This window comes from Brevibacillus sp. MER 51 (assembly GCF_023714195.1).
GTDB lineage: Bacteria > Bacillota > Bacilli > Brevibacillales > Brevibacillaceae > Brevibacillus.
This window is the reverse complement of record NZ_JAMAUS010000023.1, coordinates 1-55,729: the sequence shown is the minus strand read 5'-3', so window position 1 is coordinate 55,729 and position 55,729 is coordinate 1. Positions and strand designations below refer to the sequence as shown.

General features: G+C 47.7%; 70 protein-coding genes, 1 rRNA gene and 2 other annotated features (1 of these 73 cut by a window edge). Of the genes, 2 read left to right on the top strand and 69 right to left on the bottom strand.

What is annotated here, in order from left to right:
• From M3630_RS28380 to rpsJ, 33 genes are all read right to left on the bottom strand, one after another.
• A protein-coding gene (locus M3630_RS28380; RefSeq protein ID WP_173612334.1) for an energy-coupling factor transporter transmembrane component T family protein crosses the window boundary here: on the bottom strand, positions 1-383 show its beginning. The gene continues 415 nt to the left of window position 1, outside the view; 383 of the gene's 798 nt are visible here — the first part of the coding sequence; it begins with the start codon at positions 381-383; the stop codon falls past the left edge of the window.
• 2 nt (positions 384-385) lie between these two features.
• Entirely contained in the window at positions 386-1,258 is an 873-nt protein-coding gene (locus M3630_RS28375; RefSeq protein ID WP_251254408.1) for an energy-coupling factor transporter ATPase, read from the bottom strand.
• Positions 1,234-2,085, bottom strand: a complete 852-nt coding sequence (locus tag M3630_RS28370; RefSeq protein ID WP_251254406.1) for an energy-coupling factor transporter ATPase — start codon at positions 2,083-2,085, stop codon at positions 1,234-1,236. The genes M3630_RS28375 and M3630_RS28370 overlap by 25 nt, the downstream gene beginning before the upstream one ends.
• Before the next feature lie 168 nt (positions 2,086-2,253).
• Positions 2,254-2,613 carry a 50S ribosomal protein L17 gene (gene rplQ, locus M3630_RS28365; protein WP_012684000.1) on the bottom strand — a complete coding sequence of 120 codons (360 nt, stop codon included), beginning with the start codon at positions 2,611-2,613 and terminating at the stop codon, positions 2,254-2,256.
• A 56-nt stretch (positions 2,614-2,669) separates the two neighbouring features.
• A complete protein-coding gene (locus M3630_RS28360) occupies positions 2,670-3,614 on the bottom strand; it encodes a DNA-directed RNA polymerase subunit alpha (protein WP_005828801.1) in 945 nt (314 codons plus the stop codon).
• 156 nt (positions 3,615-3,770) lie between these two features.
• Complete coding sequence (gene rpsK / locus M3630_RS28355) at positions 3,771-4,172, bottom strand: 30S ribosomal protein S11 (RefSeq protein ID WP_005828803.1); 402 nt, start codon at positions 4,170-4,172, stop codon at positions 3,771-3,773.
• Between the two features lie 16 nt (positions 4,173-4,188).
• A complete protein-coding gene (rpsM, locus tag M3630_RS28350; protein ID WP_012683999.1) occupies positions 4,189-4,557 on the bottom strand; it encodes a 30S ribosomal protein S13 in 369 nt (122 codons plus the stop codon).
• Positions 4,558-4,578: 21 nt separating this feature from the next.
• Positions 4,579-4,692 carry a 50S ribosomal protein L36 gene (rpmJ, locus tag M3630_RS28345; RefSeq protein WP_003333770.1) on the bottom strand — a complete coding sequence of 38 codons (114 nt, stop codon included), beginning with the start codon at positions 4,690-4,692 and terminating at the stop codon, positions 4,579-4,581.
• 34 nt (positions 4,693-4,726) lie between these two features.
• Positions 4,727-4,945, bottom strand: coding sequence for a translation initiation factor IF-1 (gene infA, locus M3630_RS28340; protein WP_003333772.1), 219 nt, complete (start codon positions 4,943-4,945; stop codon positions 4,727-4,729).
• A 118-nt stretch (positions 4,946-5,063) separates the two neighbouring features.
• Complete coding sequence (gene map, locus M3630_RS28335) at positions 5,064-5,810, bottom strand: type I methionyl aminopeptidase (RefSeq protein WP_173612331.1); 747 nt, start codon at positions 5,808-5,810, stop codon at positions 5,064-5,066.
• Between the two features lie 6 nt (positions 5,811-5,816).
• Positions 5,817-6,461 (bottom strand): adenylate kinase, encoded by a 645-nt coding sequence (locus tag M3630_RS28330; RefSeq protein WP_012683997.1) that lies wholly within the window; start codon positions 6,459-6,461, stop codon positions 5,817-5,819.
• Positions 6,462-6,521: 60 nt separating this feature from the next.
• On the bottom strand, positions 6,522-7,817 hold the full coding sequence (secY, locus tag M3630_RS28325; RefSeq protein ID WP_251254404.1) for a preprotein translocase subunit SecY: 1,296 nt from the start codon (positions 7,815-7,817) through the stop codon (positions 6,522-6,524).
• Positions 7,817-8,257, bottom strand: a complete 441-nt coding sequence (rplO, locus tag M3630_RS28320; RefSeq protein WP_007716272.1) for a 50S ribosomal protein L15 — start codon at positions 8,255-8,257, stop codon at positions 7,817-7,819. Before rplO ends, secY begins: the two co-directional genes overlap by 1 nt.
• 33 nt (positions 8,258-8,290) lie before the next feature.
• Positions 8,291-8,476 (bottom strand): 50S ribosomal protein L30, encoded by a 186-nt coding sequence (rpmD, locus tag M3630_RS28315; protein WP_012683995.1) that lies wholly within the window; start codon positions 8,474-8,476, stop codon positions 8,291-8,293.
• A gap of 16 nt (positions 8,477-8,492) precedes the next feature.
• Complete coding sequence (rpsE, locus tag M3630_RS28310) at positions 8,493-8,990, bottom strand: 30S ribosomal protein S5 (RefSeq protein WP_047074695.1); 498 nt, start codon at positions 8,988-8,990, stop codon at positions 8,493-8,495.
• Positions 8,991-9,008: 18 nt separating this feature from the next.
• On the bottom strand, positions 9,009-9,371 hold the full coding sequence (gene rplR, locus M3630_RS28305) for a 50S ribosomal protein L18 (RefSeq protein ID WP_047074697.1): 363 nt from the start codon (positions 9,369-9,371) through the stop codon (positions 9,009-9,011).
• Positions 9,372-9,403: 32 nt separating this feature from the next.
• Positions 9,404-9,940, bottom strand: coding sequence for a 50S ribosomal protein L6 (gene rplF, locus M3630_RS28300; RefSeq protein ID WP_251254403.1), 537 nt, complete (start codon positions 9,938-9,940; stop codon positions 9,404-9,406).
• Positions 9,941-9,975: 35 nt separating this feature from the next.
• The gene (rpsH, locus tag M3630_RS28295) at positions 9,976-10,374 is read right to left on the bottom strand and encodes a 30S ribosomal protein S8 (protein ID WP_047074701.1); all 399 of its coding nucleotides are present in this window, start codon (positions 10,372-10,374) and stop codon (positions 9,976-9,978) included.
• A gap of 27 nt (positions 10,375-10,401) precedes the next feature.
• Positions 10,402-10,587: a type Z 30S ribosomal protein S14 gene (locus tag M3630_RS28290; protein WP_005828830.1), complete on the bottom strand. Its 186-nt coding sequence runs from the start codon at positions 10,585-10,587 to the stop codon at positions 10,402-10,404.
• 24 nt (positions 10,588-10,611) lie between these two features.
• Positions 10,612-11,154, bottom strand: coding sequence for a 50S ribosomal protein L5 (rplE, locus tag M3630_RS28285; protein ID WP_007716254.1), 543 nt, complete (start codon positions 11,152-11,154; stop codon positions 10,612-10,614).
• 26 nt (positions 11,155-11,180) lie between these two features.
• Entirely contained in the window at positions 11,181-11,495 is a 315-nt protein-coding gene (rplX, locus tag M3630_RS28280) for a 50S ribosomal protein L24 (protein ID WP_007716253.1), read from the bottom strand.
• 49 nt (positions 11,496-11,544) lie between these two features.
• Positions 11,545-11,913, bottom strand: coding sequence for a 50S ribosomal protein L14 (gene rplN / locus M3630_RS28275; protein ID WP_012683990.1), 369 nt, complete (start codon positions 11,911-11,913; stop codon positions 11,545-11,547).
• Positions 11,914-11,954: 41 nt separating this feature from the next.
• The gene (gene rpsQ, locus M3630_RS28270; protein ID WP_012683989.1) at positions 11,955-12,221 is read right to left on the bottom strand and encodes a 30S ribosomal protein S17; all 267 of its coding nucleotides are present in this window, start codon (positions 12,219-12,221) and stop codon (positions 11,955-11,957) included.
• Positions 12,222-12,243: 22 nt separating this feature from the next.
• Positions 12,244-12,441, bottom strand: a complete 198-nt coding sequence (rpmC, locus tag M3630_RS28265) for a 50S ribosomal protein L29 (RefSeq protein WP_012683988.1) — start codon at positions 12,439-12,441, stop codon at positions 12,244-12,246.
• Positions 12,431-12,865 carry a 50S ribosomal protein L16 gene (gene rplP, locus M3630_RS28260; protein ID WP_007716249.1) on the bottom strand — a complete coding sequence of 145 codons (435 nt, stop codon included), beginning with the start codon at positions 12,863-12,865 and terminating at the stop codon, positions 12,431-12,433. The genes rpmC and rplP overlap by 11 nt, the downstream gene beginning before the upstream one ends.
• A gap of 2 nt (positions 12,866-12,867) precedes the next feature.
• Positions 12,868-13,530, bottom strand: a complete 663-nt coding sequence (rpsC, locus tag M3630_RS28255) for a 30S ribosomal protein S3 (protein WP_012683987.1) — start codon at positions 13,528-13,530, stop codon at positions 12,868-12,870.
• A 13-nt stretch (positions 13,531-13,543) separates the two neighbouring features.
• The gene (gene rplV, locus M3630_RS28250; protein WP_047074707.1) at positions 13,544-13,876 is read right to left on the bottom strand and encodes a 50S ribosomal protein L22; all 333 of its coding nucleotides are present in this window, start codon (positions 13,874-13,876) and stop codon (positions 13,544-13,546) included.
• 29 nt (positions 13,877-13,905) lie between these two features.
• Positions 13,906-14,187, bottom strand: a complete 282-nt coding sequence (rpsS, locus tag M3630_RS28245) for a 30S ribosomal protein S19 (protein ID WP_007716246.1) — start codon at positions 14,185-14,187, stop codon at positions 13,906-13,908.
• Between the two features lie 49 nt (positions 14,188-14,236).
• Positions 14,237-15,067, bottom strand: a complete 831-nt coding sequence (gene rplB / locus M3630_RS28240) for a 50S ribosomal protein L2 (RefSeq protein ID WP_012683985.1) — start codon at positions 15,065-15,067, stop codon at positions 14,237-14,239.
• Between the two features lie 32 nt (positions 15,068-15,099).
• A complete protein-coding gene (gene rplW / locus M3630_RS28235) occupies positions 15,100-15,390 on the bottom strand; it encodes a 50S ribosomal protein L23 (RefSeq protein ID WP_007716243.1) in 291 nt (96 codons plus the stop codon).
• Entirely contained in the window at positions 15,390-16,013 is a 624-nt protein-coding gene (rplD, locus tag M3630_RS28230) for a 50S ribosomal protein L4 (protein WP_016742844.1), read from the bottom strand. The genes rplW and rplD overlap by 1 nt, the downstream gene beginning before the upstream one ends.
• Positions 16,014-16,033: 20 nt before the next feature.
• Positions 16,034-16,663 (bottom strand): 50S ribosomal protein L3, encoded by a 630-nt coding sequence (rplC, locus tag M3630_RS28225; protein WP_012683983.1) that lies wholly within the window; start codon positions 16,661-16,663, stop codon positions 16,034-16,036.
• 150 nt (positions 16,664-16,813) lie between these two features.
• Positions 16,814-17,122: a 30S ribosomal protein S10 gene (gene rpsJ / locus M3630_RS28220; RefSeq protein ID WP_005828858.1), complete on the bottom strand. Its 309-nt coding sequence runs from the start codon at positions 17,120-17,122 to the stop codon at positions 16,814-16,816.
• A 356-nt stretch (positions 17,123-17,478) separates the two neighbouring features.
• Between rpsJ and M3630_RS28215 the strand changes: the two genes are divergently transcribed.
• Complete coding sequence (locus M3630_RS28215; protein ID WP_173612328.1) at positions 17,479-17,865, top strand: globin domain-containing protein; 387 nt, start codon at positions 17,479-17,481, stop codon at positions 17,863-17,865.
• Positions 17,866-17,891: 26 nt separating this feature from the next.
• Here the strand turns inward: M3630_RS28215 and M3630_RS28210 are convergent, their stop codons facing one another.
• The 26 genes from M3630_RS28210 to M3630_RS28085 all read right to left on the bottom strand — a co-directional run bounded on the left by M3630_RS28210 (position 17,892) and on the right by M3630_RS28085 (position 44,588).
• Positions 17,892-18,827 carry a DMT family transporter gene (locus M3630_RS28210; protein WP_251254401.1) on the bottom strand — a complete coding sequence of 312 codons (936 nt, stop codon included), beginning with the start codon at positions 18,825-18,827 and terminating at the stop codon, positions 17,892-17,894.
• A gap of 153 nt (positions 18,828-18,980) precedes the next feature.
• Positions 18,981-20,171, bottom strand: coding sequence for an elongation factor Tu (gene tuf / locus M3630_RS28205; RefSeq protein WP_251254399.1), 1,191 nt, complete (start codon positions 20,169-20,171; stop codon positions 18,981-18,983).
• A 120-nt stretch (positions 20,172-20,291) separates the two neighbouring features.
• Positions 20,292-22,370: an elongation factor G gene (fusA, locus tag M3630_RS28200; protein ID WP_106656574.1), complete on the bottom strand. Its 2,079-nt coding sequence runs from the start codon at positions 22,368-22,370 to the stop codon at positions 20,292-20,294.
• 69 nt (positions 22,371-22,439) lie between these two features.
• Positions 22,440-22,910, bottom strand: a complete 471-nt coding sequence (gene rpsG, locus M3630_RS28195) for a 30S ribosomal protein S7 (RefSeq protein WP_047074718.1) — start codon at positions 22,908-22,910, stop codon at positions 22,440-22,442.
• 56 nt (positions 22,911-22,966) lie between these two features.
• Positions 22,967-23,401 (bottom strand): 30S ribosomal protein S12, encoded by a 435-nt coding sequence (gene rpsL, locus M3630_RS28190; RefSeq protein ID WP_012683978.1) that lies wholly within the window; start codon positions 23,399-23,401, stop codon positions 22,967-22,969.
• Between the two features lie 122 nt (positions 23,402-23,523).
• Positions 23,524-23,778 (bottom strand): 50S ribosomal protein L7ae-like protein, encoded by a 255-nt coding sequence (locus tag M3630_RS28185; RefSeq protein ID WP_251254397.1) that lies wholly within the window; start codon positions 23,776-23,778, stop codon positions 23,524-23,526.
• A gap of 137 nt (positions 23,779-23,915) precedes the next feature.
• Entirely contained in the window at positions 23,916-27,542 is a 3,627-nt protein-coding gene (gene rpoC, locus M3630_RS28180; protein WP_353057269.1) for a DNA-directed RNA polymerase subunit beta', read from the bottom strand.
• Positions 27,543-27,571: 29 nt separating this feature from the next.
• Complete coding sequence (gene rpoB, locus M3630_RS28175) at positions 27,572-31,111, bottom strand: DNA-directed RNA polymerase subunit beta (RefSeq protein WP_173612324.1); 3,540 nt, start codon at positions 31,109-31,111, stop codon at positions 27,572-27,574.
• 310 nt (positions 31,112-31,421) lie between these two features.
• A complete protein-coding gene (locus M3630_RS28170; protein ID WP_048035650.1) occupies positions 31,422-32,018 on the bottom strand; it encodes a class I SAM-dependent methyltransferase in 597 nt (198 codons plus the stop codon).
• 102 nt (positions 32,019-32,120) lie between these two features.
• On the bottom strand, positions 32,121-32,483 hold the full coding sequence (rplL, locus tag M3630_RS28165; protein ID WP_088910278.1) for a 50S ribosomal protein L7/L12: 363 nt from the start codon (positions 32,481-32,483) through the stop codon (positions 32,121-32,123).
• 55 nt (positions 32,484-32,538) lie between these two features.
• On the bottom strand, positions 32,539-33,054 hold the full coding sequence (rplJ, locus tag M3630_RS28160; RefSeq protein ID WP_016742852.1) for a 50S ribosomal protein L10: 516 nt from the start codon (positions 33,052-33,054) through the stop codon (positions 32,539-32,541).
• Between the two features lie 24 nt (positions 33,055-33,078).
• Positions 33,079-33,242, bottom strand: a sequence feature (ribosomal protein L10 leader region).
• Positions 33,243-33,284: 42 nt separating this feature from the next.
• Positions 33,285-33,968 carry a 50S ribosomal protein L1 gene (rplA, locus tag M3630_RS28155; RefSeq protein WP_016742853.1) on the bottom strand — a complete coding sequence of 228 codons (684 nt, stop codon included), beginning with the start codon at positions 33,966-33,968 and terminating at the stop codon, positions 33,285-33,287.
• A gap of 89 nt (positions 33,969-34,057) precedes the next feature.
• Positions 34,058-34,483 (bottom strand): 50S ribosomal protein L11, encoded by a 426-nt coding sequence (gene rplK / locus M3630_RS28150; protein WP_005828886.1) that lies wholly within the window; start codon positions 34,481-34,483, stop codon positions 34,058-34,060.
• 186 nt (positions 34,484-34,669) lie between these two features.
• A complete protein-coding gene (gene nusG, locus M3630_RS28145) occupies positions 34,670-35,206 on the bottom strand; it encodes a transcription termination/antitermination protein NusG (protein ID WP_221869270.1) in 537 nt (178 codons plus the stop codon).
• Positions 35,207-35,251: 45 nt separating this feature from the next.
• Positions 35,252-35,500: a preprotein translocase subunit SecE gene (gene secE, locus M3630_RS28140; RefSeq protein ID WP_012683970.1), complete on the bottom strand. Its 249-nt coding sequence runs from the start codon at positions 35,498-35,500 to the stop codon at positions 35,252-35,254.
• Positions 35,500-35,649, bottom strand: a complete 150-nt coding sequence (gene rpmG, locus M3630_RS28135; protein ID WP_003392018.1) for a 50S ribosomal protein L33 — start codon at positions 35,647-35,649, stop codon at positions 35,500-35,502. Before rpmG ends, secE begins: the two co-directional genes overlap by 1 nt.
• A 237-nt stretch (positions 35,650-35,886) precedes the next feature.
• A complete protein-coding gene (gene sigH / locus M3630_RS28130; RefSeq protein ID WP_005828894.1) occupies positions 35,887-36,537 on the bottom strand; it encodes an RNA polymerase sporulation sigma factor SigH in 651 nt (216 codons plus the stop codon).
• An 83-nt stretch (positions 36,538-36,620) separates the two neighbouring features.
• A complete protein-coding gene (locus M3630_RS28125; RefSeq protein ID WP_047074734.1) occupies positions 36,621-37,145 on the bottom strand; it encodes an NYN domain-containing protein in 525 nt (174 codons plus the stop codon).
• Position 37,146: 1 nt separating this feature from the next.
• Positions 37,147-37,902, bottom strand: a complete 756-nt coding sequence (gene rlmB / locus M3630_RS28120; RefSeq protein ID WP_012683967.1) for a 23S rRNA (guanosine(2251)-2'-O)-methyltransferase RlmB — start codon at positions 37,900-37,902, stop codon at positions 37,147-37,149.
• Between the two features lies 1 nt (position 37,903).
• Positions 37,904-38,308, bottom strand: coding sequence for a Mini-ribonuclease 3 (locus M3630_RS28115; protein WP_007716204.1), 405 nt, complete (start codon positions 38,306-38,308; stop codon positions 37,904-37,906).
• Between the two features lie 17 nt (positions 38,309-38,325).
• The gene (cysS, locus tag M3630_RS28110) at positions 38,326-39,732 is read right to left on the bottom strand and encodes a cysteine--tRNA ligase (RefSeq protein ID WP_173612320.1); all 1,407 of its coding nucleotides are present in this window, start codon (positions 39,730-39,732) and stop codon (positions 38,326-38,328) included.
• On the bottom strand, positions 39,713-40,378 hold the full coding sequence (gene cysE, locus M3630_RS28105) for a serine O-acetyltransferase (RefSeq protein WP_064202937.1): 666 nt from the start codon (positions 40,376-40,378) through the stop codon (positions 39,713-39,715). The genes cysS and cysE overlap by 20 nt, the downstream gene beginning before the upstream one ends.
• A gap of 89 nt (positions 40,379-40,467) precedes the next feature.
• Positions 40,468-40,727: a binding site (T-box leader), on the bottom strand.
• A 27-nt stretch (positions 40,728-40,754) separates the two neighbouring features.
• Positions 40,755-42,221, bottom strand: a complete 1,467-nt coding sequence (gene gltX, locus M3630_RS28100; RefSeq protein ID WP_173612319.1) for a glutamate--tRNA ligase — start codon at positions 42,219-42,221, stop codon at positions 40,755-40,757.
• A gap of 87 nt (positions 42,222-42,308) precedes the next feature.
• A complete protein-coding gene (gene ispF, locus M3630_RS28095) occupies positions 42,309-42,782 on the bottom strand; it encodes a 2-C-methyl-D-erythritol 2,4-cyclodiphosphate synthase (protein WP_173612318.1) in 474 nt (157 codons plus the stop codon).
• 3 nt (positions 42,783-42,785) lie between these two features.
• Positions 42,786-43,472, bottom strand: a complete 687-nt coding sequence (gene ispD, locus M3630_RS28090; RefSeq protein ID WP_251254395.1) for a 2-C-methyl-D-erythritol 4-phosphate cytidylyltransferase — start codon at positions 43,470-43,472, stop codon at positions 42,786-42,788.
• Between the two features lie 27 nt (positions 43,473-43,499).
• Complete coding sequence (locus tag M3630_RS28085) at positions 43,500-44,588, bottom strand: PIN/TRAM domain-containing protein (RefSeq protein WP_221869266.1); 1,089 nt, start codon at positions 44,586-44,588, stop codon at positions 43,500-43,502.
• A 286-nt stretch (positions 44,589-44,874) separates the two neighbouring features.
• Between M3630_RS28085 and M3630_RS28080 the strand changes: the two genes are divergently transcribed.
• A complete protein-coding gene (locus M3630_RS28080) occupies positions 44,875-45,270 on the top strand; it encodes a DUF1573 domain-containing protein (protein ID WP_173612315.1) in 396 nt (131 codons plus the stop codon).
• Positions 45,271-45,365: 95 nt separating this feature from the next.
• On the opposite strand, the gene pssA is transcribed toward M3630_RS28080, so the two are convergent.
• The 10 genes from pssA to M3630_RS28030 form a co-directional block, all read right to left on the bottom strand.
• Complete coding sequence (gene pssA / locus M3630_RS28075; RefSeq protein WP_173612314.1) at positions 45,366-46,094, bottom strand: CDP-diacylglycerol--serine O-phosphatidyltransferase; 729 nt, start codon at positions 46,092-46,094, stop codon at positions 45,366-45,368.
• A gap of 113 nt (positions 46,095-46,207) precedes the next feature.
• Positions 46,208-47,284: a DNA integrity scanning diadenylate cyclase DisA gene (gene disA, locus M3630_RS28070; RefSeq protein WP_221869267.1), complete on the bottom strand. Its 1,077-nt coding sequence runs from the start codon at positions 47,282-47,284 to the stop codon at positions 46,208-46,210.
• Between the two features lie 8 nt (positions 47,285-47,292).
• Positions 47,293-48,660, bottom strand: coding sequence for a DNA repair protein RadA (radA, locus tag M3630_RS28065; RefSeq protein WP_251254393.1), 1,368 nt, complete (start codon positions 48,658-48,660; stop codon positions 47,293-47,295).
• A gap of 104 nt (positions 48,661-48,764) precedes the next feature.
• On the bottom strand, positions 48,765-51,215 hold the full coding sequence (locus M3630_RS28060; RefSeq protein ID WP_016742864.1) for an ATP-dependent Clp protease ATP-binding subunit: 2,451 nt from the start codon (positions 51,213-51,215) through the stop codon (positions 48,765-48,767).
• 60 nt (positions 51,216-51,275) lie between these two features.
• Positions 51,276-52,349, bottom strand: a complete 1,074-nt coding sequence (gene mcsB, locus M3630_RS28055; RefSeq protein ID WP_251254388.1) for a protein-arginine kinase McsB — start codon at positions 52,347-52,349, stop codon at positions 51,276-51,278.
• Positions 52,350-52,368: 19 nt separating this feature from the next.
• A complete protein-coding gene (gene mcsA / locus M3630_RS28050; RefSeq protein WP_012683955.1) occupies positions 52,369-52,887 on the bottom strand; it encodes a protein-arginine kinase activator protein McsA in 519 nt (172 codons plus the stop codon).
• 16 nt (positions 52,888-52,903) lie between these two features.
• A complete protein-coding gene (locus M3630_RS28045) occupies positions 52,904-53,368 on the bottom strand; it encodes a CtsR family transcriptional regulator (RefSeq protein WP_048035636.1) in 465 nt (154 codons plus the stop codon).
• Between the two features lie 187 nt (positions 53,369-53,555).
• Entirely contained in the window at positions 53,556-54,242 is a 687-nt protein-coding gene (locus tag M3630_RS28040) for an HAD hydrolase-like protein (RefSeq protein WP_251254386.1), read from the bottom strand.
• A 29-nt stretch (positions 54,243-54,271) separates the two neighbouring features.
• The gene (locus tag M3630_RS28035) at positions 54,272-55,393 is read right to left on the bottom strand and encodes an MGDG synthase family glycosyltransferase (protein ID WP_173612310.1); all 1,122 of its coding nucleotides are present in this window, start codon (positions 55,391-55,393) and stop codon (positions 54,272-54,274) included.
• 240 nt (positions 55,394-55,633) lie between these two features.
• Positions 55,634-55,729: ribosomal RNA gene (locus tag M3630_RS28030) — 23S ribosomal RNA — on the bottom strand; the annotation flags it as partial.

Sequence of the window (55,729 nt, the reverse complement as noted above, 5' to 3'; positions counted from 1 at the left end):
GTTAGCAAGGAGCTAATGAGAATCAAAAGTCCCAAGCGCAAAGAAATGAAGATCGCCTGGCGAACTCCCTGTTCTTCTACTGTAAACCATCCCCACTGAAAGTAGACCGTCCCGCCTTTTGTGATAAAAATATGCAAGACAACGGTAAACAAAATCAGGATCCAGACGGGCTTTAAGCTTTTTAATATATAGGACAATGAAAGCCTAGAAAGAAGTGCAGCATACAAGGTAAAACCAATGAGTATGGCGTAGGTAACCGCATTGTTAGCCAGAAAAATCAAGGTAGCAAAAAGGATGATGAAGAGAAGCTTGCTTCGCGGATCTGCACGATGTAAAAAAGATTGCCCTGGTACGTATTGACCAATTGCGATATTCTGCAGCATGCCTAGCCCTCCTTTGGTACGGACAGTCGTTCCAGCAGATGGGCAATCAGCTCTTCCTCCCGATAAAGGGAGCTCGGCAGACTAGCCTTGTCCGGCAGCATTTGATTCATTTGCGATACGAAAGCCACCGTTTCCGGTACATCCAAAGACAGTTCTCGGAGACGCTCCACTTGCATGAATACTTCCTCTGGCTTCCCCTGCAAAGCTACTTGACCTTGTGCCATCACAAGCAAATAGTCTGCATAGCGGGCTGCCTCTTCCATGCTGTGTGTAACCAATAGTGTCGTGAGGTTTTGTTCCTGATGAATCCGGTAGATCCCTTCCAGAATCGTGACTCGTCCCGCAGGATCAAGACCCGCAGTTGGTTCATCCAATACCAGAACCTTCGGCTGCATGGCAAGAACACCAGCCAAAGCAACACGTCGCATTTGTCCGCCACTTAAATGAAATGGCGAACGATCCTTGATCGTGGCATAATCCAGGCCAACAATTTCAAGGGACTCCTTTACGCGGGCTTTCACCATTTCCGTTGGCAAGTCAAAATTGAGCGGTCCAAAAGCAACATCCTTCGCAACCGTTTCTTCAAACAACTGATGTTCAGGATATTGAAAGACGAGCCCAATATCGCGCCTTTTAGCATGGGGTAATCGTCGCTTTGGAGTAATGACCGCATCACCCAGGGTAATCTGCCCTGAACTAGGCATCAGCAACCCGTTCAAATGCTGAATCAGCGTTGACTTACCTGAGCCCGTCTGGCCTATAATTCCGACAAACGAACCGGATGGAATCGTCAGCGAAATATTGTGTAAGGCAACTCGTTCGAACGGTGTTCCCTTTGCGTAGATATGGCTTACTTGGTCAAAAGTAATTTGCATACGTGCTCCACCAGCTCCTCTTGATGCAGGACAAACGGTAATTCAATCCCTTTGGAATGAAGTGCGTGTCGCAGTCGAACGGCAAATGGTACATCCAGTCCCACCTGTTTCAAACGATCTACTTCATTAAACACTTCACTCGGCTTACCTTCCATCAGGACTTCACCCGCATTCATGACGATGACCTTATCCGAATAGATGGCTTCTTCCGGAAAATGGGTAATATTAATGATCGTGAGTCCCTCATCACGGTTCAGTTGACGAGCCAGATTCAGCACTTCCATTCTCCCTTGTGGATCAAGCATCGCTGTCGCTTCATCCAGGATGATGACAGAAGGCCGCATCGCCATAATCCCGGCGATCGCCACGCGTTGCTTTTGACCCCCAGACAGACGATGTGGTTGTGCCTGTAAATAAGACTCCATCCCTACAGAACCGAGCGCCTCATCAATACGATTTCGCATCTCTTTGGGGTCCACACCCATGTTTTCTAGGCCAAAGGCGACATCATCTTCCACAGTAGCCCCCACAATCTGATTGTCCGGGTTCTGAAAGACCATGCCAACATGTCGTCGAATTTCCCAAAGCTGCTCCCCATCTTTCGTATCCATTCCACTGATAAGTACTGCGCCGCCTTCAGGAAGCAATAGAGCATTCATCAGCTTTGCCATCGTTGATTTGCCGGAACCGTTGTGCCCCAATACGGATACAAAGGAACCTTTTTGAATGGTAAGGTCAACACCTTGTAATACCGGAACCCGTTGGCCATCCTCACCATCGTAGGTATAAGAAACATCTCGCAATGCCAGCAGGTTATCTTCATTCATGAGGCATTCACAACCTCCCCAGCCTTCACAGGGAACTGACTAGCAGGATTTCGATGTAAAAGGAAAAAAGGGTTGAATCAGAGTCCAGCCTATGACCAGATCTGCCCCCACCCTTTTCGCGGTAATCTACCAGGCTTAAAACCTGAGTAAACGACCAGTTTACATGTATTAAACGAATTCGATGTACGCCATTGGAGCAGCGTCGCCACGGCGAGGGCCGGCTTTCAGGATACGAGTGTATCCACCGTTGCGCTCTTTGAAGCGAGGAGCGATTTCATCGAACAGTTTTTGAACAGCATCGCGGCCTTCAGCATTCGCAACTTCTTTGCGAACGAAAGCAGCAACTTGACGGCGAGCATGCAGATCGCCACGTTTCGCGAGCGTAATCATTTTTTCAGCGATTGGGCGCAGTTCTTTCGCCTTCATCTCTGTAGTTTCGATGCGCTCGTTGATGATCAGGTCTGTTACCAAGTCGCGGAACAGCGCTTTACGAGCTGAGCTACGACGACCCAATTTACGTTGTGCCATGTGGTTTACCTCCCTCTTAATCGAGAGAACAAAAGTATGCTTCTTGGTTTGCTACTCTAGTCGTCACTGCGCAGGGACAGGCCCAGTTCAGCTAACTTTTCTTGAACTTCTTCAAGAGATTTGCGCCCCAGATTGCGTACTTTCATCATGTCCTCTTCGGTCTTCTGCGTCAGCTCTTGCACGGTATTAATACCGGCACGCTTCAAGCAGTTGTAGGAACGAACGGAAAGATCGAGCTCTTCGATAGTCATCTCCAAGACTTTCTCTTTCTTGTCCTCTTCCTTCTCTACCATGATTTCTGCATCCTTCGCCTCGTCAGTCAGACCAACGAACAGGTTCAGGTGCTCCGTCATGATTTTTGCGCCGAGACTCACGGCTTCTTCCGGACTGATGCTACCGTTAGTCCAAACCTCAAGTGTTAACTTGTCATAGTTGGTCATTTGCCCTACACGGGTATTTTCCACTTGATAGTTAACGCGCTTGATCGGCGTGTAGATCGAATCAATCGGAATCACACCAATAGGCAGATCCTCAGATTTGTTTCCGTCAGATTGAACATAACCACGACCACGTCCAGCTGTCATGCGGATATGCAGACGACCGCCATTGGCCAACGTTGCAATATGAAGATCAGGGTTTAAGACCTCCACATCACTGTCAGCACGGATATCTCCCGCTTTGACAACGCCTTCGCCTTCTGCATCGATCTCGATTACTTTTTCTTCATCGGAATGGATCTTCAGCGCCAAGCCTTTGATGTTCAGGATGATCTCGGTTACATCTTCAACGACGCCTTCAACCGTAGAGAATTCGTGAAGAACCCCATCGATTTGAACAGTACGAACTGCCGCGCCTGGCAAGGACGAAAGAAGAATTCGTCTCAGCGAGTTGCCAAGGGTAGTTCCGTATCCGCGCTCTAGAGGTTCTACAACAAACTTTCCATACGAGTTGTCGTCGCTTACTTCCACAACCTCGATTTTTGGTTTTTCTATTTCTATCATTAAACAAACCCTCCTTCAAAACGTCGAAATCCTTGGGTGGGCCGCATACGTGCCCACTCAGGAATTTCCCCGGCGGTTTACCGTTTGCGTGCATGACAAGCTATAAATCAGAATTTACCATTCTAGTATGGACATGTTCTGAACGATATAAACCAGTTACACGCGGCGACGTTTTGGTGGACGGCAACCGTTGTGCGGAATTGGCGTCACGTCTTTAATCATGTTCACTTCAAGACCAGTTGCTTGCAGGGAACGGATCGCAGCTTCACGACCTGCACCTGGGCCTTTTACCGATACTTCAAGGGAACGCATGCCGTGTTCCATAGCAACGCGTGCAGCCGCTTCAGCAGCCATTTGCGCAGCAAATGGAGTGCTTTTACGGGAGCCTTTGAAGCCGAGGGAACCAGCACTGGACCAAGAGATCGCGTTACCGTGTGGATCCGTGATAGTGACGATCGTATTGTTGAAAGTAGAACGAATGTGTGCTACGCCGACTTCAACATTCTTACGGTCACGACGACGGGTACGAGTTGCTGTAGCTTGTTTTCTTTTCGCCATGTCAGATTACCCTCCTTTACTTCTTCTTGTTTGCTACTGTACGGCGTGGACCTTTACGCGTACGAGCATTTGTTTTAGAACGTTGACCGCGAACTGGAAGTCCACGACGATGACGGATGCCACGGAAGCAACCGATTTCCATCAGACGCTTGATGTTGAGGGAGATCTCACGACGGAGGTCACCTTCCACCTTCACAGTTTTGTCGATGTACTCACGAAGTTTGTTCACTTCGTCTTCTGTCAGATCGCGAACACGAGTGTTCATGTCTACGCCAGTAGCGGACAGAATTTTTTGAGACGTGGGGCGGCCAATACCAAAAATGTAGGTAAGAGCAACTTCAACGCGTTTTTCGCGCGGCAAGTCTACGCCTGCAATACGTGCCATGTGTCAAAAGCACCTCCTTGTTTACCCTTGTTTTTGCTTATGCTTCGGATTTTCACAAATAACCATTACGTTACCTTTGCGACGGATAACCTTGCATTTCTCGCAGATCGGTTTAACCGAAGGTCTCACTTTCATGGTTCTTGCCTCCCTTTTCTAGGGGTTTTGCTTACTATTTATAGCGGTACGTAATACGTCCGCGGGTTAAGTCGTACGGCGACAGTTCAACAGTTACTTTATCCCCCGGCAGGATACGGATAAAGTGCATGCGGATTTTTCCAGAGACGTGAGCGAGGACTTTATGTCCATTCTCTAATTCTACTCGAAACATAGCATTTGGCAAAGGTTCGATTACCGTACCTTCCACCTCAATTACATCATCTTTTGCCATGGTAAACTCTCCTTTCTTCTGCTCTTCAGTCGGACCATGAGTTTTGCGAAATGATCACACAACGAACTTATCGTCGACACGTTGGACGACAATCCCGAACCGTTCGGAACTACCGTTTTTATGTCCGTGTAAAAATCTCATAGCCATCTTCCGTAATCGCGATGGTGTGTTCAAAATGAGCACAAGTTTTCCGATCCACTGTTACTACCGTCCAATTGTCCTCCAATGTGCGGACATAACGTTCGCCGGCATTTACCATTGGCTCAATTGCCAACACCATGCCTGGTTTTAACCGCGGTCCTCGATCAGGAGGGCCGTAATTAGGAACCTGCGGATCTTCGTGCAAGTTTTGCCCGATCCCATGCCCCACATACTCGCGAACGAGTGTGAAGCCGGCAGCTTCTGCATGAACCTGAATCGCATGAGAGATGTCGGATAAGCGTCCACCCGGAACAGCTTTTTCAAGCCCCTTGTACAACGACTCTTCCGTTACTCTGAGCAGCATCTGGTTTTCTGTTGAAATCATACCGACCGGATACGTCCAAGCGGAGTCGCCATGGTAACCCTGAAACTGGGCACCAATGTCGATACTGATAATGTCTCCTTCTTGTAACGCCCGTTTACCTGGGATCCCGTGTACGAGTTCTTCATTGACTGAAGCACAGATACTTCCTGGAAAGCCACCATAGCCTTTAAACGATGGAATTGCTCCCATGCTTCGAATAAAGGTCTCGGCAATTTCGTCTAGCTGCTTCGTCGTGACACCAGGCTTGATCGCCTTGGCCAGTTCTTGATGGGTGAGTGCGACGATACGACCAGCTTCGCGCATAACCTCAAGTTCTGCTTTCGACTTTAGGATAATCATTCGCAATTACCCTCGCAACAATGACTTAATTTCCGCAAACACTACCTGGATATCTTGTTCTCCATCGATATCTCGCAGAAGTTCCTGTGCGGAGTAGTAGTCGATAAGTGGCTGTGTTTGAGCGATATTTACGTCAAGGCGTTGTGTTACCACTTCGATCTTGTCGTCTTCACGCTGATACAGCTTACCACCATCTTTATCACATACGCCAGCCTCTTTTGGAGGATTGAACATCGTGTGATAGCTAGCACCGCAAACAGGGCAGATCCAGCGACCGGTCAGACGTTCAATCAATTGCTCGCGTTGAACGTTGATGTTAATTACATGGTCAATTTCGCGTCCCAGCTCTTTTACTGTAGCTGTCAACGCTTCCGCCTGAGGAACTGTGCGCGGAAAACCATCTAAGAGGAATCCCTTTGCGCAGTCATCCATCGAAAGGCGCTCCCGCACAATACCAATGACGACCTCGTCTGGGACGAGATGTCCTTTATCCATGTAGGATTTAGCCTCTAGTCCGAGCGGCGTTTCGTTTTTGACCGCAGCTCGGAACATGTCGCCAGTCGAAATGTGCGGGATGTCAAACTCTTTTACGATACGTTCTGCCTGTGTCCCTTTACCGGCTCCAGGCAGTCCCATCAGAATTATGTTCACGTCCATTCCCTCCGTCCCATCGAAAAAGCTACAGAAGCTTTTCTGTAAACATCTAAGTCATTACTTGATAAACCCTTGGTAGTGGCGTTTGATCATTTGACTTTCAATCTGCTTCATTGTATCCAAGCTTACCCCAACCACGATCAACAGCGATGTACCACCGATGTAAATGGATTGTGGCAAGTTTGCAAGACTGCCGAAGAAGAATGGCAAAATCGCAATAATCATCAAGAACAAAGCGCCCGCCAATGTTAACCGGTTTAATGTACGAGTAATGAATACCTCAGTGTTTTTACCAGGTCGGATACCAGGAATGTAACCGCCATTTTTTCTCATGTTTTCTGCCATTTGTACAGGGTTGATCTGTACGAATGTGTAGAAGTAGGTGAATCCGAGAATCAAGATAGCGTAAAGCGTCATTCCTAATGGTTTGTTGACTTGGAAGTTCTCATAAATCCAGTTAGCAAATCCTTGACCGGATGCATCCACCCAGAACTGAGCAATCGTTGACGGGAACATTACCAGCGATACCGCAAAGATAACAGGAATAACACCAGCAGAGTTGATTTTCAGTGGAATGTGGGTAGATTGACCACCGTACATTTTGCGTCCAACCACTCGTTTCGCATATTGCACTGGAATCTTACGAAGGCCTTGCTGCATAAAGATAACCCCGACAATAATGGCGAGGATCACCAATAGGATAAGCAGAACTTTGACGATGCTGAAGAATACGTTTTGAGATGGGTCAGCGAACTGTGTTGTGTAAATCGTCGTAATCCCTTGCGGAATGTTAGCGACGATCCCGCCAACGATCAGGATCGAAATCCCGTTACCGATACCCTTCTCCGTAATCTGTTCCCCCATCCACATCATGAATGCGGTCCCAGCTGTCAATGTCAACGCAATGAGTGCATAGCTGCTAACCGAAGTGTCGTTTAGCAAACCAGGCGCCATATTGTTGAATCCAATCGTCATCCCTACAGACTGAATCAAACCAAGGATAATCGTAGCGTAACGGGTAACGGTGGCAATCTTGCGACGACCAACTTCCCCTTCACGAGCCCATTGCGTAAGCTTAGGCACAACATCCATGGACATCAGCTGCATGATAATCGATGCCGTAATGTACGGCATGATACCCATGGCAAAAATCGAGAAGTTATGCAGTGCTCCACCTGAGAAGGTGTTTAACAAGCCCAGTAATTGGTTTGTATTCTGCTGAAACAACTCGACATTTACGTTAGGAACTGGCACAAAGCTTCCGATCCGGAAAACGACCAGCATCATGAGCGTAAAAAGGATTTTGCGACGAAGGTCGCTAATTTTGAAAATGTTAGTTAAGGACGCTAACATTAGATCACCTCGGTTGTTCCACCGACTTGTGCGATCTTCTCAGCAGCAGCTCCGGAGAACTTGTGAGCTTTTACAGTCAGCTTCACAGTCAGTTCACCGTTAGCAAGAACCTTAACACCGTCGCGCAGCGCGCTGATAACACCAGTTTCTTTCAACAGCTCAGGTGTTACTACAGTGCCCTCTTCGAAACGGTTCAGCGCGTCCAAGCTAACAATCGCAAATTCTTTGCGGCTAATGTTAGTGAAACCACGCTTAGGCAGACGACGGTACAATGGGTTTTGACCACCCTCGAATCCTGGGCGAACACCTCCGCCGGAACGAGCGTTTTGACCTTTGTGACCTTTACCAGCAGTTTTGCCAGTACCGCTACCGATACCGCGACCGATGCGCTTACGAGTGTGACGGGATCCTTCTGCAGGTTGCAGTTCATGCAATTTCATACGTTGCACCTCCTAACTAATTGAGATGTTCAATTAAGCTTCTACTTCTTTCACTTCTACCAAGTGCTTCACTTTGAAAACCATTCCACGAATTGCAGGATTATCTTCCTTCACTACAGTGGAGTTGATTTTGCGAAGACCCAGAGCTTTTACAGTGTCTTGCTGATCTACTGTACGACCGATCAGGCTGCGTTTGAGGGTGATTTGCAATTTTGCCATGTTCATTCCCTCCTTATTAACCCAACAACTCGTCAACAGTCTTACCGCGCAATTTCGCGACATCTTCCGCTGTTTTCAGGCGACCGAGGCCTTCCAGCGTAGCGTTGACCATGTTGATAGGATTGTTGGAACCAAGAGACTTACTCAAAATGTCACCTACACCTGCCAGTTCGAGAACGGCACGAACAGGTCCACCAGCGATAACTCCAGTACCTGGAGCAGCAGGTTTGATCAGAACTTTACCAGCACCGAATTGGCACATTACTTCGTGCGGAACAGTTGTTCCTCTCATCGGTACACGGATCAATTTTTTCTTAGCGTCGTCAATCGCTTTGCGAATGGCGTCTGGAACTTCTTGAGCTTTACCCATACCAGCACCTACGTGGCCGTTACGGTCTCCCACAACAACCAAGGCGCTGAAGCTCATACGACGTCCACCTTTAACCGTTTTTGCTACACGGTTAACTGCGACTACTTTTTCTTCGAGCTCTAATTTGCTAGGGTCGATACGCATTCCTTACCCTCCTTGTTGTTAGAATTGCAGACCAGCTTCACGAGCTGCTTCTGCCAGTGCTTTAATACGTCCATGATAAATGTAACCACCGCGGTCAAAAATCACTTCTGTCGCACCTTTTTCTTGTGCACGCTTAGCGATCAGTGTGCCAACAGCTGTAGCAGCTTCCACGTTAGCGCCATTTTTCAGGCCCAGCTCTTTATCCAAAGAAGATGCAGATACCAGTGTTACGCCAGTTGCATCATCGATCAATTGAGCGTAGATATGCTTAGAAGAACGGAAAACGTTCAGACGCGGGCGAATGGTAGAACCAATCACGCGTTTGCGGATTCGCAGGTGACGTTTTTTCCGAGCTTTGTTTTTATCAGCTTTCGTAAACATTAAGCGGCCTCCTTTCTCATGAAGCTAGAAGCTTATTTACCTTTTTTACCTTCTTTACGACGAACAACTTCATTGCTGTACTTGATACCTTTACCTTTGTATGGCTCAGGTTTACGCAGAGAACGGATTTCAGCAGCAACTTGGCCTACGCGCTCTTTGTTGATACCTTTTACCACCAAAGTGGTTTGGTTTGGTACATCGATTTCGATACCCTCTTCTGGAGTAACTTCCACTGGGTGGGAGAAACCAAGAGAGAGAGTAACACCGTTGCCGGACTTAGCAGCACGGTAACCTACACCGACCAGTTCCAGGGTACGAGTGAAGCCTTCAGATACGCCAGTTACCATGTTGGATACCAGCGCACGAGTTGTACCATGCAGGGAACGGTGAAGTTTGTTATCGCTTGGACGCTCAACGATTACTTCGTTTTCAGCGATGTTGATTTTGATATCTTCATGGAAGCTACGAACGAGTTGACCCTTAGGGCCCTTTACCGTCAGCTCAGTACCGTTCAGAGTGAGGGTAACGCCTGCAGGGACCACGATCGGTTTTCTACCGACACGAGACATGTGGTGCACCTCCTGTGCTATTTACAATCTGTTAATTACCAAACGTATGCAAGAACTTCTCCACCAACGTGTGCTTGACGAGCTTGTTTGTCAGTCATTACACCAGTGGATGTAGAGATGATCGCGCAACCGAGGCCACCCAAAACCTTTGGCACTTCGTTGTTTTTCGCATATACACGAAGACCTGGCTTGGAGATACGCTTCAGACCTGTGATGACGCGCTCGTTGTTAGCACCGTACTTCAGGAATACGCGGATGATTCCTTGTTTGTTGTCTTCAACAAACTCCGCATCGCGGATGAAGCCTTCTTCTTTCAGAATGCGCGCGATTTCCTTCTTGATGGTGGACGCCGGGATTTCCACTTTCTCGTGGCGAACCATGTTGGCGTTACGAATGCGAGTCAACATATCTGCGATTGGATCAGTCATAACCATGAGAGAAAACCTCCTTCCCGTTTCAAATTACCAGCTTGCTTTTTTCACGCCTGGAATTTGACCTTTATAAGCAAGTTCACGGAAGCAAATACGGCAGAGTTTGAATTTGCGCAATACGGAGTGAGGACGTCCGCAACGCTCGCAACGAGTGTACGCGCGTACTGCAAACTTCGGCTGCCGCTGTTGCTTGATGATCATAGATTTCTTTGCCACATTCTTCCCTCCTTACGAGTGGGTTTATTTACGGAATGGCATACCCATTTGAGTCAGCAACTCACGAGCTTCCTCATCCGTTTTCGCGGAAGTAACAATTACGATGTCCATACCACGAACTTTATCAATTTTATCGTACTCGATCTCAGGGAAGATCAGTTGTTCCTTCAGACCAAGTGTGTAGTTACCGCGACCGTCAAAAGCCTTGGAAGAAATTCCACGGAAGTCACGAACACGCGGGAGAGATACGTTCATCAATTTGTCGAGGAAGTGGTACATACGCTCGCCGCGCAGAGTTACCTTCGCACCGATCGGCATACCTTCACGCAATTTGAAACCCGCGATGGATTTCTTAGCCTTTGTTACTACAGGCTTTTGACCAGCGATGATTTGCAGGTCTTCAATTGCAGTATCCAAGGACTTAGCGTTAGCTACCGCTTCGCCTACACCCATATTGATGATGATCTTTTCTACTTTCGGCACTTGCATGATGGAAGTGTAGTTAAACTTGCTCATCAAGCCAGGCACGATTTCGCTCGTATACTTTTCTTTCAATCTTGTTGCCATCTAGGATATCCTCCTTTCCAACCTGACTACTTGTCGAGTACTTCGCCAGACTTTTTCGCGTACCGAACTTTCTTGCCGTTATCCAAAACTTTGTAACCGATGCGAGTAGCTTTTCCGGACTTCGGATCGATCAAAGATACGTTGGATACGTGAATAGCTGCTTCTTGAGTCACAATGCCACCTTGCGGGTTAGCTTGGGACGGACGGCTGTGTTTCTTCACGAGGTTGATACCTTCAACCAGAACGCGTTCTTTCTTTGGATAAGCAGCGAGAACGCGACCTTTTTTGCCTTTATCTTTGCCCGCATTTACGATAACAGTGTCGCCTTTTTTAACGTGCATCGCTTGGTGCACCTCCTATCGAACAAACTGCCTGAGTTTTGCCGTTCAATTAGATAACCTCTGGAGCCAGAGAGATGATCTTCATGAAATCCTTGTCACGGAGCTCACGAGCCACAGGTCCAAAGATACGAGTACCACGAGGGGATTGATCGTCTTTGATTACTACAGCTGCGTTCTCATCGAAACGGATGTAAGAACCATCGTTACGACGAACGCCACTTACTGTGCGTACTACTACCGCTTTAACTACTTGACCTTTCTTGACAACGCCGCCGGGTGTAGCGGATTTTACGGAGCACACGATAACATCACCGATGTTCGCCGTTTTACGACCGGAACCACCCAGAACCTTGATGCACATGAGTTCCTTTGCACCGGAGTTGTCAGCAACAGCCAATCTCGTCTGAGTTTGGATCATTTACTGTTCCTCCTTTCGGACTTAATATCCGAAAATCTGACTTATACGATTACTGCCTCTTCGACGATACGTACCAAACGGAAACGTTTGTCTTTGGACAATGGACGAGTTTCCATGATTTCTACGATGTCGCCCACTTTTGCCGTGTTGTTCTCGTCGTGAGCCTTGAACTTTTTCGAGAATTTCATGCGTTTGCCGTACAAAGGATGTGTCTTGTAAGTTTCAACAAGAACAACAATGGTTTTATCCATCTTGTCGGAAACAACGCGACCTACAACTGTTCGACGCATATTGCGATCTGCGGTCATCGTTCAAACCTCCTTCCTATAATTAACCGATTCCCAATTCTCTCTGGCGCAGGACGGTTTTCGCACGAGCAATATCCTTACGCACTTGTTTGATACGAGATGTGGTTTCGAGTTGACCCGTAGCCAGCTGGAAACGAAGGTTGAACAACTCTTCTTTCAAAGAAGTAACGTTTTGTTCGATCTCGGCAGTGGTCAAATTACGGTACTCATTAGCCTTCATGTGCGTCACCACCCACTTCTTCACGCTTCACGAACTTGCACTTGATTGGCAGTTTGTGCATAGCCAGACGCATAGCTTCGCGAGCGACTTCTTCAGGAACACCAGCAAGTTCGAACATGATCTTGCCTGGTTTCACTACCGCTACCCATTTCTCAGGAGAACCTTTACCGGAACCCATGCGGACTTCGAGCGGTTTTTGTGTTACTGGTTTATCAGGGAAAATTTTGATCCAAACTTTACCACCACGTTTGATGTAACGAGTCATCGCGATACGAGCTGCCTCGATCTGACGGTTAGTTACCCAAGATGGTTCCATTGCTTGCAATCCGTATTCACCGAACGCAACAGTAGTACCGCCTTTTGCGTTACCAGCCATTTTCCCGCGGTGTTGTTTACGGTGTTTCACGCGTTTTGGCGTCAACATGATTACTTGCCTCCTTCCTCAGTAGCGACGTTCTTTCTCGCTGGAAGGACTTCTCCACGATAGATCCACACTTTAACACCGATGCGACCATAAGTGGTATGTGCTTCAGCAGTACCGTAGTCGATGTCAGCGCGCAATGTGTGAAGTGGAACAGTACCTTCGCTGTAACCTTCAGAACGTGCGATGTCCGCGCCGCCAAGACGACCGCTTACCAAGGTTTTGATACCTTTAGCACCAGAGCGCAGCGTACGAGTGATCGATTGCTTTTGCGCACGGCGGAAAGAAATGCGGTTTTCCAATTGGCGTGCAATATTTTCAGCTACCAGAGTAGCATCCAGATCCGGACGTTTGATTTCGTTGATATTGATATGAACGCGTTTGCCAGTCAGATCAGTCAGGGTTTTGCGCAGAGTTTCAACCTCTGAACCACCTTTACCAATTACCATACCAGGCTTAGCGGTGTGAATCGTAACGTTCACGCGATTAGCTGCGCGTTCGATTTCGATCGTGGATACAGCAGCATCTTTCAGACGCCCTTTTACATACTTGCGGATTTTCAAGTCTTCGTGCAACAGAGTTGCGAAGTCCTTGTCAGCGTACCATTTGGACTCCCAGTCACGAATGACACCGATCCGAAGACCTACCGGGCTTACCTTTTGACCCACACGTAATCCCTCCTTATTTCTCGTTTAGTACCACTGTGATGTGGCTCGTGCGTTTATGGATGCGGCTAGCGCGACCCATAGCGCGCGGACGGAAACGCTTCAACGTAGGACCTTGGTCTACGAAGATTTTACCCACTACGAGGCTGTTTGGATCCATCTCGTAGTTGTGCTCAGCGTTTGCAATAGCCGACTTCAGGAGTTTTTCAACAACTGGAGAAGCTGCCTTTGGCGTGTGTTTCAAGATCGCCAAAGCTTCACCTACTTGCTTGCCTCTGATCAAGTCTACCACCAGGCGGACTTTACGAGACGCGATGCGAATGTTGCGTGCAACTGCTTTTGCTTCCATCTTTGTACCTCCTCTCTGTCAAGAGAAAATTAGCGCTTCTTGGACTTCTTGTCGTTGTCGACGTGACCCTTGAAGGTACGAGTTGGTGCGAATTCACCCAATTTATGACCAACCATGTCTTCCGATACGTATACTGGTACATGTTTGCGGCCATCGTAAACTGCAAACGTGTGTCCTACGAAATCAGGGAAGATGGTGGAACGGCGAGACCAAGTTTTGATCACGCGTTTCTCGTTCTTTTCATTTTGCTCGTCAACTTTTTTCATCAAGTGGTCATCCACGAAAGGACCCTTTTTTAAGCTACGTCCCATTAGTGAACCTCCCTTCGCCAAAGGCGTTCGGTTATAGTATCAGCCTACCTTACTTCTTGCGGCGGCGGATGATGTATTGGTCGGACTTGTTCTTCTTCTTGCGAGTCTTGAGACCCAGGGTTGGTTTACCCCAAGGAGTAACAGGAGCCTTACGACCGATTGGAGCGCGACCTTCACCACCACCGTGTGGGTGATCGTTCGGGTTCATTACGCTACCGCGAACAGTTGGACGGATACCCAACCAGCGGGAACGTCCTGCTTTACCGATGTTCAGCAATTCGTGATCCAGGTTACCTACTTGACCGATAGTAGCGCGGCATACGTTGTGGATGCGGCGAGTTTCACCGGAAGACAGGCGAACGATTACGAACTCACCATCACGACCAAGCAATTGAGCAGATGTACCAGCAGCGCGCACCAATTGGCCGCCTTTACCAGGTTTCAGCTCGATGTTGTGGATGGTAGTACCTACCGGGATTTTCTCCATTGGCAGTGCGTTACCGATTTTGATGTCGGCATCTGCTCCGGATACGATCTGGTCGCCCACTTTCAGGTTGTGTGGAGCGATAATGTAACGCTTTTCACCGTCTGCATAGTTGATCAGCGCGATGTTAGCGGAACGGTTTGGATCGTATTCAATGGTTGCTACGCGACCAATGATACCATCTTTGTTACGTTTGAAGTCAATAATACGGTATTTACGTTTATGACCGCCACCTTGATGACGAACGGTAATTCTACCTTGGTTGTTGCGACCAGCTTTTTTGCTGAGAGGCGCCAACAAGGATTTTTCGGGAGTCGACGTGGTGATCTCCTCGAAAGTAGAAACCGTCATTTGGCGACGACCAGGAGAAGTCGGTTTAAACTTTTTGATACCCATGTTAATACCCTCCTTTTCGGTAGTCGTCGAGGTTATACTCCCTCGTAGAAGGCCAATTCTTTGCTGTCATCAGTCAGCTTAACGATTGCTTTCTTCCACTCGGACGTGTAACCGGAGTATTTTCCGTAGCGTTTTGGTTTCGCAGGTACACGAACTGTGTTAACTGCTTCTACTTTTACGCCAAATACTTTTTCAACAGCTTGTTTGATTTCTGTTTTGTTAGCTTTCAGAGGTACTTCGAAAACGTACTTCTTCTCAGCCATCATATCAGTGGTGCGCTCGGTAATGACAGGGCGTTTAAGGACATCATGAAGACTCTTCATTATGCGAGCACCTCCTCTACTTTCGCAACCGCTTCTTTCGTCACGATTACTTTGTCATGCGCTACCAGATCAAGAACGTTAATGCCTGCAGCATCTACGATTTTTGCACCTGGGATGTTACGGGAAGCGAGCGCTACGTTTTGGTCGTACTCGGAAGTAACGATCAGAACTTTGCGATCTACTTTCAAGCTGCTCAGAACAGCTGTCATTTCCTTAGTTTTAGGAGCTGCGAAGTTCAAAGCTTCCAATACCAGGAGTTCGTTGTTTTGTACTTTCGTGGAAAGTGCAGATTTCAGAGCCAAACGGCGAACTTTACGGTTCAGTTTGTAACCGTATTTGCGCGGAGTTGGACCGAATACAACACCGCCACCTTTCCATTGCGGAGAGCGAATGGAACCTTGGCGTGCACGACCTGTACCTTTTTGGCGCCATGGCTTGCGGCCACCACCACGTACTTCAGAACGGTTCTTTACATCATGTGTACCTTGGCGTTGGGATGCTTGTTGCATCACGATCGCATCGTACAGAACTGCGCTGTTAGGCTCGATACCAAATACGCTGTCTGCCAGATCGATTTCGCCAACTTGAGAACCGGTTTGGTTATAAAGAGCTACTTTCGGCATGTCAGTTCCTCCTTTCCTTACTAGTTCTTCTTGACTGCCGTGGATACCAGTACGCAGCTGTTTTTCGGACCAGGCACGGAGCCTTTTACGAGAACCAGGTTACGTTCTGTATCTACTTTAATTACTTCCAGGTTTTGAATGGTAACGTTGTCGCCACCCATTTGACCTGGCAGGGTTTGACCTTTAAATACGCGGTTTGGAGCTACAGCACCCATGGAACCTGGACCGCGGTGGTAACGCGAACCGTGAGCCATAGGACCGCGGGATTGATTGTGACGCTTGATCGCACCTTGGAAACCTTTACCCTTGGATACGCCAGCTACGTCCACCATTTCTCCCTCGGCAAAAATGTCAGCTTTCAACTCTTGACCAACCTCGTAATCTGCGAGGTTAACTCCGCGAATTTCGCGAATGAAGCGCTTAGGAGCAGTATTAGCTTTCGCTGCATGTCCTTTTTCCGGCTTGTTAGCGCGCTGTTCTTTTTTGTCTTCGAAACCGATTTGAATTGCTTCATAACCGTCAGTCTCAACGTCTTTCTTCTGAAGAACTACGTTGGAACCTACTTCGATAACCGTTACAGCAGTCGCTGTTCCGTTTGGACCAAAAACTTGAGTCATGCCAAGTTTTTTCCCTAAGATTCCTTTGGTCATTTGTGCCACCTCCTGTGCTTATTTCAGTAAAACGCTTTTTATGTTGTATCAAGTCCCCATCGATGCGCAGGGGTGCCATTTTAAGGGTTTGTTGCTTGGTATAACACGCTTATCAAGACAACGTCTGCGCGTGTATCGCTTTTTGGGACCTTACAGTTTAATCTCGATGTCCACACCAGATGGCAGATCCAGACGCATCAAAGCATCTACTGTTTGTGGTGTTGGGTTCAAGATGTCGATCAAACGTTTGTGTGTACGCATCTCGAATTGCTCGCGAGAATCTTTGTACTTATGAACCGCACGCAGGATCGTGTAAACTGCTTTCTCCGTAGGGAGTGGAATCGGACCGGATACGTTAGCACCGGAACGCTTCGCAGTGTCCACAATTTTTTCTGCGGACTGATCCAGGATTTTGTGATCATACGCTTTCAAACGAATACGAATCTTTTGCTTTGCCATTGAAGTCCCTCCTTTTTCGCCCATTTTTTAAACAGACATTTCTCCGTGGAAATATCCTGCACCCCGGTCATGGCAAAGGGGCCGGGTGTGTCAGCAACCTCCCACATCATCGCAAGTCCATGACCAACATTCAATATTGTACTAAAAAGATTTGGGCAACGCAAGTTTTTTCTTGGGTTTCCGCATAATTTTTTGTACATGGTGTGCCTACTGAATGGCTCACCTTGACAATATTACAGATTTCCGTGAAAGAAGGCAAGCGGGATTACCTGCCAACTCGTCGAGTCATCTATCTATAATAGAAGGAAGACGTTATACTTATGGTTGTAATCGTTATGAAATGGAGGTTTACCTCAATGTCTGATGTGAATCAAACCCCTTATGAAATCATTGGCGGTGCAGATACTTTGGCCCGTCTTGTCGATACCTTTTATGATCTGGTAAAGCAGCATCCCGACATTACCGACCTCTTTCCGGAAGATTTAACCCACGTGAAGGAACGTCAGTATCAGTTTTTGACACAGTTTCTCGGTGGTCCAAGCCTGTATTCAGACGCACACGGTCATCCGATGCTGCGAGCGCGACACATGCCGTTCCCTATTGGACCTGTACAGGCAGAGGCTTGGCTCTCTTGTATGGATAGAGCCATGGACCTGACAGGACTGGATGGCGAAATTCGGAAGCAAATCTTTGATCGCTTGCGTTTAACTGCTCACCATATGGTCAATAAGTGGGATCAATAAGAAAAAGCGTAGGACAATTGAGTGTCCTACGCTTTTGTTGTTATATCAGAGGTTGCTGCTACATGTGTAGCTTTCGGTCTCGCCAAGCTACGCGATCCCAAATATACACCGCCTACGATCATACACAATGCTAGTAAGTGTACGAGTTGAAGGCTTTCTCCCAGAAATATCGCTGCAAATACCAGACTGGCCATCGGCATTCCATTTAAGAAAACAGCTGTTCGACTCGCTCCCAGCTGACGTATCCCGTAATTCCAGCCGATCGAGCCAAGCGCAGTTGATAGCGCACCTGAAGCAAAAATTACAAGCCACTGGAAGGATGAAACGTCCAAAGAAAGATAATAGGAAACTGGTTGAACAGTCAATGCGACTCCCCACAAGAAGATGACCCCAAACATTTGCGATAATGCCGTAATTAAAAGTACCGGTACACCTCTTACGACCAATTTCCGAATGAGTAAACCACCTGTCACATACATGAGCATGGAGAAAAACATTATGGCATCTCCCCAACCATTCATATGAAGGCCGCCGTGCTGAGAGATGACGACAATCAACACTCCTGCAAAACCCATTCCAATCCCAAGTCCTTTTTTCAACGACATGCCTTCCCCTAAGAAAAGCATCGCCAAGAGTGCCGTTGCCAACGGATTTAATCCAAGAATAAGCGAAGCATTTCCTGCTGTCGTGTATTGAACACCGGCCGCAAGCGTTATTTGATGAAGTGCGATAGAACTAGCACCGACTCCGGCCAATAAGAACCAATCTGTTTTGCTGAATCGCAAACTCTTTCGGTATAAGAAGATGAGTGGCGATAAACAGATTCCACCGACAGTCATGCGTATAGCCGCGACATATAATGGAGGAAACGTTGTTAAATACTTGACCATAACGACATTCAAGCCCCATAGCGTGACAACACCTGCAAGCATAAGAAACAATAATCGCTCATTATTTTTCATCTCTGATATCCCCCATCCAATCCTGATGGTATTGTAGCATATTGCTTCGAGAGGCAAATTGAATGATTTTGATGGGAGTTATTTAAAAGTTCGATAAATGCACATAAAAAAACCCGACAACCAAAGTTGTCGGGTTTTGTATATCCGTATATCTTACGCGTCGATAGAAGCTACAACGCCAGCGCCTACTGTACGGCCACCTTCGCGGATCGCGAAGCGAGTACCTTGTTCCATCGCTACTGGAGCGATCAGTTCTACAGTGAACTCAGTGTTGTCGCCAGGCATGATCATTTCAACGCCTTCTGGCAGTTGGATGATACCTGTTACGTCAGTTGTACGGAAGTAGAATTGTGGACGGTAGTTAGCAAAGAAAGGAGTGTGACGTCCGCCTTCTTCTTTGGACAGAACGTAAACTTCTGCTTTGAACTTAGTGTAAGGCTTAACGGAACCTGGTTTCGCCAAGCATTGTCCACGCTCGATGTCGTTACGGTCTACACCGCGCAGCAGAGCACCGATGTTGTCACCAGCTTGAGCTTGATCCAGCAATTTGCGGAACATCTCAACACCAGTTACAGTTGTGTTTTTAGTTTCTTCAGCCAGACCAATGATTTCTACTTGGTCACCAACTTTAACGATACCGCGCTCTACACGACCAGTAGCAACAGTACCACGACCAGTGATCGTGAACACGTCCTCTACAGGCATCAGGAACGGCTTGTCAGTTGCACGCTCAGGAGTTGGGATGTAGCTGTCAACAGCTTCCATCAGTTCGCCAATTTTCTTAGCCCACTCACCAGTTGGGTTGTCCAAAGCTTCTTTAGCAGAACCTTTGATTACTGGAGTGTCGTCACCTGGGAACTCATATTGAGACAACAGGTCACGGATTTCCATTTCAACCAGTTCCAACAACTCTTCATCGTCTACCATGTCGCATTTGTTCATGAATACTACGATGTAAGGTACGCCTACTTGTTTGGAGAGCAGGATGTGCTCGCGAGTTTGTGGCATAGGGCCATCAGCTGCGGATACAACCAGGATCGCGCCGTCCATTTGAGCAGCACCAGTAATCATGTTTTTCACGTAGTCAGCGTGACCAGGGCAGTCAACGTGAGCATAGTGACGGTTTTCAGTTTCGTACTCAACGTGAGCAGTGTTGATTGTGATACCGCGCTCTTTTTCTTCTGGAGCAGCGTCAATTGCAGCGTAGTTCATAGCTTTTGCTTTACCTTGTTGTGCCAATACAGTTGTAATAGCAGCAGTCAGGGTAGTTTTACCATGGTCAACGTGACCGATAGTACCGATGTTAACGTGTGGTTTATTACGCTCAAATTTTTCTTTTGCCATGAGAGTAAAGCCTCCTTATATATAAGGGTTTTATGGTTTGAAGAAAGGTTTACCTTACGAATGGTTGTCCCTTCAATATTGTAAACCTTTCTGGTTGCAAGATAAAGTCGTAACCTGTAATTATTCGCCTTTAGATTTCTTGATGATCTCTTCAGCGATAAATTTAGGTACTTCTTCGTAGTGGTCGATAACCATGGAGTATACGCCACGACCTTGAGTACGGGAACGCAGAACTGTGGAATATCCGAACATCTCGGACAGTGGTACCATTGCACGGATTACTTGTGCATTTGCACGAGCTTCCATACCTTCGATACGACCGCGGCGGGAGTTCAGGTCACCCATTACGTCGCCCATGTACTCTTCAGGCATTGTAACTTCTACTTTCATGATTGGCTCGAGCAGTACAGCGCCACATTTTTTCGCAGCTTCCTTCAATGCGAGGGAACCTGCTACTTTAAATGCCATCTCGGAGGAGTCGACATCATGGTAGCTACCGTCTACGATAGTAGCTTTGATATCAACCAGCGGGAAGCCGGCGATAACACCATTTTTCATCGATTCTTCGATACCCGCTTGAACAGCAGGGATGTATTCGCGTGGTACTACACCACCAACGATTTTGTTTTCGAATTGGAAGCCTTGACCCGGCTCGAGAGGAGCGAACTCCACCCAAACGTGACCGTATTGACCACGACCACCGGACTGACGAACGAATTTACCTTCCACTTTAGCTGGGTTACGGAATGTTTCACGGTAAGCAACCTGTGGAGCACCTACGTTCGACTCAACTTTAAATTCGCGTTTCAGACGGTCAACGATGATCTCCAGGTGAAGCTCACCCATACCGGAGATGATAGTTTGACCTGTTTCTTCATCTGTGCGAGTTCTGAACGTTGGATCCTCTTCAGCCAACTTGGACAGGCCGATACCCATCTTGTCTTGGTCTGCTTTGGATTTTGGTTCGATCGCAACAGAGATAACTGGCTCTGGGAATTCCATAGACTCGAGGATTACAGGAGCCTTTTCATCACACAGAGTATCACCAGTTGTTGTATCTTTCAAACCTACAGCAGCAGCAATGTCACCGGAATAAACCGTTTGGATCTCTTCACGGTGGTTTGCGTGCATTTGCAGGATACGGCCTACGCGCTCACGCTTACCTTTAGTAGAGTTGAGTACATAAGAACCGGAGTTCAGTACACCGGAGTATACACGGAAGAATGTCAGACGGCCTACATAAGGGTCAGTCATGATCTTGAACGCAAGAGCAGAGAACGGACCGTTATCGTCAGCTGGACGATCTACTTCTTCATCAGTATCTGGCAATGTACCTTTGATTGCAGGGATATCTACCGGGGACGGCAGGTAAGCTACAACGTTGTCCAGCATAGGCTGAACACCTTTGTTACGGTAAGAAGAACCGCACATTACCGGCGTCAGTTTGCACTCGATAGTACCCTTACGCAGAGCTGCACGGATTTCTTCGTTGGTCAGCTCTTCGCCTTCCAAGTACTTCATCATGAGCTCTTCGTCTTGTTCTGCAGCTGCTTCAACCATAGCCATGCGAAGTTCTTCGCAACGTGCCAGGATGTCAGCAGGAATTTCAGCGGAGTCAGAAGTTTTACCCAAGTCATCAGTATATACGATTGCCTTCATTTCAATCAGGTCAACCATACCTTTGAATTGATCTTCTGCACCGATTGGATATTGAATTGCTACTGGATTTGCACCCAAGCGAGATTTGATCTGGCCCAAGCACATATCGAAGTTAGCACCCAAGATATCCATTTTGTTGATGTAGCACATGCGCGGTACGCCATAGCGGTCAGCTTGGCGCCATACTGTTTCGGTTTGCGGCTCAACGCCACCTTTTGCGTCAAAAACGGTTACAGCACCGTCAAGTACGCGCAGGGAGCGCTCAACTTCTACAGTGAAGTCTACGTGGCCTGGTGTATCAATAATGTTGATACGATGTCCAGCCCATTGAGCAGTAGTAGCAGCCGAAGTAATGGTAATACCGCGCTCTTGCTCTTGTTCCATCCAGTCCATGGTAGCTGCACCTTCGTGCACCTCACCAATTTTGTGAACACGACCAGTGTAGAACAGAATACGCTCAGTAGTCGTCGTCTTACCAGCATCGATGTGAGCCATGATACCGATATTACGCGTATTCGGCAAAGAGAACTCGCGAGCCATTAGGTATGCTCCTTCCATACTCGAGTTTGAGAATAAACGGGTATCCAAAACGGACACCCGATTCAATTCCTACCAGCGATAGTGAGCAAACGCTTTGTTCGCTTCAGCCATCTTGTGCGTGTCTTCACGCTTTTTAACTGCTGCACCGGTGTTGTTAGCAGCGTCCATGATCTCGTTAGCCAAACGTTGTTCCATGGTTTTCTCTCCACGGTTACGGGAGTAGTTAACCATCCAACGCAGTCCAAGAGTGGTACGGCGCTCCGGTTTTACTTCGATTGGTACTTGGTAGTTAGCACCACCTACACGGCGAGCTTTAACTTCCAGTACTGGCATTACGTTTTTCAGTGCTTCTTCAAACACTTCCATCGGGTTGCGACCAGTGCGCTCCTGAATGATGTTAAATGCGTTGTAGAGAATATTTTGCGCTACACCGCGTTTACCATCCAACATCAGGCGGTTAATCAAACGAGTAACCAGCTTGCTGTTGTAAATTGGATCAGGCAACACGTCACGACGGGTTACAGGACCTTTACGAGGCATCGTATTCCCTCCTTCTTTTCGTTATAAATTCACGCCACTTCACAGGCGCTTTTTTATTACTTCTTCGCTGCAGCTTGACCTGGCTTCGGACGCTTAGTACCGTACTTGGAACGACCTTGTTTACGGTTGTTCACACCAGCAGTGTCAAGAGCACCACGAACGATATGGTAGCGTACCCCTGGCAAGTCTTTTACACGACCGCCGCGCACCAGCACGACGCTATGCTCTTGCAGGTTGTGGCCGATACCACCGATGTAAGCTGTTACCTCGATTCCGTTTGTCAAACGCACACGAGCGTATTTACGCAACGCGGAGTTCGGTTTTTTCGGAGTCATGGTACCTACACGAGTGCAAACACCACGTTTTTGAGGAGAGCTTTGGTTGGTTTGGCTTTTCTTGAAGCTGTTGTACCCCTTTTGAAGAGCTGGGGACTTAGACTTCACAACCTTATCCTCGCGACCTTTACGCACCAATTGGTTAATTGTAGGCATGATGTTACCTCCCTTCTTAATACCCAATCTTCAAGACCACAGATCCAGGTGAGTCATTTTTAGGTCAAATAGAAAGTCCTTGTCCAGTATTACGCAACGTGTAACTACAGACAAAAACATCGTTAACCACTCTTTTTAATCGCAGCAGTAGCTGCTCCCACTTCAATTCCGCACGCTTTGCCTAGAAGGCGCATGGAATCTACATGGATGACTGGAACACCCTTCTCTTTGCAAAGGAGCTCGACTTTTTGGGTCAAACGTTTATCCGCATCAAGAGCGATATACACTGCTTCCACCTGTTGATGTTCTACAGCTTTGATCGTCTGTTTGATGCCGATCGTCAAGTCCTTGGCCCGCTCTACTTTTTCATAAGACATGATTCTCATATCCTCCAAAGTACAGATGTCAGGCACACTTGAATATAATATCAGGTGGGCTAGTTGTTGTCAACGCCCATTTGATATTTTTATTTAGGAAAGCGCCCACCAATCGGTGATGGGCGCTTTTCCCGCCATTACTCTACAGAAACTGCTTCTTGCTCAGCTTTTGCTGCTTCCAGCTCTGCTTCGTAATCTACTTGACTAGCAACTTTTACATTGCGGTAACGTGACATACCGGTACCTGCTGGAACCAGCTTCCCGATAATAACGTTCTCTTTCAAACCTAGCAAGCGGTCCACTTTTCCTTTGATCGCTGCATCGGTAAGAACGCGAGTCGTTTCCTGGAAGGATGCTGCCGACAGGAAGGAGTCGGTTTCGAGGGATGCTTTGGTGATCCCCAGAAGAACCGGACGGCCCACTGCTGGATTTCTGCCTTCCATGAGAACTTTAGCGTTCGCTTGCTCAAATTCAGGAACCTCTACATAGGAACCTGGCAAGAGGTCTGTATCTCCGCTGTCGATAACGCGCAATTTGCGCAGCATCTGACGAATCATTACCTCTACGTGCTTGTCGTTAATTTCTACCCCTTGCATACGGTAAACTTTTTGTACCTCTTGCAAGATGTAGTTGGAAACGCCGCGCATACCGCGAACTTTGAGCATTTCTTTCGGGTCTACGGAACCTTCCGTGAGCTCGTCACCAGCATTCAGCTTGACACCAACAGAAACCTTGATGCGTGAGCCATACGGTGCTGCATACACTTTGTTCTCCGCTTCTCCACGTACTTCGATCTCGCGACGATCTTTCCCTTCGCGAATATCAACAACTTCACCATCGATTTCGGAGATGACTGCTTGCCCTTTCGGATTACGCGCTTCGAACAACTCCTGAATACGCGGCAAACCTTGGGTAATATCGTCTCCCGCAACCCCACCGGTATGGAAGGTACGCATGGTCAGCTGGGTACCCGGCTCACCAATGGACTGAGCAGCGATAATACCGACTGCTTCTCCCACTTCCACCTCGGCTCCTGTTGCCAGGTTACGTCCGTAGCACAGTTTGCAGACACCATGGCTGGTGCGGCAAGCAAGTACGTTACGGATGTAAACGTCAGTGATTCCAACTTTTTCGATATACTCGGCAACCTCTTCAGAGATCTCCTCATTGCGGTGCACGATAATTTCTTTTGTCTCAGGGTGGCGCAAAGTCTCGAAGCAAGTACGTCCTACCAGACGGTCAGACAGCTTCTCGATTTCTTCTTTACCATCCTTGATCGCTGTTACACGGATACCTTTATCTGTTCCGCAATCGGTTTCGCGTACAATCACGTCTTGGGCAACGTCTACCAGACGACGAGTCAGGTAACCCGAGTCCGCTGTACGCAAGGCTGTATCGGCGAGACCTTTACGCGCACCGTGCGTGGAGATAAAGTACTCCAATACCGTCAGACCTTCACGGAAGTTGGATTTAATCGGCAACTCGATGATTCGACCGGATGGGTTTGCCATCAGACCGCGCATACCAGCCAGCTGAGTGATCTGGGATACGTTACCACGGGCACCGGAGTTCGCCATCATGAAGATCGCATTGAACTTATCCATGGACTTCATCAAAACATCTGTTACTTCATCCTTCGCTTTGGACCAGATGGAGATTACGCGGTCATAGCGCTCGTCTTCGGTGATCAAACCGCGACGGAACTGCGTCATGACAGTTGCAACCTTTTCATCTGCTGCGTCGAGGATGTCTTTTTTCTTTCCTGGTACCGCAATGTCCGCTACGGCAATCGTGATACCTGCTTTTGTCGAGTACGTGAAGCCCAGTTCCTTGATTCTGTCGAGAATCATGGACGTTTTCATCGTACCGAAGCGACGGAAGCACTCGGAAATGATCGTTCCCAAGAAGCCTTTCTTCACCGCGCCCGGATCAGGCAGGTTCTTGATGAACTCTGTAACGTTGGTACCTTTATCGAAAATAAAGTACTCGTCAGGAACCATATTTTGCAGGTTGCCTTTCGTTGGTACGTTGATGAACGGCAGATCTGCAGGGAAAATTTCGTTGAAGATTACTTTACCTACTGTCGTTACGAGAAGCGCGTTCTCTTGACGCTCAGTAAAGCTGGTTTTGCTCAGGCGTTTTGCCGGAAGAGCGATGCGCGTATGCAGGCTGATAAAGCCTTGCTGATAAGCGGCAATCGCATCGTGAGGATCGCGATAAATCGTACCCTCGCCTTTGTCGCCTTCGCGTTCCAATGTCAGGTAATAAGAACCAAGCACCATGTCCTGGGATGGTGTTACTACCGGTTTACCGTCTTTCGGGTTCAAGATGTTCTGCGCTGCCAGCATGAGGATACGTGCTTCTGCCTGTGCCTCAGCAGACAACGGAACGTGAACCGCCATTTGGTCACCGTCAAAGTCCGCGTTGTACGCTGTACAAACGAGTGGATGCAGACGGATCGCACGGCCTTCAACCAGAACTGGTTCGAAAGCCTGGATACCCAGACGGTGCAAGGTGGGGGCACGGTTCAACAGTACCGGATGCTCGCGAATAACGTCCTCGAGAACGTCCCATACCTCTGGCTGAACGCGCTCAACCTTGCGCTTTGCGCTCTTGATGTTGTGAGCGAGGCCTTTGGAAACCAGCTCTTTCATCACGAACGGTTTGAAGAGCTCCAGTGCCATTTCTTTTGGCAAACCGCACTGATACATCTTCAGGTTAGGTCCTACAACGATAACGGAACGACCGGAGTAGTCAACACGCTTACCGAGCAGGTTTTGACGGAAACGACCTTGTTTACCTTTCAGCATGTGGCTGAGAGATTTCAAAGGACGGTTACCTGGTCCTGTTACCGGACGTCCACGACGACCGTTATCGATGAGCGCGTCTACTGCTTCCTGCAGCATGCGTTTCTCGTTTTGTACGATAATGTCAGGAGCACCCAGTTCGAGCAGGCGCTTCAGACGGTTATTACGGTTGATTACACGGCGGTACAGGTCATTCAGGTCGGAAGTGGCAAAACGTCCACCATCCAACTGAACCATTGGACGAAGCTCTGGCGGGATAACCGGCAGTACGTCGAGAACCATCCAATCCGGGTGGTTACCGGAGTTGCGGAATGCCTCGAGCACTTCCAGACGCTTGATCGCACGGTTGCGACGCTGGCCTTGTGCCGTTTTCAAATCTTCTTTTAACGTTTCCACGTCTTTATCCAGATCGATTTCAGCAAGCAGGCGCTTGATCGCTTCTGCTCCCATCATCGCTTGGAAGGAGTGGCCGTATTTCTCACGATAGTTGCGATACTCCTTTTCGGAGAGCAATTGCTTTTTATCGAGAGGAGTGTCACCTGGATCGGTTACTACGTAAGAAGCAAAGTAGATTACTTCCTCCAGGGAACGAGGGGACATGTCGAGCACCAAGCCCATACGGCTCGGAATCCCTTTGAAGTACCAGATGTGAGAAACTGGGGCAGCCAGTTCAATGTGCCCCATGCGCTCACGCCGTACTTTGGCGCGGGTCACTTCCACGCCACAACGGTCGCACACTACACCTTTATAACGAACACGCTTGTATTTACCGCAATGGCATTCCCAGTCCTTGGTCGGTCCAAAGATGCGTTCACAGAACAAGCCGTCTTTTTCCGGTTTCAGTGTGCGGTAGTTGATCGTCTCTGGCTTCTTCACTTCCCCGAAAGACCACGAACGGATCTTATCGGGGGAAGCCAAGCCGATCTTCATATATTCGAAGTTGTTCACGTCAATCACAGGGCGTTACCTCCCTTGGTACCGGAATCTTACTCGTCGTTCAAGCTTCCGCCTTCGAGAACGAGGTTCAGTTTTTCACCGTTGCCTTCATCCTCGTCTTCCATTTCACGCATTTCAATCTCCTGCTCGTCTCCGGACAGAATCTTCACGTCCATACCCAAGCTCTGGAGTTCCTTGATCAATACCTTGAAGGACTCTGGAACACCTGGTTCTGGAACGTTTTCGCCCTTAACGATCGCTTCGTACGTCTTCACGCGGCCCACGACGTCATCCGACTTGACAGTGAGAATTTCTTGCAAGGTGTAGGCAGCACCATATGCCTCCAATGCCCAAACCTCCATCTCCCCGAAACGCTGTCCACCGAATTGAGCTTTACCACCCAATGGCTGCTGCGTAACAAGAGAGTAAGGACCAGTAGAACGAGCATGGATTTTGTCGTCAACCAAGTGAGCCAGTTTCAGCATGTATACGCAACCTACCGTTACACGGCGGTCAAACGGTTCACCTGTACGACCATCAAACAAGATCGTTTTTCCGTCACGATCCAGACCTGCTTCTTCCAACGTTTCGAATACTTCTGCCTGACGTGCACCGTCAAATACCGGCGTTGCTACGTGGATACCCAGAAGCTTCGCTGCCATACCCAAGTGAGTCTCCAATACCTGACCGATATTCATACGCGAAGGTACGCCCAACGGGTTGAGTACGATCTCTACTGGAGAGCCATCTGGCAGGAACGGCATATCTTCTTCCGCCATGATGCGGGCGATAACCCCTTTGTTACCATGTCGACCGGCCATTTTGTCACCCACGGAGATTTTCCGTTTTTGGGCGATGTAAACGCGAACGAGTTGGTTTACGCCTGGTGGCAATTCGTCGCCATTCTCACGCGTAAATACTTTTACGTCTACGATGATTCCGGAACCACCATGCGGTACGCGCAGGGATGTATCACGAACTTCACGAGCTTTTTCACCGAAGATGGCATGCAGGAGGCGTTCTTCTGCTGTCAGCTCAGTAACCCCTTTAGGTGTAACCTTACCAACGAGAATGTCGCCGTCCTGAATCTCCGCACCAACACGGATGATACCGCGTTCGTCCAGGTTTTTCAGAGCATCTTCCCCAACGTTTGGAATATCGCGAGTGATTTCCTCTGGACCCAGCTTGGTGTCGCGAGCTTCGGACTCGTATTCTTCAATATGGATAGACGTATACACGTCATCTTTTACAAGTTTTTCACTCAGAAGAATCGCGTCTTCGTAGTTGTATCCTTCCCACGTCATAAACGCAACGATTACGTTACGACCGAGAGCCAATTCACCTTTTTCAGTGGATGGGCCGTCCCCAATGATATCGCCTTTTTCAATCCAGTCCCCAGTGCTTACAATTGGACGCTGGTTGATGCAGGTACCTTGGTTGGAACGGATAAACTTGTGCATTTTGTATTTATCGAGATCGCCAGCAACTTTTCTGCCGTCGATTTCTTGGTAACGACGAATCCAGATTTCGCGAGCCGTTACGCGCTCTACTTGACCCGGATGCTTGGCAACGATCGCCACGCCGGAGTCTTGCGCTGCTTTATGTTCCATACCCGTACCGACAAACGGTGCTTGTGGAATCAAAAGCGGAACGGCCTGCCGCTGCATGTTTGAACCCATCAGTGCGCGGTTGGCGTCATCGTTCTCGAGGAACGGAATCAGCGCTGTCGCTACGGATACAACCTGCTTCGGAGATACGTCCATGAAGTCTACCTTGTCGCGCGGTACGCTCAAGATCTCACCTTTACGACGGCAGATTACCATGTCGTTTACGAAACGACCATCTTCATCAAGTGGCTGATTCGCCTGTGCCACGTTGAACACGTCTTCCTCATCAGCAGTCAAGTAGCTGATATCAGTCAACACGAAGCCCGTTTCCGGATCTACTTTACGACGAGGCGTTTCAATGAATCCGTAATCGTTAATTCGTGCAAAGGACGACAGGGAGTTGATCAAACCAATGTTTGGTCCCTCTGGCGTCTCAATTGGACACATACGACCGTAGTGGGAATGGTGAACGTCGCGCACTTCGAAGCCCGCGCGCTCACGCGTCAAACCACCAGGTCCGAGTGCGGACAGACGGCGTTTGTGCGTCAGCTCAGCCAATGGGTTTGTTTGATCCATGAACTGAGACAGCTGCGAGCTACCAAAGAACTCCTTCAGTGATGCAATCACTGGACGGATGTTAATGAGAGCTTGCGGTGTAATTTGGTTTTGATCCTGGATGGACATGCGCTCACGAACCACACGTTCCATACGGGACAAACCGATACGGAATTGGTTCTGTAGAAGCTCACCCACGGAACGCAGACGACGGTTACCCAAGTGGTCGATATCGTCTGTGGAACCTACACCGTGCAAGAGGTTCATGAAATAGTTGATCGCCGATACGATATCCGCCGGCGTAATATGTTTGAAGGACTTATCTACATTTCCGTTTCCGATTACTTTGATGATCTTGCCATCCTCAATCGGAGAGAAAATATTGATAGATTGCAAATGAATCGCTTCATCTTCCAATACACCGCCATGCGTACGAACATCGATAAAGCCGATGTTTCCTTCCAGCGCTGGCACGATGCGATCCAGGACACGACGGTCAATCATTTGACCTGCTTCGGCAAAAATTTCACCTGTTGTCGTATCGACCAGCGTCTCAGCCAAACGTTGGTTGTACAGACGGTTTTTCAAATGAAGCTTTTTGTTCATTTTGTAACGACCAACAGAAGCCAAATCATAGCGCTTAGGGTCGAAGAAACGAGAGATCAAGAGGCTCTTCGCATTTTCGACTGTTGGTGGCTCACCCGGACGAAGACGCTCGTAGATTTCAATGAGCGCTTTTTCCGTAGAATCGGTATTGTCTTTTTCCAGCGTGTTCTTGATGTATTCATCTTCACCCAGCAAGTTGAGAATCTCAATGTCGGAACCAAAGCCCAACGCACGCAAAAGAACCGTTACCGGGATTTTTCGCGTACGGTCGATGCGGACATAAATAACGTCCTTCGCATCGGTCTCCAGCTCCAGCCAAGCACCCCGGTTCGGGATTACTGTAGCTGTAAACGTCTGCTTGCCGTTTTTGTCCACTTTGGTGTTGTAATATACACTGGGGGAACGAACAAGCTGGCTGACAATAACGCGCTCAGCACCATTAATAATGAAGGTTCCCGTTTCGGTCATGAGCGGGAAGTCCCCCATGAATACTTCTTGTTCCTTCACTTCTCCCGTCTCTTTGTTCAACAAACGTACCTTCACACGCAGAGGCGCCGCATAGGTGACGTCACGTTCTTTCGACTCGTCAACATCGTACTTCGGCTCTCCCAAGCTGTAGTCGATAAACTCCAGCACGAGATTACCTGTGAAGTCCTGGATTGGCGAAATGTCTTGGAACATCTCACGGAGCCCCTCATCAAGGAACCATTGGTAGGACTTTTGTTGAATCTCGATGAGATTTGGAAGGCCCAGCACTTCGTTAATACGTGAATACGTACGACGCTGGCGGTGTCGGCCACTTTGAATCACTTTACCTGCCAACTTATTCACCCCTCAGGTTGTGTTTTCACACATAGAAACTCGGCATTCGGCAACTTCTTTCAGTCGCATTCGAATGCCTAAAAATAAAAATGGGTTAAAGCAGCTTCAACCATTTTTAACCCAGAGAAACTCTATTTTAAAAGAATTCCCATGTTTTCACGCAAACATTCCTATCTCAGGAAAAAAGTAGAAACGCTTGACGGACAGGGAATTGCTGAAAAATAGACATTTATCCCATATTGACATTTTATAATGCTACCACATTCAATTATTCGCGTCAAGAAAACTTTTCTAATGATTTCTTCTTACCTTATTTGATTGCCCTGAATATGTGATAGCCTTTTTCCCGATCTACTTCTATTACTTCGCGGTACGTTTCCTGCAGCTTCTTCAATGCGGATGGGGCGCCTTGCTTTTTCTGAATGACAACCCACATTTCTCCGCCTTCTACTAACAGGTCGTATCCTTCTACAAAAATGCGATGAACGATTTCCTTACCCGCACGAATAGGCGGATTGGTCAGAATGACATCAAACTGCTCGCCTTGTACGCCGCTGTAGACATCACTCACTCGAACCTCAACATTTTTAATACCATTTGCTTCTGCATTACGACGAGCCAGGTTAACCGCACGCTCATTCACGTCGATCATCGTCACCCGACCATGATCAGCAAGCTTGGCAGCCGTCAATCCCATCGGACCATACCCGCATCCCACATCAAGCACACGCGCATGACTGTCGATCTCCATGTTCTCGATGAGCAATACACTTCCAAAGTCAATCCGGTCTCGGGAAAAAACGCCAGCATCCGTTATGAAACGAAATTCATTACCACGGAGCTTGAACGTAAATTGCTGTTCATCATGTGCAGCGCCCGGTTGATTGGTATAGTAATGGTCTGCCACGTGTGATTCACCCTTCCTCATCGTTTAAATAAACCTTTATCATCAAAAGTTTATAGAAAATCCCCCTGCCGCAGGCAAGGGGATATCCTAAAGGAAGCTAACTTACTTTACTTCTACTTGAGCGCCAGCTTCTTCGAGTTTTGCTTTGAGGGCTTCTGCTTCGTCTTTGGAAACGCCCTCTTTGAGTGTTTTTGGAGCGTTGTCTACCAGGTCTTTTGCTTCTTTCAGACCCAAGCCAGTCAGCTCGCGAACAACTTTGATTACGTTGATTTTGGAAGCGCCGCCGCTTACCAGGTTTACAGTGAACTCAGTTTGCTCAGCAGCAGCTTCTGCTCCGCCACCAGCAACTACAGCTACAGGAGCAGCAGCAGTTACGCCGAATTCTTCTTCAATTGCTTTTACCAGATCGTTCAGTTCGAGAACGGACATGCCTTTAATGGCTTCCAAGATTTGCTCTTTAGACATTTGTAAATCCTCCATTCAAGGAATAGTATTTGTAAAACATTAACCGATCAGACGATTACGCGCCTTGACCTTCTTTTTGTTCTGCCACTGCTTTGACTGCCAGTGCAACGTTGCGCATTGGAGCTTGCAGGACGGAAAGAAGCATGGACAAGAGACCTTCGCGGTTTGGCAGGGAAGCCAGAGCTTTAATTTGCTCAGCATCAACTACTTTACCCTCGATAACGCCACCCTTGATTTCCAGCTTGTCGTTTTTCTTAGCGAATTCAGCGATAACTTTCGCTGGAGCGATGATATCGTCTTTGGAGAACGCCAGAGCGTTTGGTCCAGTCAGATATTGATCCAGTTCAGTCAGGCTTTCCTTCTCAGTAGCCAAACGAGTCAGGGAGTTTTTCAACACCTGGAACTCAACACCAGCTTCACGCAATTGCTTGCGGAGCTCAGTTACTTGTGCTACTGTCAGACCGCGGTAGTCAGCTACCACTGTAGTTTGGCTTTCGCGAAGTTTAGTTGCGATTTCGTTGATCGCTTGTACCTTTTCTTCACGAATAACGGTTGGACGAATTTCTGCCATTGATTACACCTCCCGTGCTCTAATCCTAGAAAATGAAGAATGCCCTCGCAGACTCACGAGGGCATAATGCTATATCGTCAAAGGAAAACAGCGTTTCCTCATTCGTACATTACACGCCTCGGAGGGATATTAAGCGTTACTCTCACAAGCACCGCACCTTCTGTCTACGGCATATTCTTTTCATCAACAGGGACTATCTTAACAACTCCCATAAAGGAAGTCAAGTGTCATTATTTTACAGCTACGCGTACGCCAGGGCCCATAGTGGAGCTCAGGGTTACGTTTCTCATGTAAACACCTTTAGCAGCAGCTGGTTTCGCACGGTTCAGTGCTTCAGTCAGAGCAGCCAGGTTTTCTACCAGTTTGTCAGCATCGAAGGATGCTTTTCCGATAGGAGCGTGGATGTTACCCGCTTTGTCTACACGGTACTCAATTTTACCTGCTTTGATTTCGTTAACCGCTTTGGTTACATCGAAAGTAACTGTACCGGTCTTAGGGTTTGGCATCAGGCCTTTTGGACCGAGTACACGACCCAATTTACCTACTTCACCCATCATATCAGGAGTAGCTACTACAACGTCAAAGTCGAACCAGCCACCTTGAATTTTCGCGATCATGTCTGCATCGCCTACGAAGTCTGCGCCAGCTGCTTCTGCATCTTTCGCTTTTTCGCCTTTTGCGAATACGAGAACACGTTGTACTTTACCAGTACCATGTGGCAATACAACTGCGCCACGAATTTGTTGGTCAGCACGCTTAGGATCTACACCCAAACGGAAAGCTGCTTCAACAGTTTCATCGAATTTAGCTGTAGCTGCTTTTTTAACCAGCTCAACGCCTTCAACTACTTCGTAAACTTTGTTTTTATCAACGAGCTTTACAGCCTCTTGATATTTCTTACCTTTTTTCGCCATGATTAAATCTCCCTTCAATGTGGTCGTAGCGGTTGATCCTCCCACAGACAGGGGGGCACAACGTCTGTGCCCCCTTGCACTCAAGACAATTAGTCTTCGATTACGATACCCATAGAACGAGCTGTACCTTCTACCATGCGCATAGCCGCTTCTACGGATGCAGCATTCAGGTCAGGACGCTTCAGTTCTGCGATTTCACGAACTTTATCACGCTTCAGCGTAGCAACCTTTGTTTTGTTTGGCACGCCAGAGCCGGACTCGATACCAGCAGCTTTCTTCAACAGAACTGCAGCTGGAGGAGTTTTTGTGATAAAAGTGAAAGAACGGTCTTCAAACACGGTGATTTCCACCGGAATGATCATACCTACTTCGCTTTCAGTGCGAGCATTGAATTCTTTACAGAATCCCATGATGTTTACACCAGCTTGACCGAGAGCCGGACCTACTGGAGGTGCAGGATTCGCTTTACCTGCTGGGATTTGTAATTTAATTACGCGGATAACCTTCTTAGCCACGTAACACACCTCCTTACTTCACATGTGGTTATTACGGGGGAATGCCCCCTCCCACCGTTTTTTGAAAGTCTGTATGTAAAAGACTTTCGATCTATAGTGAGAGTGCAAGAAACCCCAAATAGTGTTGTGGGATTGTTAAAACAAAATGAAATGTACCACATAGCGCGATACTTTTCAAGTTGAATCCTAATCCAATTGTTGAACTTGTGTAAAGTCTAGCTCTACCGGTGTTTCGCGACCGAAGATGTCCACCAACACGCGAACCTTCTGCCTGTCCGGGTAAATCTCGATAATCTCCCCGGTGCGATTGGAAAACGGACCATCTGTGACGCGCACCATATCGCGGAGAGCAAAATCGACTTTGATCTTGGGAATTTCGATTCCCATTTGCTTGAGAATCGTATCGGCCTCTTCAGGACGCAGCGCTGTCGGTTTAGAGCCAGCACCCGTGGATCCGACAAAGCCGGTAACCCCAGGGGTGTTGCGCACGACATACCAAGAGTCGTCCGTCATCACCATTTCAACAAGGACGTATCCAGGAAACACTTTTTTCGTGACGGTGCGCTTTTTACCATCCTTGGTTTCCACCTCTTCTTCAGTGGGAACAAGAACGCGAAAGATCTTGTCTTCCATGCCCATCGACTCGAGTCGCTTCTCCAGATTTGTTTTTACCTTGTTTTCGTAACCTGAGTACGTATGAAGTACATACCATGCTTTTTCCATATCCAACAGGACGATAACCGTCCGTCCCTCCTAAGACTTGCATAATTACGTTCCTAGAATCAAATCGATCAAGCGCGAGATACCCAAATCAACGACGAAGAAGAATATTGCAAGGAGCACGACCGTAACGAGTACAACAAGCGTATAGGTTGTTAACTCTTTACGGTTGGGCCAACGGACTTTCTTTAGCTCGGACATTACGTCACTAAAAAAACCACCGGTACGGCGAAAACTGGCTCCGATTCGTGATAAAAAACCCACTTTGCCACCCCCTGACTTCGTCGCATCAACCATTACTTCGTCTCGCGATGAAGGGTTTGCTTCTTGTCACGGGAGCAATACTTTTTCAGTTCAACACGTTCAGTAGTGGTGCGCTTGTTCTTTGTGGAGATATAGTTACGCTCGCCACACTCGGTGCACGCCAACGTGATGTTTACTCGCATTTATTGCCACCTCCATCTCATTTCAAACCTGCTATTAGTTAAAAGTACCCCGATGATAAATAGTACGGGAAAACCGCTACTTTTTCCAGACCATTTCATTCACCTAAGTAACCATAGAACAGAGAGATAAGAGTCTATGGCTACCTAAATAAATTTATCATACCGAAATACCCATGTCAAACAAAATGACTTGACAAGAGATAGTCCTTTTGCTTCCAAAATAAAAAGAGAGATTCTCTACAGATGAATCTCTCTTCCTTCCAAATAGCGCTCTAGCTTGCGCTTTACTCGCTGCAATGCATTATCAATAGACTTGACGTGACGCTTCAGCTCGACGGCAATCTGCTGATAGGATCGTCCATCCAAATAGAGCATGAGAACCTGGCGCTCCAAGTCGCTCAAAATTTCACTCATCTTGCCCTCGATATCATCGAACTCTTCCCGATTGATAAACAATTCCTCTGGATCGGTCACTTTTGTTCCCGAGATCACATCGAGAAGTGTGCGGTCAGAATCTTCATCATAGATAGGCTTGTCCAGTGAAACGTAAGAATTGAGCGGGATGTGCTTTTGGCGTGTCGCTGTCTTGATCGCGGTAATGATCTGACGGGTAATACACAGCTCGGCAAATGCTTTGAACGACGTGAGCTTGTCTCCTCGGAAGTCGCGAATAGACTTGTACAGTCCGATCATCCCTTCCTGCACGATGTCTTCGCGGTCAGCCCCAATAAGAAAATAGGATCTCGCTTTGGCACGAACGAAGTTCTTGTATTTGTTGATCAAATACTCCAAAGCTTCGGCGTCATTATCGCGAACCAGGTCGACTACTTCTTCGTCGGTCATTAGTTCATATTGGGCATGTTTTAACTCCTTGAGGTCAACACTCACAAATGATCCCTCCGCCAACCGGTTTCTCCAATAGATAGCGCTATTATACATGATGCCGTAAAAAAGCGTCAACCGAATCCAAGTTATTCCCTTCTCCATTTTTCGAATATTTTCGCTATTTCATCATTCAGCGTAATCCGCGTGGAGAAACGTTCTTCTTGCGTTTTTTCGACTTGTTTCTTGATTTCCTTGCCCGCATTTTCCATATCGAGCAACAACTCCCGCGCTGATTTGCGCAAAGCCCCCTGCCCAAATATGACACGTTGAGAGGTATAGTCAGAAGTTGCTACATAAATTTGTCGATTTTTATTGTGAAATTGGGAGACTAACTGCTCAATTTTCTCGTCTGCCGTCTCCTTTTTCTTCGTAAAATAAACTTCAACCTGGAAGTCTTCCATTTGACGGCCAATACCAGGAACGTTGTACGCATCGAAGACAATGATGACCTTCACACCAGTGTAGCTCTGGTACTCAGCCATTTTTGCGATTAATTGATCACGCGCCTCGTCCATCCGCTCTTGATCCTTCAGCAGGCGCAGATCGGGCCAGGCGCCGATGATATTGTATCCATCTACGATCAACAGCTGCTTGGCTTTTCGTTTCGCCATGTCATTTCACCCGCGTCGGAATTGGACTCCTGGAGCGATAGACTTCATACATCAACAAGGCAGCTGCTACAGAAGCATTGAGTGAGGTAACATTTCCCGCCATCGGAAGGCTGTACAGAAAATCACAGTTTTCCCGGACGAGACGACTCATGCCTTTTCCTTCACTGCCAATGACAATCGCAAGCGGCATCGTATAATCACCCTGGCGGAAATCTTGTTTGGCACTCGCGTCTGTTCCTGCGATCCAAACACCGCGTTCTTTGAGCTCTTCCATGGTACGAACCAAATTCGTCACTCGGGCTACTGGCACGTAGTTGATCGCCCCAGCCGAAGCTTTTGCCACTGTTGCTGTAAGACTGACAGAACGCCGTTTCGGAATGATGACACCATGAGCCCCTACTGCATCGGCTGTCCGCATGATGGAGCCTAGGTTATGCGGATCTTCCAGCTCGTCCAACAGCAAAATGAACGGCGCTTCGTTTTTTTCCTCTGCCCGCTTCAAAATATCGTCTACTTCTACGTAATCGTAAGCAGCAACAGAAGCCACAACACCCTGATGGTTGTCCGTCGACACGAGCTGATCCAGCTTTTTGCGGTTCGCTGTCGTCACAATGACACCCTGTTCTTTTGCCAAGGCAAAGACAGGCCCCATCAGATTTTTATTCGTTCCCTCTGCAACCCAAATCTTATTGATCGTACGGCCTGATCGCAAAGCCTCGATGACGGGGTTTTTCCCCAGAATCCACTCTTCACTCATTTCATGATTCTCCTTCCACTATGGCAAAAGCCTGCTGCACAATTTCAGCGATCCGCTCTTCTTTTCCACTCAAGTACAGGTACCCGATCAATGCTTCAAAAGCCGTTGCATGACGGTAGTCGATAATATCGGCGTTTTTGGCACTGGAGCCGGATTTGGCATTCCGCCCCCGCTTCACTACATTCAATTCTTCCTCTGGCAATGTGGGCATTAACGTCAACAACACATTGGCCTGTGCTTTCGCTGAAACATAGCGGTTGGCCGCCTTGTGGAGCTGGTTTGGTTTAACCAGCCCCTTGGCGATCAAATGATACCTGACACAGTGCGAATAGGTAGCATCACCGAGGAAGGCAAGCACGAGTGGATTTGTCAGATTAGGATCTCGGGTCAGTTCTTCTTTTTGCATCTATTTTCTTCGGCCCCTTATTTTCGACGCCAGCGAACACCTTGTGGCGTGTCCTCCAGCACGATTCCTTTTGCTGCGAGCAGATCGCGGATTTCGTCAGAACGCGCAAAGTTTCTTGCTTTGCGAGCTTCTGTGCGCTCTTCGATTAACGCATCAATCTCACTATCCAACAGCTCCTGCCCTTCTGCAATTTCAAGACCAAGAACTTCCGTCAACTCCACCAACAAATCCATGTACGCACGAACTTCGGTTTCGCCTACATTTTGATGACGCAAATACAGGTTGGCTTCCTTCACGACGTCAAAAATAACGGTAATCGCATTCGCAGTATTAATATCATCATCCATCTCAGCAATGAAGCGCTCGCGAAGCTCTCCAATGATTCGTGCCTGCTCCTGTGCCTGATCATTCGGCTCTTCTGCGCGCACGGTATCCAGTCGATGGGACAGATTCGTATACGCCGTCTTGATTCTATCCAAACCATTGGCCGCTTGTTCGATCAACTCTTCGCTAAAATTGATCGGGTTGCGATAGTGTCCCTGAAGCATAAAGAAGCGAATTAATTGACCTCCGAATTTTTCCGAAAGATCGCGTGCAAGCAAGAAATTCCCCAGAGATTTGGACATTTTTTCGTTATCGATGTTGAGCATCCCGTTGTGTAGCCAGTAGCGAGCAAAAACTTTACCCGTAAAGCACTCCGACTGGGCAATTTCGTTTTCGTGATGCGGGAACACAAGGTCTGTTCCGCCCGCATGAATATCGATTTCCTCACCCAAAAACTTCAGGGCCATTGCCGAGCACTCAATATGCCATCCCGGTCTTCCTTCGCCCCACGGACTATTCCAGGTAACTTCTCCAGTCTTAGCCGCTTTCCAAAGTACAAAGTCCAGGGGATGTTCCTTTTTCTCGTTGATTTCCACACGAGCACCCGCCTGCAAATCATCCAACGGTTGATGCGAAAGCTTTCCGTATTCCTGAAAACGTCCTGTACGGAAATAGACGTCACCTTCACTCTCATAGGCGAAGCCTTTTTCAATCAGCCCTTGCACGAATTCAATGATTTCTGGAATTGTCTGCATCACTCGCGGTTGAATATCCGGTGGTGATACGTTCAGTGATTTCAGATCAGCATTGTACGCATCTGTGTATCGATCCGCCACTTCTTTGACAGTGACACCTTCCTGATTCGCCACACGAATCAGTTTGTCATCTACGTCCGTAATATTTTGCACGAATGTCACTTCGTAGCCACGATATTTCAAGTAACGGCGCAATGTATCAAATACAATGGCAGGGCGCGCATTTCCAATGTGGATGTAATTGTACACGGTCGGGCCGCACACGTACATTTTTACCTTTCCTGGCTCCAATGTGTGAAACGGTTCCTTTCGCCGTGTCATCGTGTTAGTTAGCTGAATGCCCATCGTTCTTTTTATCCTCCCTCAAAAGCTCCAATTCTTTGCGTAATTGATCAATTTCCTTTTGCATCATACGAATCGTATCCGCTACCGGGTCTGGCATGTTTACATGATCCAGATCGTTTTTGACCCGCTTGCCATCCTGAATGACGATGCGTCCCTTGATTCCTACTACGGTCGAGTTAGGCGGTACCTCCTGCAAGACAACAGCACCAGCCCCTATCTTTGAATTATCGCCAATTTTGAAGGAGCCCAACACTTTTGCTCCCGTCGCAATAATGACATCATTGCCGATCGTAGGGTGACGCTTCCCTTTTTCTTTACCTGTTCCCCCAAGTGTAACCCCTTGATAAATCGTTACATTGTCTCCGATTTCGCACGTTTCTCCGATCACAACACCCATGCCATGGTCAATGAACAGGCCGCGGCCAATAGTTGCGCCCGGGTGAATCTCAATTCCCGTGAAAAAACGGGATAGTTGAGAAACAATTCGGGCGAGTGTACACAGCTCAGCCTTCCAGAGCCTGTGGGCAATCCGGTGCCCCCATATCGCGTGCAAACCGGAATAGGTCATGACGACTTCCAACGTACTGCGCGCAGCCGGGTCTCGTTCAAAAACAGCATGAATGTCATCTCTCATCTGTGCTAACATTTTTGGGTGGCACCTCCTGCCTGATTTACCTGCCGAGTGTTCAACTTCCTCAAAAATAAAAAACGTCCCCATCCCCTCAAATACGAAGGGACAGAGACGGGTTTACCGTGGTTCCACTCTGCTTAGATCTTCTTGGCTGCAAAGACTTAACAAACAACCTTGAACGATCTTGCTCTTATCCCGATAACGGAGGGAAGCCGATGGCGCCTACTGACATCTTTTCAAAAAGATAGGTTCAGCTCATTGCTCACAGGGGCATTTCCATACAGGGCACATCAGATGGCTCTCACCTATCCATCCTCTCTGTAGATGTGCAGACTGTTGTACTTCTCCTGATCGTCGCATTCCATATTTATAAAAGAAAACCAGCCAATACTTACTGACCGTTTGCAATTACTTGCTGTGCGCGTGCAATCACCTTGTCGCGGCCGAGCAGATACAACGTCTCTGCCAAATCACGACCATGCGCCTGGCCAGTTGCTCCTACGCGAACCGGCATAAACAACGCCTTGCCTTTGTGACCCGTTTCCTTTTGCACGTCCTTGAGTACCGCTTTAATAACATCCACATTATATGCATCCTGGGCAGAAAGGTGTTTCACAAAGGAAGTCAGTACTTCCGGCAATTGCGGTTCTTTCAGCACCAGAGTTGCTTCTTCATCGTACACCACTTCGTCGAGGAAGAAAAGAGCTGCCAACGGAACGATTTGCGCACAGTAGGACATTTGTTCCTGGTACAGACCTACGATACTGCGAACCCATTCGCGCTTCTCGGCAGACAAATTCTCTTCGATGAAGCCAGCCTTTTGCAGATGCGGGATACACATGTCTGTAATCATATCCAGCGGTTGGCGCTTCAAATAGAAGTTGTTCATCCAGTTCATCTTCGTTGCATCAAAGACAGCTGGCGACTTGTTCACGCGGTCCATAGAGAACAGCTTGATCAGATCTTCCATTAAGAAAATCTCTTCTTCGCCACCTGGAGACCATCCCAAAAGAACAAGGAAGTTCACGATTGCTTCTGGCAAGAAGCCGAGGTCACGATACTGTTCAATGAACTGAAGAATGCTCTCGTCGCGCTTGGACATCTTTTTACCGTCTTGGTTGAGGATCAGTGCCAAGTGAGCAAAGTCAGGCGCTTCCCACCCAAACGCTTCATAAATCATCAATTGACGAGGCGTGTTGGACAGATGCTCTTCTCCACGGATGACGTGGCTAATTTTCATCAAATAGTCGTCCACTACAACGGCGAAGTTGTATGTAGGAATCCCATCCGGACGGCAAATAACGAAATCGCCCATCTCGTTGGAGTTGAATGTTACCTGGCCACGAATCAGGTCGTTCACGACATACTCGCGATCATCCTGAACGAGGAAGTGAATGGATGGCACTCGGCCTTCTGCTTCGTATTGAGCACGCTGCTCGTCCGTTACATGGCGATGCTTTTCCAGAATACGTGGCGTTTCTCCACGCGCGAGCTGTTCTTCACGCTCTGCATCCAGCTCTTCTTTTGTCGCGTAGCAGTAGTACGCTTTGCCTTCTGCCAGCAGTTGATCGATATATTTCCGATAAATGTCCAGGCGCTCTGTTTGACGGTACGGTCCATATGGTCCACCAACGTCTGTACCTTCTTCCCATGTTACGCCGAGCCATTTCAGGTTTTTCATTTGTTCTTCGTCCGCATTTTCCTTATTGCGCGTTTGGTCCGTATCTTCAATCCGAACGATGAATGAACCACCGTGATGTTTCGCAAAAAGATAATTGAAGAGCGCTGTTCGCGCACCGCCGATGTGTAAATGCCCCGTAGGACTCGGCGCATAACGAGTGCGAATTTCTTTCGCCATTGGTAGCACCATCCTTATGAATGTAAAAGGCTATAACCTTGACCTAAGTAAAAACGTATCTAAGGCTTTATGTTACACCTTGCCCCTCTACTTGACAAGCAAGCATACCGCCTGAGCAGCGATTCCTTCTCCTCTGCCTGTAAAACCGAGTTTCTCCGATGTCGTCGCCTTCACATTCACTTGCGAGAGATCGTCTGCCTCCAACACGCGGGCAATGACTGCACACATTTGCGGGATGTACGGCGCCATCTTCGGTGCTTGGGCAATGATCGTTGCATCCACGTTTCCTAAACGGTAACCGCGCTCCCGAACCAGCTTCCATACATGCTCCAGCAGCTTTACGCTATCGGCATCCTTGAAAGCCGGGTCTGTATCCGGGAAATGACGACCAATATCCCCCTCACCAATCGCACCAAGAATCGCGTCACTAATCGCATGGAGGAGAACATCCGCGTCAGAATGCCCTAGCAAACCTTTTTCATACGGGATGGTGACGCCTCCGATAATGCATGGACGTCCCTCTACCAATTGATGCACGTCAAAACCTTGTCCAATACGCATGAGCTACTCTCCCTTTCGTTTCCGCAATATCTCTTCACCAAACCACAGATCGTCTGGCGTCGTAATCTTAATGTTCTCATAGCTTCCCTGCATAATCGATACCGGATGACCCAGCCACTCAACCAGCATCGCATCATCCGTACCCAGCTTCCCCGCTGCCTCAGCTGCCTGATGTGCCTCTCGCAATAAAGACATACGAAAAGCTTGTGGGGTTTGAATCGCCCACAAGCTTTCCCGTGCCGGAGTTGACTCTACGAGTCCATTTGCCCCCACCACTTTAATCGTATCTTTGACAGGTACTGCCATGATCGTTGCCTGATCTTGTTGCACCTGTTTGATCATGTCACTGATCTGTTTGCGAGTGACGAAAGGACGGGCAGCATCGTGAACTAGTACGTAATCGCAATTTGCGGATAGTGATGCCAAGCCGTTTCTCACACTGTCTTGTCGCTCTGCTCCACCCAGAGTAACCACGACCGCCAGCTTTTCAGCCGAGATCCAGGCCATAACTTCTGCGTGGTCTGCTTCACTCACCACCAGCACGACTTCATCAATGTCGGGATGAGTGGCAAAAAGACGTACCGTATGAGCCAAGATCGGCTCGCCCGCAAGCGGTAACCACAACTTGTTTCGTTGTCCACCCATTCGTTTACCCGAACCGGCTGCAACGATCACGACACCCGTGCTCACTGATTCATCCCTCTCCTGTTGTCTTTTCTATAATGCTCGTTCCAGTAACTTTGGTTTGGCGAAGATCATACGTCCTGCTGAAGTTTGCAGTACACTCGTTACGAGAACATCAACATCGTTTCCGATGTATTCTCGTCCGCCCTCTACAACAATCATCGTGCCATCGTCCAGATAAGCGACACCCTGACCGTGCTCTTTTCCATCCTTGATGACTTGAACGTTCATCTCTTCTCCAGGTAAAACTACGGGCTTGACTGCATTTGCCAAATCATTGATGTTCAATACCGCAACACCTTGCAGCTCACATACCTTATTCAGGTTAAAGTCGTTTGTTACGACCTTTCCGTTAATGAGCTTTGCGAGCTTGATCAGCTTGCTGTCCACCTCGGATACTTCTTCAAAATCGCCTTCCCAAATCTGAACCTTTACCTTCATTTCTTTTTGAATCTTGTTCAAGATATCCAGACCCCGACGACCGCGGTTTCTCTTCAGTACATCGGAGGAATCGGCGATATGCTGCAGCTCCTCTAACACAAATCCCGGAATGACCAGTACCCCTTCCAGAAAGCCGGTACGGCAAATATCTGCGATGCGTCCGTCAATGATGACACTGGTATCGAGAATTTTATTTTCCAAGTTAACGGCAGTTGTCGCACTTTCCTTTTTCCTGTCCTTGCGTCCAATCGAAAATACCGACATAATCTCGTCCCGCTTGCGAAATCCTACCTGGAAGCCCAAATAACCGAGCAACCCGGAAACAATTAACGGCAAAAGATCTCCTACAAATGGAATCGGAATTTTACTGATGGGCAGGAATAATAAGAATGCAACAATAAGACCACTAATCAACCCCATCGCTCCGAACATCACATCGACAACCGGCATTTTGACGAGTGACTCTTCACCCCATCGAACGATGCGCAGAACATAATCCACAACCCAATTCGCTAAAAAGAAAAACAAGATGGCACCCAGTATAGCTCCAATATATTGCGATCCGGCTACTACACCAAAGTTTAACAATGGATCGAGCAACGAAAACAATTCGTCACCAAATCGATACCCCAATCCGCCACCAATCAAAACAAAAATGAATTTTCCTACTCGGCGTAACATGCCTTCACCTCCTTTTACTAATATAGACAGAAGCCTAAGAGTAAAACCCTATTTTTTTCCAAATCATTATAATGCTTCATTTTACTTTCCCTCACTATAGCAAAAAAGATTTTGCCATGTCAAATAGCCAAAAATTTTAACATAGTTGTCATTTTCTCGTCAACCCGGGAACACTCGTTTCCTTTGATGATAAATTGACAGAGAGCTGACTCCCTTCTTATAATGTCAGTATCGTAATGAGAGAAAATTATGACGATACCAACAGCCTAAAGCAGAGGTGAACCAGATGGACAATCGAAACATAGACGACTTTCAAACGCAAGTATCGGAGCTTTTGATCAGACATCGTAGCGTACTGGACGTCATGTCCAAAGTTCAGGAAACGGCATCCCGCATTAACCGTTCACTGACAAAAGCCATCACCGAATGCGGCTGTGTCGAAGTGGTTGCCAAAAAACAGACGTACGATTCGAACAAAAATCTGGAGGACAACAAGTCCCATTTGGACACCCACTTTAACGGACCGCTGTGCGAGCATTGTCGCGATGTAGTTACTGCTGAACTTGGCAAAAACATCTTCTACCTCACTGCTTTGTGCAATATTACTGACATTAAGCTAGAAGATGTGCTTCAGAAAGAATCCAACCGCCTGAATACTTTGGGTGTCTTCAATCTGTCTTAAAAGTCCGTTACTCGTATTACGAATGAACCCTAAAAAAAGTTGCATACAAAAAAGAAAAACCCGCACATTGATGTGTGGGTTTTTTTAGGTCGTAACTATTCAAACGGAACGGTTTCTTCCTCTTTGTTTTTACGCTTGCGTAATTTTTTGACGAGAAAGTCAACGTTTTTTTTTATTCCGTACAGTGCATAAAAAGCAAGTGGCAGGAAAACGATTTTTGGAAATTGCTGCGGGTACTTAATCGCTACAACAACCACAATCGCGATGATAATGGGTGTGATCCAGTAAGCAGACTTTGGAATCCCCACTTTTTTAAAGTTAGGATACTTGACCTTTGATACCATCAAAAAGGCAAGCAACAACATACTTACGGCAAGCAATACCGGAGTGAATACCTGGTGATAGAGTGCGAGCGTAGCCAGTACGCCCCCCGCTGCCGTAATCGGCAAGCCGATGAAATACCCCGGAACCCCGGCCTGTACGTTAAAACGCGCCAAACGTAGCGCACCGCAGATCGGAAAAATGGCTGTAATGAGAATCCCAAGCAAATCAAAGTGTTGCAAGACGACAACATACATGATGAACGCTGGTGCAATCCCAAATGTAATAACGTCAGAAAGGGAATCCAATTCCTTCCCGAACTCACTTTGGGCATTCAACATACGAGCTACACGTCCATCCAGCCCGTCTGCCAGCATACCAATGATCACTGTGATCGCTGCATATTCGACGTATTGATCGCCTCGAAACGCAAGAATAATTGCTAAAACTCCCAGAAACAAATTGCTTACGGTTAGTATGTTCGGTAACGATTTCACGAACATAGACTACCTCCTGATTTCTTTTGCGTAAGGAGCAGTTATCCTGTTGACCTTGTTTTTATCCAAGTCCCTTAGGCAAATGCTGAATACAAATAATGCCTTTATCCTATTCTACTTTAAATGTGCCTGTCAATGAACACTTGTTCTTGAATCCGTTTCAGTCCCTCTTTAATCGCTCTCGCTCGAACCTCGCCAATCCCTTCCACTTCGTCTAATTCCTGAATCGTTGCCATCATGATTCGAGGCAGATGATGAAAATGTTCTACCAGATTCGAGATGATCGTAACGGGCAGACGCCTGATCTTGTACAGGATCCGATAACCTCTAGGGGAAACCGATTCATCCAGCATACTGGCATTGGAGGAATACCCCAGCGTTCGCAAAAAAGAGGTGAGCTCCAGCATTTCCTCCGAGTTTAATTTTTTCATGTCCCGCAGCACAAGATCAGGTGAATAGGATGCATCTCGGGAATAATCCCGGATAAGCATATGAGCCTCTTCCTCAATGTTTGAAACCAGTTCCTCCAACTGCATACTGACGAGCCTTCCTTCTACTCCTAGCTCGCATATGTACTTGGAGACCTCTGTCTTAATACGTAACACCATCTCAATCCGTTGCAAAACCGAGGCAACTTCGTGCAAAGTAACGAGCTCCTCGAATTCTAACGCACCGAGATTCGTCAAAGTTTGATCAAGCACGGCCTTGTATTTCTCAAGGGTAGATACAGCTTGATTCGCCTTGGCCAAAATGACACTAATTTCGCTTAAAACATACCGGAAATTCCCCTGGTATAGCGTGATTACATTGCGACGCTGGGAGATAGCAATGACCAGATGATTCGTTTGAATGGCCGTGCGTTGTGCTGTACGATGCCGTGTCCCCGTCTCGCTCGTGGGGATTGAGGAGGGCGGGAAGATTTGCGTATTTGCGTACAGGATGCGTTTTGCGTCTTCACTTACTATAATCGCCCCATCCATCTTCGCTAATTCATACAAATGGGCAGGAGAAAAATCACAATTGATGGAAAAACCGCCATCGACAATCGACTTCATCTCCGGACCGCACCCAATAACGATCAAACCCCCGGTTTTGGCCCGTAAAACATTTTCCAACCCTTCACGAAGCTGTGTACCGGGTGCCACGAGACGAAGCACATCACCGATTTGCGGAGTTCTTTTGATGTTCCCCTGCATGCCCACTCCTACCTCCTTATCACCTCGTTCAACGCATCGGCAATATTGCTCACACCAATTACTTGAATATCTGCTGGGGCATCCAGACCGCGGATGTTTTTCTCTGGTATGATGACACGCTTAAAGCCCAATTTATGTGCTTCTCGTACTCGTTGCTCAATACGAGAGACACCGCGTACCTCACCAGTCAAGCCAATTTCTCCGATAACAACATCATGCGGATTGGTAGCGTGGTCACGGAAGCTGCTTGCAATGCTTACGGCAATCGCCAAATCAACTGCTGGCTCATCCAGTCTGACCCCACCTGCTACGTTTACATATGCATCCTGATTTTGCAGCATCATGCCCATGCGCTTTTCCAACACTGCCATAATCATCGCCACACGCTGATGGTCGACCCCTGTTGCCGTTCTCCGTGGGGTTACAAAGCTGGTCGGGGCAACGAGAGCTTGCAGCTCAACCAAAACGGGACGTGTGCCCTCCATACTGGCTACGACCGTGGAACCCGCAACGCCAAATGGACGCTCTGCCAAAAATATCTCAGATGGATTCGCCACTTCCTCCAAGCCGCGATCCTTCATTTCGAAAATACCGATTTCGTTTGTCGAACCAAAACGGTTTTTGACGGCGCGCAAAATTCGAAACGTATTATGGCGCTCCCCTTCAAAATAGAGAACAGCATCCACCATGTGCTCAAGCATACGCGGACCGGCGATAGAACCTTCCTTGGTTACGTGACCGACAATGAAGGTACCGATCCCTTTTCCTTTTGCAATTCGCATCAATTGAGCAGTAGCCTCGCGCACTTGTGCGACGCTCCCCGCAGCCGATTGGATCGTCGGGTGAAACACGGTCTGGATCGAGTCAATAATCAGCACATCCGGGTCTACTTGATTAATATGCTGTTCAATCAAATCCAAATCATTTTCTGCCAATACAAACATCGGCGGCGTTTGCATATGAAGTCGATCCGCGCGAATTTTGATTTGTTTTGCCGACTCCTCTCCCGATACATAGAGAACCTTCGCCCCTTGATGAGCCAAGGCAAAAGATGTCTGCAAAAGCAATGTCGACTTTCCGATTCCGGGATCTCCCCCCACCAAAATGAGTGAACCCGGAACAAGCCCTCCACCTAGAACACGATTCAATTCTCCTATCGTCGTATCCATCCGTGGCTCTTCTTCACTGGCTACCTGGGTTAATGGAATCGCAGATTGGCGCTGGCCTCCGCTCAGCCCTTCGTGACGATGGGCATTTTTTACCGTCACTTCCTCTACCAACGTGTTCCAGCTGCTGCATCCTGGACATTTCCCCATCCATTTTGGCGATTCATAGCCACATTCTTGACACGCGTATTTCGTTTTATACTTTGACATAATCGCACCCTCACTTGGATTTCTTTCTCTACTTTTATCATAATTACGCACCCAAAAAAAGAATACCTCCTGAATCAGGAGGCATTCTATTACGTTTCAACAGCTTACGATTTCGTTTTTTCGAGGCGCTTGACTACCAGCTTGCCTTCTTCGGCTTCGATATTGACGGTATCGCCTTTACTGATCGTACCCTTGAGCAATTCCTCAGACAAATTATCCTCGATGTGGCGCTGGATAGCACGACGCAGAGGACGTGCACCATAAGCCGGATCAAAGCCTTCTTTTGCCAGTACTTTCTTGGCTTCTTCGGTCAATTGGAAATCAATGTCTTGCTCTTTCAAACGTTTACGCAGCTCTTCTGTCATGAGCGATACGATTTGCTCGATGTGCTCTTGCTCCAAAGAGTGGAATACGATGACTTCATCGATACGGTTCAGGAACTCAGGACGGAAGCTCTTCTTCAGCTCATCCATGACTTTGTCCTTCATATCCTGATACTTTCTTTCCGAATCGTTGGTCGTAAAACCAAGCGTCGTATTTTTCTTGATCATGCTGGCTCCGACGTTGGAAGTCATGATGACAACCGTGTTGCGGAAATCGACGGTACGCCCCTTGGAGTCTGTCAGACGGCCATCATCCAATACTTGCAAGAGGATGTTGAATACGTCTGGGTGAGCTTTCTCGATTTCGTCCAGCAAAATGACGGAGTAAGGCTTGCGACGAACTTTTTCGGTTAGCTGGCCGCCTTCGTCAAAGCCTACGTAGCCAGGAGGGGCACCTACCAAGCGAGCGGTGGAATGCTTCTCCATGTACTCAGACATATCCACACGGATCATGGCATCCTCGTCACCGAAAAGCGTCTCCGCCACAGCACGAGCCAATTCGGTTTTACCCACACCGGTAGGTCCCAGGAAGATAAACGAGCCGATCGGGCGTTTTGGGTCTTTCAAGCCAGCACGGGCACGGCGGATCGCACGCGAGATGGATTTGACTGCTTCATCTTGGCCAATGACACGATCGTGCAAAATCTCTTCCATCTTCAGCAAGCGCTCTGTTTCTTCTTCCTTCAGCTTCAACACAGGAATACCCGTCCAGCTCGCCACTACTTGAGCGATGTCTTCTGGCGTAACCTCCATGTTCAGCTGGCCTTGGCGCTCTTTCCAGTCTTTTTTCGTTTTATCCAGCTCTTCACGCAGTTTTTGCTCCTGATCGCGAAGTGCTGCTGCTTCCTCGAACTCTTGTGATTGTACGGCAGCGTCTTTTTCCTTGCGTACCTCTTCCAGACGTCCCTCCAGCTCTTTGAGGTTAGGTGGAACCGTAAAGGATTGCAAGCGAACTTTGGAGGCCGCCTCGTCAACCAAGTCGATGGCCTTGTCAGGCAGGAAGCGTTCCGTAATATAGCGGTCAGACAGTTTTACTGCCTGCTCAATTGCTTCATCGGTAATTTTGACGCGATGGTGGGCTTCGTAACGATCACGTAGGCCATGCAGGATACGAATAGCATCCTCCGCTGTCGGTTCATCAACCTGAATCGGTTGGAAACGACGCTCCAGTGCTGCGTCTTTTTCGATGTACTTGCGATATTCATCCAGCGTAGTAGCACCTACGCACTGTAGCTCGCCACGTGCCAGAGCAGGCTTCAAAATGTTGGAGGCATCAATTGCGCCTTCTGCTCCACCGGCACCAATCAAGGTGTGCAGCTCATCAATAAACAGGATGATGTTTCCTGCTTGGCGAATTTCGTCCATGATTTTTTTCAGACGATCCTCGAACTCACCGCGATATTTGGTTCCCGCAACAACAGTTCCCATATCGAGGGTCATGACGCGCTTATCACGAAGGGTCTCCGGAATTTCGTTGTTCACGATTTTTTGGGCAAGACCTTCTGCGATAGCTGTTTTCCCGACGCCAGGCTCCCCAATCAAAACAGGGTTGTTCTTGGTGCGTCTGCTAAGTACTTGGATCACACGCTCGATTTCTTTTTGGCGACCGATGACTGGGTCCAGCCCGCCATCACGAGCGATTGCAGTCAGATCCCGAGCCAAGCCGTCCAGTGTCGGCGTATTCGCAGCTGGATTCCCTCCAGACGGTTGATGAGATGCCATCATTTCCGAGCTGCCAAGCAGCTGAAGCACCTGTTGACGTGCCTTGTTCAGGCTAACGCCCAAATTGTTCATGATTCTTGCAGCAATGCCTTCTCCTTCACGGATCAAGCCAAGCAGAATATGTTCAGTCCCCACATAGGTATGACCCAGTTTGCGAGCTTCGTCCATCGACAGTTCAATGACCTTTTTGGCGCGAGGTGTATAGTTTGGTGTGTAATTGCTACCGGACTGCTCTGTTCCTCGCCCGATTAACGACTCCACTTCACTCTGGATTTTATCGAGGCCAAGCCCAAGTGATTGCAGTGCCTTTGCAGCAATCCCTTCGCCTTCTCGAATGAGTCCCAGCAGCACATGCTCTGTCCCAATATCTTTGTGCCCGAGACGAACCGCCTCTTCAAGGGCAAGCGCCAGTACTTTTTGTGCTCGTTCTGTAAAACGTCCAAACATCATATCGTACACCTCCGTATAACCGTGTTTTTTCTCTATATGGTTAACAATTGCGTGATACCATTACTCTTGCGATTCTACTACGCGCAGACGCTCGCGGATCAACCTTGCCCTTCTTTCGTCGCGTTGGTCCGGAGTGAGCTTTTGACCAGCATGGTGTTGTAAAAACCCTGGCTGTGTCGTGACCAACAGTTCGTTTAGGACCAGCGGAGACACGTTTGGAATGATGCCAAGATCAATCCCCAGACGGACATCGGACAGGCGCTGAGCCGCTTCTTTGGACTCTACCGTGCGAGCATACATCAAGATGCCAAATGACCGAAAAATCCGATCCTCCAAAGAAACCCGTGTATGCTCCAGCAAGTACGTACGTGCCACACGCTCTTGCTCAATAATCTGTCTGGCTACACCGTAGAGATTGGAAAGGATATCGGACTCAGACATCCCCAGTGTGACCTGATTGGATAACTGAAAAAGATTCCCTAGAGCTTCGCTGCCCTCTCCGTAAATTCCTCTAACGACCAGACCAACTTGATTAATCGCCTGTAAAATTCTGCTGATCTGCTGCGTCATCACCAGAGCGGGCAAGTGCAGCATCACGGATGCACGAATTCCCGTACCCACATTGGTTGGGCAACTTGTAAGATATCCACGTGTCTCATCGAACGCGTAGTTCAAGTTTTTCTCAAAAATGTCGTCTATCTTCGTACCTATTTCCCATGCCTCGTTCAAACGAAACCCGGGTAATAGTACCTGTATTCGAATGTGATCTTCTTCATTAACCATAATGCTGACAGACTCATCTTTCCGAAGTAATACGGCACCTTTGCGAGATTCCTCTGCCAGATGGGGGCTAATTAGATGCTTTTCTACGAGCACGCGTTTTTCTAACGGGTTAATTTGATCCATATGGATAGCCTGGAGCTGATGCCGTTTGCGCATTGCCTCCGAATCGCTTACTTCCGTTACCTTTCTGACGACTTCCTCGCCCTGCGAGTCCGTTGCCAATAACGGAAAGGGGTGCTGGCGCAGGTTACGGGCGATACGCAGCCGTGTACTAATGACAATGTCGGAATCAGGACCTTCTCCTTTCATCCAATTGCTCCACGGGTTTTGCATAAACTGCTTTTGGGACATAACCAGCTAACCTCCCTTGCTACGATTGGGCCATTTTTTGTTCCAATGCTCGAATTCGATCACGCATTTCTGCTGCCTTCTCGAACTCTTCACTGGCGACATGACTTTGCAGCGCTTGCTTTAGTTGCTCCAGCTCTTTACGGATCTTCAGTTTGCCACCGGTGCGCTCTGGTACTTTTCCACTATGCTGTGTGTTTCCATGAATCCGGCGGAAAAGTGGGTCCAGTCGATCTCCCAAAAAGGTGTAGCAATCACTACAGCCAAATCGGCCGCTTTTACTAAATTGAGCATATGTGAGTCCACATGTTTCGCATTGAAGCGGCTTATTCGTTGCCGTTTCGCGTCCATTCTTTTGCATGGGATCAAATTTTAAAAGTCCTGACAGGAGATTGTTGATGCTGAAGTTGTGAAAGCCGGTAAAGACGTCCCCTTTTTCATGAGCACACTGCTCGCAAATATGGTATTCGGTTTTTTCGCCATTGACGATTTTCGTCAAATGAAGTGTCGCCGGTCGTTTTCCGCATTCCTCACAGTTCATATCATCATACCTCCTTTTACTTCAACAAGATTGCTGCGATCATCTGCTTTAAAATATTTGCCCGCAAACGATCCCGCAATTCAGCTTCTAAGGTCAATACGTTTCTCGAGGTAGCGATTTTCATCAAGGTGGCTTCTCTGATGTTGACTAATCCTTCCTCAAATAGTCTTTCTACGATCGCATTTCCCACGCTTTGACTGATGCTCTCACCAATCAGTTCTTCTGTTAGCAATTCTTGCAAGCGTGCTTTGCTGACAATCTGCACCTTGCGTATGCGAATATACCCGCCGCCCCCGCGCTTACTCTCTACGATGTAGCCTTTTTGAACGGTAAAGCGCGTATTGATGACGTAATTGATCTGAGACGGCACACATTGAAAATGGTCGGCAAGCTCACTACGCTGAATCTCGATCGATCCATTGGGACTGTTTGTAATGATGCTTTTCAAGTGATGTTCAATGATGTCCGAGATGTTACGCAAGTCATCGCCTCCTATTCCTCTGTGTATGTTCTTATGAGGTACCTATTGACTTTGACTATCTTTGACTTTAATTATAATGGGTTTAGTGCGTGCCCGCAAGTGTCCCTTACACATTCTAGTGTGGGCAAAAGAGGGTCGCTTGAAACTTGGACATGATCAACAAAAAAACCACTCCCTGAGGAATGGTTTATGCCTGTTTTTGTGTATTGGTGTCGATTGCTGGCAAATGATTTAGTAGCTGTGAGAAGCTGGTAATGATGATATCTGCCCCATCAAGCTCGCCTGGTTTGGCAAAGCCAAAGTCGCATCCAATGGTAAATAAACCGTTTGTTTTGCCTGCTTCCACATCGGAGTGACGATCTCCTACCATGACGGCTTGCCCGATTTTATAATCAGACAACAATTTTGCTACCAGATCATTTTTGGAATGCGTACGGAAACGGCCAGCGGAGTACAGGTCGGTCATCAGCGGTTTTAACTCGTATTCCTGACAAATGGCATCGATATATTCTTCCTGCCCATTGCTTGCTACAAACAATGCAAATCCTTTTTCATGCAGCTTTTCTAAGGTTGATTTTACATCCGGGTATAGCTCAGTCACTCGTTCTTTGAGTAACTGGATTTCATTGTCTAGCAAGAAGGCGTCTGCTGAGTGAATGGCTTCCTCACTCGCGCCCGGTAGCAATTTGTCCCAGATCTGCTCGATCGTCATTCCCAATACATTGATCAGTTCACTTTCGTCAGGGGTTTCTCCTTGCCATAGCCCTTTTTGACGAAGCTGGTCAAACGTTCGGATAAATGCGGGGGTCGACAGCTTTTCAGTTTGCAGTAACGTGCCATCCATATCAAATAATATCGCGAATGGTACAGTCATGGGTTCCTCCATTTTGTCTGGCTAGGCAGCTATTCTATTTTCCCTGGCAACATATTCATATCATCCATGATAAACTCAGTAATTCGTTGTGCAGCATCTGGCTTTGAGATTTTCTGTCCCATTCTGCGCATATATTCCACCTTGGACGGGCTATGCAATAGTTCATCGATAAAGTAAATCAACTGCTCGGATAGATTCGCGTGCACTGCACATCCATTATTGAGCAAAAAGTGGCTGTTCCTCTCTTCCTGTCCGGGCAGAGGGTTGTAAACAATCATGGGTACCCGTTTACTCATTACTTCAGCTGATGTAAGTCCGCCTGATTTGGTGACAATTAAATCAGCAGTCTCCAAGTATTCGTGGAAGTTATTGATGAATTTTAGCGGAACGACTTCATGGCGATACGTACGATTTGTCACTTTATTGTACAGCTTGTCGTTTGTCCCTGTTAACACAAAGGTTTTCAGAGGAATGTTAATCTCTTCTAACCCATCTAATACCTTTTCCATCGAGCCGAGACCCAATCCGCCCCCCGAAAGAATAATGCTCTTTTGTCCAGGAGCGAGGCCCAGCTTTTGCCGAATCAAATCGGCGTCCAATGGCAAGCTGAATTTTTTCATGATGGGAATGCCCATCGGAATGAATTTTTGATGATCCTGTCGATAAACGTCTAACAGGTAATACAGTTGCTCATGGCCGATGAAGTAATAGTTGATATGATGATTAATCCATGAAGGATGGATGGTATAGTCGGTAATAATTGTATAGATTGGTTCCTTCCAGTCATTTCTTCCTTTCAGTACGGAGAGCATACAGCTTGCAAATGGATGCGTAGCAATAAAGGCATCAGGCTGTACACTGTTGATCAGCTTTTTTAGTTTGTTTGCTAATAACTTATTCATCAGCACATTCATATCGAAGAAACGGGTTTTTTCTGTATTATGATAAATTCTGCCCCACATCTTGGGTGACAGCCTTAACAGATTCATATAGCTTTCCAGCAAAATCTTGTGAAAGGTGGGGCTAATATATTCCAGCGTATCGATGATCATTGATGTGCAACCACTCTCAGCCAAGCTTTCTTGCATAGCCCGCGCTGCCTGGTTGTGTCCGTTACCGATGGAAGCGGAAAAGATTAGAATTTTTTTCATGAACGATTCTCCTTCATAACCTCGCCTACTCCAACGCTTGGATCAGGTACCTTCTCATGTTAGTCTACCCCAAGACCCGTCTGCAAGAGGGAACTTGTCGGTCATTCGGCCTAACTTATCGACAAAATAATCGCGAGTTTGACTTTTTGCTGTAAAAACGAAAAACCTCCTTACCCATTCTGGGGTAAAGAGGTTGGATTCATTCCCTGAAAACTGAATACGCATGATTGCTAAGAGTGTGTGGATAAGTCCTCGACCGATTAGTATTCGTCAGCTCCACGCGTTACCGCGCTTCCACACCGAACCTATCAACCTCATCGTCTATGAGGGGTCTTA

Coding starts and splice junctions, on each gene's coding strand:
- rpmD (WP_012683995.1), bottom strand. CDS start 8,476: ATGGCAAAATTGCAAATCACCCTCAAACGCAGCCTGATCGGTCGTACA.
- rplA (WP_016742853.1), bottom strand. CDS start 33,968: ATGGCGAAAAAAGGTAAGAAATATCAAGAGGCTGTAAAGCTCGTTGAT.
- tuf (WP_251254399.1), bottom strand. CDS start 20,171: ATGGCAAAAGAAAAATTTGAGCGTAATAAACCACACGTTAACATCGGT.
- rplD (WP_016742844.1), bottom strand. CDS start 16,013: ATGCCGAAAGTAGCTCTTTATAACCAAACCGGTTCTCAAGTTGGCGAA.
- M3630_RS28360 (WP_005828801.1), bottom strand. CDS start 3,614: ATGATAGAAATAGAAAAACCAAAAATCGAGGTTGTGGAAGTAAGCGAC.
- M3630_RS28040 (WP_251254386.1), bottom strand. CDS start 54,242: ATGACTGTACCATTCGCGATATTATTTGATATGGATGGCACGTTACTG.
- pssA (WP_173612314.1), bottom strand. CDS start 46,094: ATGTTCGTGAAATCGTTACCGAACATACTAACCGTAAGCAATTTGTTT.
- M3630_RS28215 (WP_173612328.1), top strand. CDS start 17,479: ATGTCTGATGTGAATCAAACCCCTTATGAAATCATTGGCGGTGCAGAT.
- cysE (WP_064202937.1), bottom strand. CDS start 40,378: ATGTTAGCACAGATGAGAGATGACATTCATGCTGTTTTTGAACGAGAC.
- nusG (WP_221869270.1), bottom strand. CDS start 35,206: ATGGAAAAAGCATGGTATGTACTTCATACGTACTCAGGTTACGAAAAC.
- rpsG (WP_047074718.1), bottom strand. CDS start 22,910: ATGCCTCGTAAAGGTCCTGTAACCCGTCGTGACGTGTTGCCTGATCCA.
- fusA (WP_106656574.1), bottom strand. CDS start 22,370: ATGGCTCGCGAGTTCTCTTTGCCGAATACGCGTAATATCGGTATCATG.
- M3630_RS28375 (WP_251254408.1), bottom strand. CDS start 1,258: ATGCAAATTACTTTTGACCAAGTAAGCCATATCTACGCAAAGGGAACA.
- rpsH (WP_047074701.1), bottom strand. CDS start 10,374: ATGGTTATGACTGATCCAATCGCAGATATGTTGACTCGCATTCGTAAC.
- M3630_RS28185 (WP_251254397.1), bottom strand. CDS start 23,778: ATGTCTTATGAAAAAGTAGAGCGGGCCAAGGACTTGACGATCGGCATC.
- M3630_RS28080 (WP_173612315.1), top strand. CDS start 44,875: ATGGACAATCGAAACATAGACGACTTTCAAACGCAAGTATCGGAGCTT.
- rpmC (WP_012683988.1), bottom strand. CDS start 12,441: ATGAAGGCTAATGAGTACCGTAATTTGACCACTGCCGAGATCGAACAA.
- rplE (WP_007716254.1), bottom strand. CDS start 11,154: ATGGCAACAAGATTGAAAGAAAAGTATACGAGCGAAATCGTGCCTGGC.
- gltX (WP_173612319.1), bottom strand. CDS start 42,221: ATGGCGAAAGAAATTCGCACTCGTTATGCGCCGAGTCCTACGGGGCAT.
- M3630_RS28370 (WP_251254406.1), bottom strand. CDS start 2,085: ATGAATGAAGATAACCTGCTGGCATTGCGAGATGTTTCTTATACCTAC.
- rpsL (WP_012683978.1), bottom strand. CDS start 23,401: ATGCCTACAATTAACCAATTGGTGCGTAAAGGTCGCGAGGATAAGGTT.
- rpsK (WP_005828803.1), bottom strand. CDS start 4,172: ATGGCGAAAAGAAAACAAGCTACAGCAACTCGTACCCGTCGTCGTGAC.
- rplW (WP_007716243.1), bottom strand. CDS start 15,390: ATGAAGAGTCTTCATGATGTCCTTAAACGCCCTGTCATTACCGAGCGC.
- rpsS (WP_007716246.1), bottom strand. CDS start 14,187: ATGGGACGTAGCTTAAAAAAGGGTCCTTTCGTGGATGACCACTTGATG.
- cysS (WP_173612320.1), bottom strand. CDS start 39,732: ATGGGCATTCAGCTAACTAACACGATGACACGGCGAAAGGAACCGTTT.
- M3630_RS28060 (WP_016742864.1), bottom strand. CDS start 51,215: ATGATGTTTGGACGTTTTACAGAACGAGCACAAAAAGTACTGGCGCTT.
- mcsA (WP_012683955.1), bottom strand. CDS start 52,887: ATGAACTGTGAGGAATGCGGAAAACGACCGGCGACACTTCATTTGACG.
- rpsE (WP_047074695.1), bottom strand. CDS start 8,990: ATGCGTATCGACCCTAGCAAATTAGAGCTCGAAGAAAAAGTAGTCGCA.
- rplR (WP_047074697.1), bottom strand. CDS start 9,371: ATGTTTACGAAAGCTGATAAAAACAAAGCTCGGAAAAAACGTCACCTG.
- rplP (WP_007716249.1), bottom strand. CDS start 12,865: ATGTTGACGCCAAAACGCGTGAAACACCGTAAACAACACCGCGGGAAA.
- M3630_RS28085 (WP_221869266.1), bottom strand. CDS start 44,588: ATGTTACGCCGAGTAGGAAAATTCATTTTTGTTTTGATTGGTGGCGGA.
- secE (WP_012683970.1), bottom strand. CDS start 35,500: ATGGTTGATGCGACGAAGTCAGGGGGTGGCAAAGTGGGTTTTTTATCA.
- rpsQ (WP_012683989.1), bottom strand. CDS start 12,221: ATGACCGCAGATCGCAATATGCGTCGAACAGTTGTAGGTCGCGTTGTT.
- mcsB (WP_251254388.1), bottom strand. CDS start 52,349: ATGTCCCAAAAGCAGTTTATGCAAAACCCGTGGAGCAATTGGATGAAA.
- rplO (WP_007716272.1), bottom strand. CDS start 8,257: ATGAAATTGCATGAACTGCAACCTGCAGAAGGATCCCGTCACACTCGT.
- secY (WP_251254404.1), bottom strand. CDS start 7,817: ATGTTAGCGTCCTTAACTAACATTTTCAAAATTAGCGACCTTCGTCGC.
- radA (WP_251254393.1), bottom strand. CDS start 48,660: ATGTCAAAGTATAAAACGAAATACGCGTGTCAAGAATGTGGCTATGAA.
- rpmG (WP_003392018.1), bottom strand. CDS start 35,649: ATGCGAGTAAACATCACGTTGGCGTGCACCGAGTGTGGCGAGCGTAAC.
- rplF (WP_251254403.1), bottom strand. CDS start 9,940: ATGTCTCGTGTCGGTAGAAAACCGATCGTGGTCCCTGCAGGCGTTACC.
- rpsJ (WP_005828858.1), bottom strand. CDS start 17,122: ATGGCAAAGCAAAAGATTCGTATTCGTTTGAAAGCGTATGATCACAAA.
- infA (WP_003333772.1), bottom strand. CDS start 4,945: ATGGCAAAAGATGATGTAATTGAGGTGGAAGGTACGGTAATCGAACCT.
- M3630_RS28115 (WP_007716204.1), bottom strand. CDS start 38,308: ATGCAAAAAGAAGAACTGACCCGAGATCCTAATCTGACAAATCCACTC.
- rplQ (WP_012684000.1), bottom strand. CDS start 2,613: ATGGCACAACGTAAATTGGGTCGTCGTAGCTCAGCTCGTAAAGCGCTG.
- rplC (WP_012683983.1), bottom strand. CDS start 16,663: ATGACCAAAGGAATCTTAGGGAAAAAACTTGGCATGACTCAAGTTTTT.
- rplJ (WP_016742852.1), bottom strand. CDS start 33,054: ATGGCAGAAATTCGTCCAACCGTTATTCGTGAAGAAAAGGTACAAGCG.
- rplN (WP_012683990.1), bottom strand. CDS start 11,913: ATGATCCAAACTCAGACGAGATTGGCTGTTGCTGACAACTCCGGTGCA.
- rlmB (WP_012683967.1), bottom strand. CDS start 37,902: ATGAGTGAAGAGTGGATTCTGGGGAAAAACCCCGTCATCGAGGCTTTG.
- rplV (WP_047074707.1), bottom strand. CDS start 13,876: ATGGAAGCAAAAGCAGTTGCACGCAACATTCGCATCGCGTCTCGTAAA.
- rplB (WP_012683985.1), bottom strand. CDS start 15,067: ATGGGTATCAAAAAGTTTAAACCGACTTCTCCTGGTCGTCGCCAAATG.
- rpmJ (WP_003333770.1), bottom strand. CDS start 4,692: ATGAAAGTGAGACCTTCGGTTAAACCGATCTGCGAGAAATGCAAGGTT.
- M3630_RS28035 (WP_173612310.1), bottom strand. CDS start 55,393: ATGAAAAAAATTCTAATCTTTTCCGCTTCCATCGGTAACGGACACAAC.
- rplL (WP_088910278.1), bottom strand. CDS start 32,483: ATGTCTAAAGAGCAAATCTTGGAAGCCATTAAAGGCATGTCCGTTCTC.
- disA (WP_221869267.1), bottom strand. CDS start 47,284: ATGCAGGGGAACATCAAAAGAACTCCGCAAATCGGTGATGTGCTTCGT.
- rpsM (WP_012683999.1), bottom strand. CDS start 4,557: ATGGCACGTATTGCAGGCGTAGACTTGCCGCGCGAAAAACGCGTTGAA.
- rplX (WP_007716253.1), bottom strand. CDS start 11,495: ATGCACGTTAAAAAAGGCGACACTGTTATCGTAAATGCGGGCAAAGAT.
- M3630_RS28210 (WP_251254401.1), bottom strand. CDS start 18,827: ATGAAAAATAATGAGCGATTATTGTTTCTTATGCTTGCAGGTGTTGTC.
- M3630_RS28125 (WP_047074734.1), bottom strand. CDS start 37,145: ATGGCGAAACGAAAAGCCAAGCAGCTGTTGATCGTAGATGGATACAAT.
- map (WP_173612331.1), bottom strand. CDS start 5,810: ATGATTATCCTAAAGTCGAAAGCAGAACTTGAGGTTATGCGCGAAGCT.
- ispF (WP_173612318.1), bottom strand. CDS start 42,782: ATGCGTATTGGACAAGGTTTTGACGTGCATCAATTGGTAGAGGGACGT.